Origin of the sequence: Mycobacterium sp. E740 (genome assembly GCF_001672895.1) — a bacterium.
Taxonomy (GTDB): domain Bacteria; phylum Actinomycetota; class Actinomycetes; order Mycobacteriales; family Mycobacteriaceae; genus Mycobacterium.
This window is the reverse complement of sequence record NZ_LZKP01000113.1, coordinates 1-52507: the sequence shown is the minus strand read 5'-3', so window position 1 is coordinate 52507 and position 52507 is coordinate 1. Positions and strand designations below refer to the sequence as shown.

The 52507-nt window shown below is 68.0% G+C and carries 51 protein-coding genes; 17 read left to right on the top strand and 34 right to left on the bottom strand.

Features of this window, described 5'->3' with window-relative positions; all coding sequences use genetic code 11:
- Positions 1-1262: 1262 nt before the first annotated feature.
- The 11 genes from groL to glmS form a co-directional block, all read right to left on the bottom strand.
- Positions 1263-2894, bottom strand: a complete 1632-nt coding sequence (gene groL, locus A5663_RS11055; RefSeq protein ID WP_068148101.1) for a chaperonin GroEL — start codon at positions 2892-2894, stop codon at positions 1263-1265.
- A 103-nt stretch (positions 2895-2997) separates the two neighbouring features.
- Entirely contained in the window at positions 2998-3300 is a 303-nt protein-coding gene (groES, locus tag A5663_RS11050; RefSeq protein ID WP_046754122.1) for a co-chaperone GroES, read from the bottom strand.
- A 183-nt stretch (positions 3301-3483) separates the two neighbouring features.
- The gene (gene tsaD, locus A5663_RS11045) at positions 3484-4506 is read right to left on the bottom strand and encodes a tRNA (adenosine(37)-N6)-threonylcarbamoyltransferase complex transferase subunit TsaD (protein ID WP_068148098.1); all 1023 of its coding nucleotides are present in this window, start codon (positions 4504-4506) and stop codon (positions 3484-3486) included.
- Positions 4503-4952: a ribosomal protein S18-alanine N-acetyltransferase gene (gene rimI, locus A5663_RS11040; RefSeq protein WP_068148094.1), complete on the bottom strand. Its 450-nt coding sequence runs from the start codon at positions 4950-4952 to the stop codon at positions 4503-4505. Before rimI ends, tsaD begins: the two co-directional genes overlap by 4 nt.
- The gene (gene tsaB / locus A5663_RS11035; RefSeq protein WP_369816620.1) at positions 4949-5545 is read right to left on the bottom strand and encodes a tRNA (adenosine(37)-N6)-threonylcarbamoyltransferase complex dimerization subunit type 1 TsaB; all 597 of its coding nucleotides are present in this window, start codon (positions 5543-5545) and stop codon (positions 4949-4951) included. The genes rimI and tsaB overlap by 4 nt, the downstream gene beginning before the upstream one ends.
- Positions 5521-5991, bottom strand: coding sequence for a tRNA (adenosine(37)-N6)-threonylcarbamoyltransferase complex ATPase subunit type 1 TsaE (tsaE, locus tag A5663_RS11030; RefSeq protein WP_068148092.1), 471 nt, complete (start codon positions 5989-5991; stop codon positions 5521-5523). Before tsaE ends, tsaB begins: the two co-directional genes overlap by 25 nt.
- The gene (locus A5663_RS11025) at positions 5984-7006 is read right to left on the bottom strand and encodes an alpha/beta fold hydrolase (RefSeq protein WP_156744434.1); all 1023 of its coding nucleotides are present in this window, start codon (positions 7004-7006) and stop codon (positions 5984-5986) included. Before A5663_RS11025 ends, tsaE begins: the two co-directional genes overlap by 8 nt.
- Before the next feature lie 92 nt (positions 7007-7098).
- Positions 7099-8259 carry an alanine racemase gene (alr, locus tag A5663_RS11020; protein WP_068148088.1) on the bottom strand — a complete coding sequence of 387 codons (1161 nt, stop codon included), beginning with the start codon at positions 8257-8259 and terminating at the stop codon, positions 7099-7101.
- A 46-nt stretch (positions 8260-8305) separates the two neighbouring features.
- Positions 8306-9688: a glutamate decarboxylase gene (locus A5663_RS11015; RefSeq protein ID WP_068148086.1), complete on the bottom strand. Its 1383-nt coding sequence runs from the start codon at positions 9686-9688 to the stop codon at positions 8306-8308.
- 14 nt (positions 9689-9702) lie between these two features.
- Positions 9703-11124, bottom strand: coding sequence for a bifunctional ADP-dependent NAD(P)H-hydrate dehydratase/NAD(P)H-hydrate epimerase (locus tag A5663_RS11010; RefSeq protein ID WP_068148118.1), 1422 nt, complete (start codon positions 11122-11124; stop codon positions 9703-9705).
- A 53-nt stretch (positions 11125-11177) separates the two neighbouring features.
- Positions 11178-13046, bottom strand: coding sequence for a glutamine--fructose-6-phosphate transaminase (isomerizing) (glmS, locus tag A5663_RS11005; protein ID WP_068148083.1), 1869 nt, complete (start codon positions 13044-13046; stop codon positions 11178-11180).
- A 55-nt stretch (positions 13047-13101) separates the two neighbouring features.
- Here glmS and A5663_RS11000 point away from each other — a divergent pair, with 55 nt between their 5' ends.
- From A5663_RS11000 to A5663_RS10990, 3 genes are all read left to right on the top strand, one after another.
- Complete coding sequence (locus A5663_RS11000; protein ID WP_068148080.1) at positions 13102-13947, top strand: dienelactone hydrolase family protein; 846 nt, start codon at positions 13102-13104, stop codon at positions 13945-13947.
- A gap of 37 nt (positions 13948-13984) precedes the next feature.
- Positions 13985-15025: an LLM class F420-dependent oxidoreductase gene (locus A5663_RS10995; protein ID WP_068148078.1), complete on the top strand. Its 1041-nt coding sequence runs from the start codon at positions 13985-13987 to the stop codon at positions 15023-15025.
- Positions 15026-15203: 178 nt separating this feature from the next.
- Positions 15204-16490 (top strand): DEAD/DEAH box helicase, encoded by a 1287-nt coding sequence (locus A5663_RS10990; protein WP_156744431.1) that lies wholly within the window; start codon positions 15204-15206, stop codon positions 16488-16490.
- 317 nt (positions 16491-16807) lie between these two features.
- On the opposite strand, the gene A5663_RS10985 is transcribed toward A5663_RS10990, so the two are convergent.
- From A5663_RS10985 to rplM, 5 genes are all read right to left on the bottom strand, one after another.
- Positions 16808-18199, bottom strand: a complete 1392-nt coding sequence (locus tag A5663_RS10985) for a hypothetical protein (protein WP_068148075.1) — start codon at positions 18197-18199, stop codon at positions 16808-16810.
- A gap of 2 nt (positions 18200-18201) precedes the next feature.
- Positions 18202-18507 (bottom strand): type VII secretion target, encoded by a 306-nt coding sequence (locus A5663_RS10980; RefSeq protein ID WP_068148073.1) that lies wholly within the window; start codon positions 18505-18507, stop codon positions 18202-18204.
- A gap of 40 nt (positions 18508-18547) precedes the next feature.
- Positions 18548-19885 (bottom strand): phosphoglucosamine mutase, encoded by a 1338-nt coding sequence (gene glmM, locus A5663_RS10975; RefSeq protein WP_068148070.1) that lies wholly within the window; start codon positions 19883-19885, stop codon positions 18548-18550.
- 167 nt (positions 19886-20052) lie between these two features.
- Positions 20053-20529, bottom strand: a complete 477-nt coding sequence (gene rpsI, locus A5663_RS10970) for a 30S ribosomal protein S9 (RefSeq protein WP_082974051.1) — start codon at positions 20527-20529, stop codon at positions 20053-20055.
- On the bottom strand, positions 20526-20969 hold the full coding sequence (gene rplM, locus A5663_RS10965; RefSeq protein ID WP_068148067.1) for a 50S ribosomal protein L13: 444 nt from the start codon (positions 20967-20969) through the stop codon (positions 20526-20528). Before rplM ends, rpsI begins: the two co-directional genes overlap by 4 nt.
- 308 nt (positions 20970-21277) lie before the next feature.
- On the opposite strand from rplM, the gene A5663_RS10960 reads away from it, so the two are divergent.
- Positions 21278-21469 carry an excalibur calcium-binding domain-containing protein gene (locus A5663_RS10960; protein ID WP_068148064.1) on the top strand — a complete coding sequence of 64 codons (192 nt, stop codon included), beginning with the start codon at positions 21278-21280 and terminating at the stop codon, positions 21467-21469.
- Between the two features lie 100 nt (positions 21470-21569).
- Here the strand turns inward: A5663_RS10960 and A5663_RS10955 are convergent, their stop codons facing one another.
- The 4 genes from A5663_RS10955 to eccCb form a co-directional block, all read right to left on the bottom strand.
- On the bottom strand, positions 21570-21866 hold the full coding sequence (locus A5663_RS10955; RefSeq protein WP_068148061.1) for a WXG100 family type VII secretion target: 297 nt from the start codon (positions 21864-21866) through the stop codon (positions 21570-21572).
- A 10-nt stretch (positions 21867-21876) separates the two neighbouring features.
- Positions 21877-22200, bottom strand: a complete 324-nt coding sequence (locus tag A5663_RS10950; RefSeq protein ID WP_068148116.1) for a WXG100 family type VII secretion target — start codon at positions 22198-22200, stop codon at positions 21877-21879.
- Between the two features lie 76 nt (positions 22201-22276).
- A complete protein-coding gene (locus tag A5663_RS10945; protein WP_082974049.1) occupies positions 22277-23416 on the bottom strand; it encodes a type VII secretion-associated protein in 1140 nt (379 codons plus the stop codon).
- Complete coding sequence (gene eccCb / locus A5663_RS10940; RefSeq protein WP_068148059.1) at positions 23413-27114, bottom strand: type VII secretion protein EccCb; 3702 nt, start codon at positions 27112-27114, stop codon at positions 23413-23415. The genes A5663_RS10945 and eccCb overlap by 4 nt, the downstream gene beginning before the upstream one ends.
- 119 nt (positions 27115-27233) lie before the next feature.
- Here eccCb and eccD point away from each other — a divergent pair, with 119 nt between their 5' ends.
- Together eccD and mycP are read left to right on the top strand one after the other, a co-directional pair.
- On the top strand, positions 27234-28565 hold the full coding sequence (gene eccD, locus A5663_RS10935; RefSeq protein WP_197503365.1) for a type VII secretion integral membrane protein EccD: 1332 nt from the start codon (positions 27234-27236) through the stop codon (positions 28563-28565).
- On the top strand, positions 28565-29926 hold the full coding sequence (gene mycP, locus A5663_RS10930) for a type VII secretion-associated serine protease mycosin (RefSeq protein ID WP_068148052.1): 1362 nt from the start codon (positions 28565-28567) through the stop codon (positions 29924-29926). Before eccD ends, mycP begins: the two co-directional genes overlap by 1 nt.
- On the opposite strand, the gene eccB is transcribed toward mycP, so the two are convergent.
- Positions 29894-31279: a type VII secretion protein EccB gene (eccB, locus tag A5663_RS10925; RefSeq protein ID WP_068148049.1), complete on the bottom strand. Its 1386-nt coding sequence runs from the start codon at positions 31277-31279 to the stop codon at positions 29894-29896. The genes mycP and eccB overlap by 33 nt on opposite strands.
- 123 nt (positions 31280-31402) lie before the next feature.
- On the opposite strand from eccB, the gene A5663_RS10920 reads away from it, so the two are divergent.
- Positions 31403-32113 carry a cutinase family protein gene (locus A5663_RS10920; RefSeq protein WP_068148045.1) on the top strand — a complete coding sequence of 237 codons (711 nt, stop codon included), beginning with the start codon at positions 31403-31405 and terminating at the stop codon, positions 32111-32113.
- A gap of 57 nt (positions 32114-32170) precedes the next feature.
- Positions 32171-32866 carry a cutinase family protein gene (locus A5663_RS10915; RefSeq protein ID WP_082974045.1) on the top strand — a complete coding sequence of 232 codons (696 nt, stop codon included), beginning with the start codon at positions 32171-32173 and terminating at the stop codon, positions 32864-32866.
- 6 nt (positions 32867-32872) lie between these two features.
- On the opposite strand, the gene truA is transcribed toward A5663_RS10915, so the two are convergent.
- The 8 genes from truA to infA form a co-directional block, all read right to left on the bottom strand.
- Positions 32873-33760, bottom strand: a complete 888-nt coding sequence (gene truA / locus A5663_RS10910; protein ID WP_068148040.1) for a tRNA pseudouridine(38-40) synthase TruA — start codon at positions 33758-33760, stop codon at positions 32873-32875.
- Complete coding sequence (gene rplQ, locus A5663_RS10905; protein WP_068148037.1) at positions 33744-34376, bottom strand: 50S ribosomal protein L17; 633 nt, start codon at positions 34374-34376, stop codon at positions 33744-33746. The genes truA and rplQ overlap by 17 nt, the downstream gene beginning before the upstream one ends.
- A 74-nt stretch (positions 34377-34450) precedes the next feature.
- Positions 34451-35515, bottom strand: a complete 1065-nt coding sequence (locus A5663_RS10900; protein ID WP_068148034.1) for a DNA-directed RNA polymerase subunit alpha — start codon at positions 35513-35515, stop codon at positions 34451-34453.
- 76 nt (positions 35516-35591) lie between these two features.
- On the bottom strand, positions 35592-36197 hold the full coding sequence (gene rpsD, locus A5663_RS10895) for a 30S ribosomal protein S4 (RefSeq protein WP_068148031.1): 606 nt from the start codon (positions 36195-36197) through the stop codon (positions 35592-35594).
- A 12-nt stretch (positions 36198-36209) separates the two neighbouring features.
- Positions 36210-36623 (bottom strand): 30S ribosomal protein S11, encoded by a 414-nt coding sequence (gene rpsK, locus A5663_RS10890; RefSeq protein ID WP_068148027.1) that lies wholly within the window; start codon positions 36621-36623, stop codon positions 36210-36212.
- Positions 36624-36627: 4 nt separating this feature from the next.
- On the bottom strand, positions 36628-37002 hold the full coding sequence (rpsM, locus tag A5663_RS10885) for a 30S ribosomal protein S13 (protein WP_064345640.1): 375 nt from the start codon (positions 37000-37002) through the stop codon (positions 36628-36630).
- Between the two features lie 150 nt (positions 37003-37152).
- Positions 37153-37266, bottom strand: a complete 114-nt coding sequence (gene rpmJ / locus A5663_RS22595) for a 50S ribosomal protein L36 (protein WP_003879483.1) — start codon at positions 37264-37266, stop codon at positions 37153-37155.
- Between the two features lie 26 nt (positions 37267-37292).
- Positions 37293-37514 (bottom strand): translation initiation factor IF-1, encoded by a 222-nt coding sequence (gene infA / locus A5663_RS10880; protein WP_003418601.1) that lies wholly within the window; start codon positions 37512-37514, stop codon positions 37293-37295.
- A 237-nt stretch (positions 37515-37751) separates the two neighbouring features.
- On the opposite strand from infA, the gene A5663_RS10875 reads away from it, so the two are divergent.
- The 7 genes from A5663_RS10875 to mmsB all read left to right on the top strand — a co-directional run bounded on the left by A5663_RS10875 (position 37752) and on the right by mmsB (position 46410).
- Positions 37752-39449: an FAD-dependent oxidoreductase gene (locus tag A5663_RS10875; RefSeq protein ID WP_068148024.1), complete on the top strand. Its 1698-nt coding sequence runs from the start codon at positions 37752-37754 to the stop codon at positions 39447-39449.
- 64 nt (positions 39450-39513) lie between these two features.
- A complete protein-coding gene (locus A5663_RS10870; protein WP_068148021.1) occupies positions 39514-41019 on the top strand; it encodes an ATP-binding protein in 1506 nt (501 codons plus the stop codon).
- 5 nt (positions 41020-41024) lie between these two features.
- The gene (locus A5663_RS10865; protein WP_082974043.1) at positions 41025-41870 is read left to right on the top strand and encodes an LLM class F420-dependent oxidoreductase; all 846 of its coding nucleotides are present in this window, start codon (positions 41025-41027) and stop codon (positions 41868-41870) included.
- A gap of 22 nt (positions 41871-41892) precedes the next feature.
- Entirely contained in the window at positions 41893-42735 is an 843-nt protein-coding gene (locus tag A5663_RS10860) for an LLM class F420-dependent oxidoreductase (protein ID WP_068148017.1), read from the top strand.
- Positions 42736-42821: 86 nt separating this feature from the next.
- Positions 42822-44342 (top strand): CoA-acylating methylmalonate-semialdehyde dehydrogenase, encoded by a 1521-nt coding sequence (locus tag A5663_RS10855; RefSeq protein ID WP_068148015.1) that lies wholly within the window; start codon positions 42822-42824, stop codon positions 44340-44342.
- 16 nt (positions 44343-44358) lie between these two features.
- A complete protein-coding gene (locus A5663_RS10850; RefSeq protein WP_068148012.1) occupies positions 44359-45525 on the top strand; it encodes an acyl-CoA dehydrogenase family protein in 1167 nt (388 codons plus the stop codon).
- A 15-nt stretch (positions 45526-45540) separates the two neighbouring features.
- On the top strand, positions 45541-46410 hold the full coding sequence (mmsB, locus tag A5663_RS10845; protein WP_068148007.1) for a 3-hydroxyisobutyrate dehydrogenase: 870 nt from the start codon (positions 45541-45543) through the stop codon (positions 46408-46410).
- A 15-nt stretch (positions 46411-46425) separates the two neighbouring features.
- On the opposite strand, the gene A5663_RS10840 is transcribed toward mmsB, so the two are convergent.
- Entirely contained in the window at positions 46426-47238 is an 813-nt protein-coding gene (locus A5663_RS10840) for an HAD family hydrolase (RefSeq protein ID WP_068148004.1), read from the bottom strand.
- 118 nt (positions 47239-47356) lie between these two features.
- Here A5663_RS10840 and A5663_RS10835 point away from each other — a divergent pair, with 118 nt between their 5' ends.
- Both A5663_RS10835 and A5663_RS10830 read left to right on the top strand, forming a co-directional pair.
- A complete protein-coding gene (locus A5663_RS10835; protein ID WP_068148002.1) occupies positions 47357-48019 on the top strand; it encodes a response regulator transcription factor in 663 nt (220 codons plus the stop codon).
- Positions 48016-49245: a GAF domain-containing sensor histidine kinase gene (locus tag A5663_RS10830; protein ID WP_068147998.1), complete on the top strand. Its 1230-nt coding sequence runs from the start codon at positions 48016-48018 to the stop codon at positions 49243-49245. Before A5663_RS10835 ends, A5663_RS10830 begins: the two co-directional genes overlap by 4 nt.
- Before the next feature lie 78 nt (positions 49246-49323).
- Here the strand turns inward: A5663_RS10830 and A5663_RS10825 are convergent, their stop codons facing one another.
- The 4 genes from A5663_RS10825 to A5663_RS10810 all read right to left on the bottom strand — a co-directional run.
- The gene (locus A5663_RS10825) at positions 49324-49842 is read right to left on the bottom strand and encodes a MarR family winged helix-turn-helix transcriptional regulator (protein WP_068147995.1); all 519 of its coding nucleotides are present in this window, start codon (positions 49840-49842) and stop codon (positions 49324-49326) included.
- A 39-nt stretch (positions 49843-49881) separates the two neighbouring features.
- The gene (locus tag A5663_RS10820; protein WP_068148107.1) at positions 49882-50910 is read right to left on the bottom strand and encodes a histidinol-phosphate transaminase; all 1029 of its coding nucleotides are present in this window, start codon (positions 50908-50910) and stop codon (positions 49882-49884) included.
- Positions 50907-51920, bottom strand: a complete 1014-nt coding sequence (locus A5663_RS10815) for a 3-oxoacyl-ACP synthase III family protein (RefSeq protein ID WP_068147988.1) — start codon at positions 51918-51920, stop codon at positions 50907-50909. Before A5663_RS10815 ends, A5663_RS10820 begins: the two co-directional genes overlap by 4 nt.
- Before the next feature lie 3 nt (positions 51921-51923).
- Positions 51924-52507: hypothetical protein (locus A5663_RS10810; protein ID WP_068147985.1), on the bottom strand; the 584-nt coding region annotated here is incomplete at its 5' end.

Here is a 52507-nt window from a genome sequence, read left to right as displayed (position 1 = left end):
CCCTCTGTCGGGAGGGTGCCGCCTTCTCGTGGAACAGCTATACGACGAGGCCCTCGAGGCTCTGTATGCCGCCGTGCGGCAACAGATCACGGTCAAGGGCGTCGGCTACTTCACAGCATCCGGGAGGCAAAGGCGACTCAGGGCGCCCGAGCCCCTACCCGGATACTGGACGGTCAGGGGCCATCCGATTCGGGATACGACCGTCTCTTACTTGATGCGAGTGCGCTGCTTCGTTTGGCAACTTCCGAATGCTGCCTGAGATAGCGCAGGTAGCGAAGGCGAACTTGCGGAGGGCACGCCAATCAGCATCCCCGCCAATGGCCACGAACACGTGTGCCATCTCTCCTCGTGTAGCCGTCGACCCAAGTGCAGCTGCCGCTAGGAGCATTGACGCTAGGGGCGGGTATGTAAGGGACGTAGGGCGTATCAACCACAACCGGAGGCGGAATAACCGGCGCAACAGGCGCAGGGGTGGCGGAACACGGAACGACGTAGTCGGGAGGGTGCACTGTGTCAAGCCACTTGCCGTAGGCACGACCGCCCTCAGTCCTGACAGCAGCGCAAATGTCAGCTTCGGTGTAACCGGCCACGCGGTACACCGCGTAAATCGGATCACCGGTCTCGGTGGCTTGGCGCAGCGACGGACAAGACTGATCCGTCCGCAACCACAGCGCTCCGGGGTGAGCATCAAGGAGTCGATCTACTTCGGCGGGATAGCTGCCCGGCGTGTACACCGATTCAATAACGACGATTCCAACTGGCGGCTCACACGCCTGGTAAACGGGCGGCGGTGTGGCTGGTGCCGGCGCGGCAACAATGGCGGCTCCCGTGCCCAAAGTGGCTAACAGTCCCGCCGTCGCCAGCACCGTTTTGATCCACATGCCACTCTTCCCCCGGTCTCCCCGACCCACGTCGCCCGTTACAGGTGATTCCCAGCAGTATCACAACCGCTTGTTTGATCGCACAAGTTTGCTGCACGCCTTTAACGACTGCGCCAGCCAAGACATTGCCTCCGAGAGAACCTCGCGCCTTGCCTGAGAGGCCATCTGGTACTTATCGCCTCCAGTGGGTGGTGTAGCCCGACTCAAACCGGTCTGGGACGCCCCATTTGCGCCGCTCGGCGGTGGCAGCCTCTTGCCACGCTTGGATCTCTTCAGGCGAGCTGCTCGTGTCCCCGGCGCCCACTCCGGCAGCGGCGGCCGGTCACCGAGACAGAACACCCCCGGCCCATCAGGACCGAGGGTGCTCCTTTACGCAGTCACCTAGTGATGGTGGTGATGGCCGTGGCCGTGGCCATGACCGTGGTCATTCTCCTCTTGGCTTACACGCTCGACAACCGCGGTCTCGGTGGTCAGCACCATCCGGGCCACCGACGCCGCGTTCAGCACCGCCGAGCGGGTGACCTTCACCGGGTCGACGACACCATCGGCCGCCAGATCGCCGTACGACAGCGTGGCAGCGTTGAAGCCCTGTCCCGCAGGCGATTCGACGACCTTGTTCACCACGACCGCCCCGTCCAGGCCGGCGTTGGTGGCGATCCAGTACAGCGGCGCCGACAGAGCCGACGCGAACACCTCGGCACCGGTGCGCTCGTCGCCGTCGAGGCTGTCACGCAACTTCTCCACCGCGGAGCGCGCCTTCACCAGGGCCGAACCGCCGCCGGCGATGATGCCCTCCTCGACCGCAGCCTTGGCCGCCGCGACAGCGTCCTCCACCGCTTCCTTGCGCTTCTTCAGATCGGTCTCGGTTGCCGCACCGACCTTGATGACGGCGACGCCGCCGGCCAGCTTGGCGAGCCGCTCCTCGAGCTTCTCGCGGTCCCAGTCCGAGTCGCTGGACTCGATCTCCGAGCGCAGCTGTGCCTTTCGGCCCTCGATGGCCTCCTTGGTGCCGCCGCCTTCGACGATGACCGTGCTGTCCTTGTCCACGACGATCCGCCGGGCGGCGCCCAGCACGTCGAGGCCGACCTCGCGCAGCACCAGGCCGACGTCGGGGTTCACCACCTGACCGCCGGTCACGATGGCGAGGTCTTCGAGGAACGCCTTGCGACGGTCGCCGAAGAACGGCGCCTTGACCGCGACAGCCTTCAGCGTCTTGCGGATCGCGTTCACCACCAGCGTCGAAAGCGCTTCGCCTTCAACATCTTCGGCGACGATCAGCAGCGGCTTACCGGATTCGGCAACCTTCTCCAGCAGCGGCAGCAGGTCCGGCAGCGAGCTGATCTTCTCGCGGTGCAGCAGCACCAGCGCGTCCTCGAGCACAGCCTCTTGGGCATCGAAGTCGGTCATGAAGTACGCCGACAGGTAGCCCTTGTCGAAGCCGACGCCCTCGGTGATCTCCAGCTCGGTGTTCAGCGTCGAGGACTCCTCGACCGACACAACGCCGTCGGCCCCGACGGTCGTCATCGCCTCGCCGACCAACTGGCCGACCTGCTCGTCACGCGAGGAGACGGTCGCGACCTGCGCGATGCCGTTCTTGTCCGAGACCGGCGTCGCCGACGCCAGCAGCGCCTCGGACACCGCGTCGGCAGCCTTGGAGATGCCCGCGCCGAGCGCGATGGGGTTGGCGCCTGCGGCGACGTTGCGCAGACCCGCCTTGACCAGCGCCTGCGCCAGCACCGTCGCGGTGGTGGTGCCGTCGCCTGCGACGTCGTTTGTCTTGGTCGCGACCGATTTCACCAGCTGGGCGCCGAGGTTCTCGAACGGATCCTCCAGCTCGATCTCGCGGGCGATGGTCACGCCGTCGTTGGTGACCGTCGGCCCGCCCCACGACTTGGCCAGCACCACGTTCCGGCCGCGGGGGCCGAGGGTGACCCGCACCGTGTCGGCGAGCTTGTCTACGCCGGCTTCCATTGCGCGGCGCGCAGTTTCGTTGAACTCAATCTGCTTGCTCATGTTCTTCCTTAATAGACCGCGGTGAGCTGCAATTGCCTATGGACGCATGCCGCCCCGGAAATCACCCGCGAAGACGGGGATTCCCGGGGCGGAACACGGGTGCTTACTTGTTGACGACGGCCAGCACGTCGCGGGCCGACAGGATCAGGTACTCCTCGCCGTTGTACTTGATCTCGGTGCCGCCGTACTTGCTGTAGATGACGGTGTCGCCCTCGGAGACGTCCAGCGGGATTCGCTTCTCCCCGTCCTCATCCCAGCGGCCGGGGCCGACTGCGACGACGGTGCCTTCCTGCGGCTTCTCCTTGGCGGTGTCGGGGATGACCAGACCGGACGCGGTCGTGGTCTCGGCCTCGTTGGCCTGAACGAGGATCTTGTCCTCGAGTGGCTTGATATTCACGCTCGCCACGATGGAGCCCTCCACTAGTTCGGGTGTCGACCCGGAAGTCCCGGATCTCTCAGTTACCAGGTGTTCGGCATGGCGTCCGTGCCCACGCACCGTCGTCGCGGGTGCCGGCGCAGGGATTGGCCGCCTGCCACCTAGCACTCTATACACGAGAGTGCTAGCACTCAAGGGCGGGCCTCGACAAGATCAGGCCACCTGGCCCCGGACCACGGGCAGCCCCGGGTCACTGGCCACATCCAGGGGCGACGGCGGCGCGCCCGCCGCGATGAGATGAGCGGCGAACGACGCGATCATCGCGCCGTTGTCCGTGCAAAGACGTGGCCGCGGGACCCGCAGGGTCAGCCCGTTGGCCGCGCAGCGCTCCTCGGCCAGCTCGCGCAGCCGCGAGTTGGCGGCCACCCCGCCGCCGATCAACAACGTGTCGACCTCGAGTTCTTTGCACGCCCGCACGGCCTTGAGCGTCAGCACATCGGCCACCGCCTCCTGGAAGCCGGCCGCCACGTCAGCCGTCGACGCCTCGGGATGCGACTCCACATACCGCGCCACGGCGGTCTTGAGCCCGGAGAAGCTGAACGCGTACGGGTCGTCGCGCGAGCCGGTCATACCGCGAGGGAACACGATCGCGTCGCGATCTCCCTCGCGGGCCAACTCGTCGAGCACTCTGCCGCCGGGATAACCGAGGCCGAGCAGCCGCGCCACCTTGTCGTAGGCCTCCCCCGCGGCGTCGTCGACGGTGCTGCCCAGTTCGACGATCGGCTCGCCCAGCGACCGCACGTGCAGCAGGTTCGTGTGCCCACCCGACACCAGCAGCCCGATGCTCTCCGGCAAGGGGCCGTGGTCGTAGACGTCGGCGGCCAGGTGCCCGCCGAGGTGGTTTACGGCGTAGAACGGCACCTGCCACGCCGCCGAATATGCTTTGGCCGCAGCCACTCCCACGAGCAACGCGCCTGCCAGGCCGGGCCCGATCGTCGCCGCGACGATGTCCGGTTTGGTCACCTGGGCGGCCGCCAGCGCGCGGCGCATCGTCGGGCCCAGCGCCTCGAGGTGCGCGCGCGACGCAATCTCGGGGACGACGCCGCCGAAGCGGGCGTGTTCGTCGACGCTCGAGGCGACCTCGTCGGCGAGCAGCGTCACCGACCCGTCGGCATCCAAACGTGCGATGCCGACGCCGGTTTCGTCGCAGGAACTCTCAATGGCCAGGATGATCATGTCGAATCGCGCCTCATCGTATAGGCGTCGGCACCGCTGGCCCGGTAGTAACGCTTCCGGAGCCCGACGTTGACGAAGCCAAAGTTCTCATACAGTTTGATCGCGGCCTCGTTGTCCGTGCGGACCTCGAGGAAGACGGTGCCCTCCGCGGCGTGCTCGAGCAGTCCGGCGAGCATCCGGCTGCCGATACCCTGGCCCTGATAGGACGCATCGACACCGATCGTGTGAATCTCGTACTCGTACGGCTTCTTTCGGCCCAACCGGGCGATCCCGGCATACCCAACGACCTTGTCCCCGTCGCGCGCGGCGACGTAGCGGATGTGTTCGGCGGCGAGTTCGGCGCGGAAGGCGCGCTCGGGCCACGGGTCGTCCCCGTCGAACAGTTGGGCCTCCAGCTCGGCGCACCTGGCGGCGTCGGCGGGCCGCAACGGGCCGTACTCGATCATCGCTTCGCCGCCGGGGGTTTCGCGTCGGGCCGCCGCAGGTACAGCGGGATCAGCGGGGCAGGTGTGGCGGTCCAGTCGGGCACGGCGCGAACCAGACCCGCGACCGTCGGGTACACCGGCGGCCGGTCCAGCGCCTCTGCCGCACCGGGCACATCGGCTGGTGCGTTGACGGCCGGCCCGTCGATGCGCACACCGTCGCGGTAACGCGCCCAGTACACCTCGCGGCGACGCGCGTCGGTGACCACGAGCGCGTCGCCGGCAGTGTCGATACCGATCGCGTCCAGGCTGCACACACCGTGCACCGGCACACCGAGCGCATGGCCGTACGCGGCGGCGCTCGCCATGCCGACCCGCAGACCGGTGAACGGGCCTGGTCCGCATCCGACGACGACCGCGTCGAGATCGGTCACGCCCACCCCGGCATCAGCCAGCGCCCCAACGACGTTCGGGGTGAGTTGTTCGGCGTGCGCCCGCGGATCGACGGTGACGCGCTCGGCCAGCACCTCGAGCCCGTCGAGTCGCACGACGCCCGCCGTGACAGCGGGAGTGGCGGTGTCGACCGCCAGGATCAACACGGCGCGCTCCAATTCCACACCGCTGTGCGCACTTCGGTGTCGCGCGCGCGTTCGAGTCGCACGTCGAGATGGTTTTCCGAAAGCCGTTCGGCCAGGCCCTCGCCCCACTCCACCACCACGACGGCGGCGTCGAGGTCGGTGTCGAGGTCCAGCGAGTCCAGTTCGGCGAGCAGGTCGACCGACGCGTGATCGAGCAACCGGTACATGTCGACGTGGATCATGGCCGGAGCGCCCGGGCGGCGGGCCCGGTGAACCCGCGCCAGCACGAACGTCGGCGAGATGACGGCACCCTCGACGTCCAGCGCCTGGGCAATTCCCTTGGCGAACACTGTCTTTCCCGCACCGAGCGGACCGGACAGGACGACGACGTCACCTGCCCGCAGCTGTTCACCGAGTCGGGCGCCGAGCGCGACGGTGTCTTCGGCGGCGGGCAGCTCAGCGGTGCCCGCGCTGCGCTCAGCCATGGTTGCGGACCCTGTCGATGATGCGTCTGGTCAGTGCGACGAGTTTGGACGGCGTCGCGCGCTCGACCAGCCGCACGAGCGCCTCGTTGATCACCTCGGGTCGTTCGAGCTGCACGAGGTGGCCTGCGCCGCCGACGATCACGAGCTCGGCCTTCGGCAACGCCGCCGCCATGGCCTGGGAGTACTCCATCGGAGTCAGCAGGTCACGGTCGCCGCACGCGACGAGGGTCGGGATCTTCGCCAGGGTGGTCAGCCCTTCGTACTCGTCGTGCACCTCGAGCGCATGCAGGAACTCGACGAGTGTGGCGATCGGCGTGCCGTGCATCATCGTCTCGGAGAAGGCCACGACGCTGGGACTGATCTTCTCGTCGCCGTACGAGGCGGCGCGCAGGATCGGCGCGATCACCGACTTCGCCGCACCACGGGTGCGGTGCACCGTCTTCGGCGCGTACCGGACCGCGAACCGGACGGCTTCCAGCGCGGGGTTCTTCAGGATCTCGCCGAGCGGTGATCGCGAAACCCCTTCGGCCGCAGACGCGATGATCGCGGCGCCCACCACCCGCGTCGGATAGCGGTGCGGGAACTGCCGCGCATGCGACAGCACGGTCATGCCGCCCATCGAGTGCCCGACCAGCACCACTGGACCACGGGGTGCGACGACCGCCAGGACCGCCTCGAGGTCCCGACCGAGCTGGGAAACCGTGTAGGTCTCAGGCGGCGCCTCGTCCGACTGACCGTGGCCACGCTGGTCGTAGAACACCATGCGCACCTGATCGCCCCACTGCTCGGTCAACCGCAGACGCTGAAAGTAGAAGGCGCCCATCCGCAGACAGAATCCGTGCGCGAACAGAACCGTCAGCGCGGCGTCTTCGGGACCGACCTCCCGGACGGCAAGCGATACTCCGTCGGGGGTGGTGACGATGGAACTTCGGTCGGCGTCGAGAAGCTCGAAATCCTCGTCGCGGTACTGGTCATCGTCGGTGACGCGTCGGCGCAGTGAACGGGCGACCGACATTCCGGCGGCGCTGCCGACCGCGGTGAGCCCCGCCGCGCCCGCGAGCCAGCGGGCATGGGAGTCGCTGCCGGGAAGCGGAATATCTGCTTCGCTCAACGTTTTTCGACCGCCGATCCGGTGTAGGTGCGCACGAAACGGCCGCGGGGGCTGGTCACCACTTCGTAGTTGATGGTGCCGAGCAGATCGGCCCAGTCCTGCGCGGTCGGCTCGCCGCGCGTACCGGGCCCGAACAGGATCGCTTCGTCACCTTCGACGACTCCGCCGTCGGGTCCGAGGTCGACGACGAACTGGTCCATGCAGATCCGGCCGACGCCTCGCCGCAGCCGGCCGTTGATCAACACGTTGATGCGGTTGCCCAGGCTACGGAAGACACCGTCGGCGTATCCGACGGGTATGAGCGCCACCGTGGTGTCGCGGTCGGCGACCCACGTATGCCCGTAGGACACTCCGTCACCCGCCCGCAGCGAACGCACCAGTGTCACTGGGCATTTCAGTGTCATCGCGGGCCGCAGCCCCATGTTCCCACGTTCCGGTATCGGCGTCTGGCCGTACACCGCGATGCCGGGGCGCACCAGGTCGAACGCCAGGTCGGGGCGCGTCATCGCGGCCGGGCTGTTGCTCAGGTGCATGATCTGGAAGTGCACGCCCTGTTCGCTCGCGTACGCGCGCATCTCGCTGAGTCGTTGGCCTTGCCGGCCGTTGAGCGGGTTGTCGGGGTCGTCGCCGTGCACCAGATGCGACATCAGCCCGCGGACCGTGACCGCGCCGTCGGCCTCGGCCTGCCTGAGCGCGGCGATCAACGCCGGGTAGTCGGCCGGGCTCACACCGTTGCGGCTGAGCCCGGTGTCGGCCTTGACGGTGACCGAGGCGCTGCTTCCAGTCCGGTTGACCGCGTCGAGCAGCTCGCCGAGCTGGCGCACCGAGGAGACCGCGATCTGCACGTCGGCGGCCACTGCGGGCGCGAAGTCGGTGCCCGGCGGATGCAGCCACGCGAGCACCGGGGCGGTGAGGCCGTCAGCGCGCAGCGCCAGCGCCTCGGCGACGGTCGCGACGCCGAGCTCATCGGCGCCCGCCGCCAGCGCCGCCCGGCTGACCTGCGTGGCTCCGTGGCCGTAGCCGTCGGCTTTGACGACGACCATCACCGCAGCACTGCCCGCAAGGTCGCGCAGCAACCCCACGTTGTGGGCTATCGCGTCGAGGTCGACCACCGCCTGCGGGGCCGCGGTCGTCGACTCTGCCTGCAAGGTATCCATCCGGGCCGATTGTCCCAGACCGCCGATTCAGGCTGCGAACGTGCGGTCAGTGCGCGAACGGCTGCTGCTCGTCGAAGTGGCCCTGCGGCTTGAGCTCGTCGAGGTGGGTCAGCACGGTGGCCAGGTCGTCGTACAGCGCGCGCGCCAGGTCCGCGGAGAAACCCTCCCGCACCACGATGCGCAGCATCGTCACGTCGTCGGCGCCCTCGGGCATCGTGTAGGCGGGCACCTGCCAGCCGTAGGAGCGCAGCGCCTGGGACACGTCGAACTCGGTGTACCCGAAGTCGCCGGCCAGCTTGAAGCTGACCACCGGGATCGCCGATCCGTCGGCGACGACTTCGAAGTGCTTGCTCTCCCGAAGCCGGTCGCCGAGCCACCGCGCTGTCTGCGAAAGGCATTGCATCACTTGCGAATACCCCGCCCGGCCGAGACGCAGGAAGTTGTAGTACTGTCCGACGACCTGGTTGCCGGGCCGCGAGAAGTTCAGTGTGAACGTCGGCATGTCGCCGCCGAGGTAGTTGACGTGGAACACCAGCCCCTCGGGCAGGTACTCCGAATTGCGCCACACCACGAAGCCGATCCCCGGGTAGGTCAGGCCGTACTTGTGGCCGCTGACGTTGATCGACACGACGCGCGGCAGCCGGAAGTCCCACTCGAGGTCGGGATGGACGAACGGCACCACGAAGCCGCCGCTGGCCGCGTCGACGTGCACGGGGACGTCCAGTCCCCCGCCGGCTGCGAGGTCGTCGAGTGCGGCGCAGATCTCGCCGATCGGCTCCAGTTCGCCGGTGTAGGTGGTGCCGAGGATGGCCACCACCCCGATGGTGTCCTCGTCGATGTGGTCCAGCACCTGCTCGGGCGTGATGACGTAACGGTCCTCGGCCATCGGCAGGTACCGCGGTTCGACGTCGAAATAGCGGCAGAACTTCTCCCAGACCACCTGGACGTTGGCGCCCATCACGAGATTGGGAGTACGCCCCTTCCAGTCGTCGCCAACGCGCTCGCGCCACCGCCATTTCATCGCGAGCCCGGCGAGCATCACCGCCTCGCTGGAACCGATCGTCGAAACGCCGATCGCGCTCGACGGGTCGTCGTCGCGCAGGTCTTCGGCGTGGAACAGGTCGGCCACCATGCACACGCAGCGCTGCTCGATCGCGGCGGTCGCCGGGTACTCGTCCTTATCGATCATGTTCTTGTCGAAGGTCTCGGCCATCAGCCTCTCGGCTTGCGGGTCCATCCACGTCGTGACGAACGTCGCCAGGTTCAGCCGCGAGCTGCCGTCGAGCATGAGCTCGTCGTGGATGAAGCGGTACGCGGCATCGGGGTCCATCGCGTCATCGGGTAGCCGCAGGGAGGGCACCGGCGCCATCGCGAGCCGCCCGGTGTAGGCGGGGGCGATCTGCGGCACGTGACTGCGGTTGGGCGACATGACGGTTCCTCTCGTTACAGACTTGCGACGGCGGTTCGGATGTGTGCGAGGATGCGCGACGCCGAAGTCGGGGCGGGGCTCGGCCCGGGATCGCAGGCGGCCAGGTTCGCGGCGCGGGCGTGGACGAACGCCGCGGCTGCAGCGGCCTCGCCGGCCGGCAGACCCGCAGCCAGCAGCGCGCCGATGACCCCGGTGAGCACATCTCCGGATCCCGCTGTGGCAGCCCACGATTGGCCCGCCGCGTTGAGATACACCGGGCCGCCGGGCTCGGCGATGACGGTCACGTTGCCCTTCAGCAGCACGGTCACGCCGAGTCGGTCGGCCAGCTTTCGCGTCGCACCCACGCGGTCGTCGCCAGGCGGCGAACCGGTCAGGCGCGCGAACTCGCCGGCGTGCGGCGTCAGCACGGTCGGCGCCTCCCGGCCTTCGACGAGGTCGGGATGCGCGGCCAGGATGGTCAACCCGTCGGCATCGACGATCGTGGGCAACCCGCTCTCCAACGCGAACCACAGTGCCGTCGCGCCCCGGTCGTCGGTGCCCAGACCGGGCCCGACGGCCCACGCCTGCACTCGGCCCGAAGCGCTCGCGTTCGGCGCCGCGATCACCTCCGGCCACTGCGAAAGCACCTGCTGCCCAGCGCTTCCCGCGTAGCGGACCATGCCCGACGTTGCAGCGACCGCTGCCCCCGTGCACAGGACCGCAGCCCCTGGATAGGTTGCGGACCCCGCGAGGATCCCGGTGACCCCCTGGGTGTACTTGTCGTCCTTCGGGCCGGGCACCGGCCAGCGGGCGGCGACGTCGGCGGCGTCGAACGCCATCAGGCCGGAAGCCGGCAGGTCCAGTCCGATGTCGACCAACTCGACGCGGCCGCAATCGCCCAGCGCGTGAACGGGTTTCAGTCCACCGAACGTCACCGTCAAGGTGGCTCGCACATGCGGCCCGTCGGCGACGCCGGTCTGCACATCGACGCCGCTGGGGATGTCGACGGCGACCACGGGGATGCCCGCTGCTTCGACGGCGTCGAACACCTCGGCCGCATCCGGTCGCAACGATCCGGACCCGGAGATTCCCACCACGCCGTCGATCACCAGGTCCGCCTGCTGCGGGACGGCCTCGACGACGCGGCCGCCGGCGGCGGTGAACGCCGCGAGCGCGCTGCGGTTAGTGCGGTCGGGCTTCAGCAGGATCGTCGCTGCGGCGGCGCCGCGGCGGCGCAGGAACGTCGCGGCCCACAGCGCGTCACCGCCGTTGTCGCCGGAGCCGACCACCGCGCAGACATGCCGTCCGGCTATCCCACCGGTCCGCAACACCAGTTCGCGTGCGATCGCGACGGCGAGGGCGTTGGCGGCGCGGCGCATCAGGGCGCCGTCGGGCAGGGACGCCAGTAGCGGCGCTTCAGCCTCGCGGATCTGCTCGGCGGTGTAGTAGTGCCGCATCGTCACCCACGTTAGTGCGCCGCTCGCCTTCGGGACGCCGAAAGCGCCAGAGACTATTCGACGGTGACCGACTTGGCCAGGTTGCGTGGCTTGTCGACGTCGTAGCCGCGGGCCTGCGCGACACCGGCGGCGAACACCTGCAGCGGAATCGTCGACAGCAGTGGCTGGAAAAGAGTTGACACCGCCGGGATTTCGATCAGATGGTCGGCATACGGGCGCACCGTGTCATCGCCCTCCTCGGCGATGACGATGGTGACCGCGCCGCGGGCCTGGATCTCGCGGATGTTCGACAGCAATTTGGCGTGCAGCATCGGCGAGTTCTTCGGCGACGGCATCACGACGATGACAGGAAGATCGTCTTCAATCAGCGCGATCGGACCGTGTTTGAGTTCGCCCGCCGCGAAGCCCTCGGCGTGCATGTACGCCAGCTCCTTGAGCTTGAGCGCGCCTTCGAGCGCGACCGGATAGCCGACATGCCGGCCGAGGAACAACACGGTCTGCGACTGCGCGAAGCGGTGCGCCAACGCGCGGACCGGTTCGACCGTCTCCAGCACCCGGGCGACCAGATCGGGCATGGCCTCGAGTTCGCGGTACTCCCGCTCCACCTCGTCGGGGTATTTGGTACCGCGCGCCTGCGCCAGTGCAAGGCCCACAAGATAGTTGGCGGCGACCTGGGCGAGGAACGTCTTGGTCGACGCCACACCGATCTCCGGTCCGGCCCGGGTGTACAGCACCGCATCGCACTCTCGCGGAATCTGGCTGCCGTTGGTGTTGCAGATGGCCAGCACCTTGGCCTTCTGCTCCTTGGCGTGCCGCACGGCCTCTAGCGTGTCGGCGGTCTCCCCGGACTGCGAGATAGCGACCACCAGCGTGTGCTGGTCCAAAACCGGGTCGCGGTAACGGAATTCGCTGGCCAGTTCCGCTTCGACGGGCAGCCGGGTCCAGTGCTCGATCGCGTACTTGGCCAGCAGCCCGGAATGGTAGGCAGTGCCGCACGCGACCACGAACACCTTGTCGATTTCGCGCAGCTCCTGATCGGAGAGCCGCTGCTCGTCGAGCACGATGCGGTTGTCGGCGAAGTGGCCGAGCAGCGTGTCGGAGACGGCCGCGGGCTGCTCGGCGATCTCCTTGAGCATGAAGTACTCGTAGCCACCCTTTTCCGCTGCCGACGTGTCCCAGTCGATGTGGAAAGGACGGGCATTCGAGGCGCCGTCCACCCCGTGGAAATCGGTGATGCGGTAGCCGTCGGCGGTGACGACCACCGCCTGGTCCTGACCGAGTTCGACGGCGTCGCGGGTGTGTTCGATGAATGCGGCGACGTCGGAACCGACGAACATCTCGCCGTCGCCGACGCCGAGCACCAGGGGTGTGGAGCGGCGCGCCGCGACGATCGTGCCGGGGTCGTCGGCGTTGGCGAAGACCAGCGTGAAGTGCCCCTCCAACCGGCGCAGCACGGCCAGCACCGACGCGGGGAAGTCACCGGCGGTGTCGCCGTCGCGGTACTGCCGGGCGACCAGGTGCACTGCGACCTCGGTGTCGGTGTCGCTGGCGAACTCCACCCCGGACTCCTCGAGTTCGGCCCGCAGGGCGGCGTAGTTCTCGATGATGCCGTTGTGGACGACGGCGATCTTGCCCGCCGCGTCGCGGTGCGGGTGGGCGTTGCGGTCGGTGGGCCTGCCGTGCGTGGCCCAGCGCGTGTGCCCCAGGCCGGTGGTTCCCGTCAGCTCGTCCCGATCGGTCTCGGTCAGCGTGGCTTCCAGGTTGGCCAGCCGCCCGGCCCGGCGGCGGACGGTGAGCCCGCCGTGTCCGTCGAGCAGAGCGACTCCCGACGAGTCGTATCCGCGGTACTCCATCCGGCGCAGTGCGTCGACGACGATCTCGCAGGCAGGGCGCTGCCCGACGTAGCCGACGATTCCGCACATAGGCATTCAGGGTAGTGCAAGAGCCGCTCTGAGCCCTGTGGGCTACGGTCGTCTGGTGGCCAGCACGAAGAAGCTCTTCAAGGCTTTGACCCGCCGCGGCCCGCACCGCGTTTTGCGCGGTGACCTGGCGTTCGCCGGCCTTCCCGGCGTCCTGTACACCCCCGAAGCCGGTTTGAACCTACCCGGTGTCGCATTCGGTCACGACTGGCTCGCGGCCGCGGAACGGTACGAGGGGACGCTGGAGCATCTGGCGTCGTGGGGCATCGTCGCCGCGGCGCCGGCGACCGAGACAGGTCTGGCGCCGTCGGTCCTCAATCTGGCGTATGACCTGGGCACCGCGCTCGACATCATCTCCGGCGTCCGGCTCGGCCCAGGCGAGATCAGCGTGCACCCGACCAAGCTCGGCGTCCTCGGGCACGGGTTCGGCGGCTCGGCGGCGGTGTTCGCGGCGGCCGGCATGCCCGCCAAACCGAAGTCCGTGGTTGCGATCTTCCCCACAATCTCCGCGCCGCCCGCCGAGGAGCCCGCAGCGGCGCTGCAGGTTCCCGGGCTGGTGCTGAGCGGGCCGGGAGACCCGATGACGCTGCGGTCCAATGCCGTGGAACTCGCACGCGCCTGGAAGACGGCGACCCTGCGCACCGTCAACAAGGCCAAGCCGGGTGGCTTGATCGAAGGCCGCCGACTGGCTCGGGCCGTCGGTCTGCCGGGTGCCGACCGCAGCACACAGAAGGTGGTGCGGGCGCTGATCACCGGATACCTGCTGCACACCCTGACCGGCGACAAGGCTTACCGGGACTTCGCCGATGCGGGGGCAGCGTTGCCGAAGGCGCCGACGGTCGACCCGTTCGCCGACGACCCAGTTGCGCTGGAGAACAAGGTCGTCGCGCTGCTGAAGCCCTGAGCGGTGCCAACCAACCGGTTGGGTGTATAACCTTTTGATGCGGACCGGGATCTTCCTCAACTACACCGACGGCTTCCTGCAGGCGGTCGATCAGGTCGTCGAGCTCGAGAAGGTCGGGGTGGACCTGGCCCTGGTGGCCGAGGCGTACTCCTACGACGCGATCAGCCAGCTCGGTTTCCTGGCCGCGAGGACCTCGACCATGGAACTGGGCACCGGCGTGGTGCCGATCTACATCCGCACCCCCACCTTGCTGGCGATGTCGGCCGCGGGGCTGGACTACGTCTCGGGCGGGCGCTTCCGGCTCGGCATCGGAACCTCCGGGCCGCAGGTGATGGAAGGCTTCCACGGCGTGCCGTTCGATGCGCCACTGGGACGCACCCGCGAAGTGGTCGAGATCTGCAGGCAGGTGTGGCGCCGCGAGCGCGTGCAGTTCGACGGCAAGCACTACCGGATTCCGCTACCCGCCGACCAGGGCACCGGACTGGGCAAGCCGTTGAAGTTGATCAATCATCCTGTCCGCGAGCGTATCCCGATCACCATTGCCGCTCTCGGGCCGAAGAACGTCGAACTCACCGCGGAGATCGCCGAAGGCTGGCAACCGGTGTTCTTCTATCCGGAGCACGCCGACGAGGTGTGGGGTGAGGCGCTGCGGGCCGGCTTCGGCCGACGCGATCCGTCGCTGGGCCCGCTGGATGTGATGGTCAGCGCGCCGCTGGCGATCGGCGAGGACGTCGACGACCGGTTGTCCTGGGTGAAGCCGCAGCTGGCGCTCTACATCGGCGGAATGGGCGCCCGGGGACGTAACTTCTACCACAATCTGGCCACCCGCTATGGCTACGGTGAAGTTGCCGACGTGATCCAGGACCTCTACCTGTCCGGCAAGAAAACCGAGGCCATCGCGGCGGTACCGGATGACTTGGTGCGCAACGTGTCGCTGGTCGGTCCGCGGGCATTCGTCCAGGAGCGCATCGCCGCCTTCTCGGAAGCGGGCGCGACGACGCTACTGCTGCAACCGCTTTCAGCTGACCGCGGCGAAACCGTGAGGTTCGTCGAGCAATTGCGCGAGCTGCTTCCGTAGCGGATTTCCGGGATGTGGCGGCATCCCTGTACAGTGGGTGCAGCGGCATCGTCTGTTCTGCCTCTTGCCGCATCTCGATCGTCACACCGAGCGCCGCGGATCCTCCGCGCCGGGCAGGACGACCACACTGAACTTTCGGAGCTTTTACTTGTCTGTGCAAATCCCCAGTGGCACAAGCGTGCCCACATTCGCCGACCTCGGCCTACCACAAGCCGTCGTCGCCACCCTTGCCGAAAACGGCATAACCTCCCCCTTCCCCATCCAGGCCGCGACGCTGCCGGATTCGCTGGCCGGTCGCGACGTCCTCGGCCGCGGCCGCACCGGGTCCGGCAAGACCTATGCGTTTCTGTTGCCCGTCGTGGCGAGGCTCACAGCGAGCCGGACCAAGCGCGTTCCCGGCCGCCCGCGTGCGCTGATTCTCGCGCCCACCCGTGAACTGGCCGCTCAGATCAGCGACTCCCTGGCTCCGCTGGCCGCGGCCACCGATCTGCGATCGGTGACGATCATCGGTGGTGTCGGGCCCAACCCGCAGATCCAAGCGCTGCGCCGAGGTGTCGACATCGTGATCGCCTGCCCCGGCAGGCTCGAAGACCACGTCAAGTCGCGCCACGCCGACCTGTCGGCTGTGGAGATCACCGTGCTCGACGAGGCCGACCACATGGCCGACCTCGGTTTCCTCCCCCCGGTGAAACGACTGCTGGACAAGACACCCCGCGGCGGCCAGCGGATGCTGTTCTCGGCGACGCTCGACGGTGGCGTCGATGTCCTCGTGAAGAGGTACCTCACCAATCCCGTTGTGCAAAGCGTTGATTCGGAGCAGTCGCCGGTCACCGCCATGGTGCACCACGTCTTGCACGTCGAGAAGGCGGCTCGGCTCAACGTGCTGGCAGACCTTGCCGCGTCGCCGGGCCGGACGATCGTGTTCGCGCGCACCAAACACGGCGCCAAGAACCTTGCCCGCCAGTTGAATTCGCGCGGTGTGCCCGCAGTTGAGTTGCACGGCAACCTGTCGCAGAACGCGCGGACGCGGAATCTGTCCGCGTTCTCTGACGGTTCGGCCACGGTGCTGGTGGCGACGGACATCGCCGCGCGTGGCATCCATGTCGACGACGTGGGCCTCGTCGTGCACGCCGATCCACCGGTCGAGCACAAGGCGTATCTGCACCGGTCGGGCCGGACCGCACGAGCCGGGGCCGACGGCACGGTCGTGACGCTGATGCTCGATGAGCAGGTCTCCGATGTGCGGCAGTTGACGCGCAAGGCCGGGGTGAAGCCGACGGTCACGCGATTCAGCGGTTCGTCGCATCCGGTGCTTCACGAGATTTCGCCGGGCGAGCGGACGTTCGGAGATCCGATCGTCGCCACCCGGCCGGAGCCCACGAAGCCACGGCAACCCGCCCCGGCCAAGGGCCAGCGGTCGCGTCGCCGCCGCCCGTCGCGGACGAGGCGCCCGGCCAACGCCTAGCTGCGGCGAGTCGCCGCAATCACTGCGGTATGAACCGTCAGAATTGTGGGTATTCAGGTCTCACTCTCGAAAGAGGTGCAGCGATGAACTCCGAAACATACGGGCTGCAGAACACGACCAGAGTTTGTGTGCGGCCCCCGAGATCACATCTGTCGGCCCACCGCCGGACAACCACAAGAGCAGGGTTCGCAGAGGTCCTGCGGCGCAGGCGCCACCGGGTCGTTCATCCGTGGTGTGAGCACTGCGGCACGACCCATCGCGACGGCGTGGTCGCCGCCGAGTGCGTCCGCCTGCTGGTCAGCCGCCCCGACTAGGCGTCACTCACCAACCTGAGGCAGTTCGTCGGCGGCGATCTGGCACGGTGTGCCGGCGTCGGACGGCAGCGGTTCGGGCGCCGGGGCGACGGTCAGCGGCTCTGCCGGCGGCGGGGCCGGCGTTGCAGCGGGCTCGCCGGGCGGCGCTTCCGGAGCGGCAGCCTCGGACTCCGGCGGGCAGTCGGTCGCGGCGGCAGGGTCGACCGGCTCCATATCCTCGTCTACGTTCTCTGTGTCCTCCTCGCTCGGCTCATCGGGTTCGTCCTCTTCGCTCTCCTCTTCGCTCTCGTCTTCGCCCTCGACGTCCGGCTCCTCGACGTCCAGCGCGTCGTCGGCTCCTCGTGGGTCCTCGAGTGAACCCTCGCCCAGCAATCCGCCCAGCATGTCGCCCAGCTGCTGGCCGAAGCTCGACAAGCCGCCGCCGCCCATGCCGGGCAAACTGCCGCCGAGCGACGGCAGCGAAGGACTGGCCGCCGGTTGCGCCATCATGGGATCGGCGGGTGCCGCCCCCACATATGGCGCCGGCGCCGCGGTCGTTGAGGGAAGCGTTGTAGGAGCCGGCGCACTCCACGCTGCCGGGGCGACGGGCACCGGTCCCGCGGGCGCCGGGCTCGCGGCCGGCGCTGGTGCTGACGCTGGCGCGGAGGCGGTTCCCGCGAGGGCCGTCGTGGGGTTGTCGGCCGCGGGTGGGGTCGATTCCGGTCCGATGTCGCCGGGCACTTCGAATTTCGGTTCCGGTTCGGAAGCCAGCTCCTCCGTCGCCGCCTCATAGGCCGCTTCGACCGCGTCAACCGCTGCCCGCATAGCGGCCAGCCACTGGCCGCCGATCACGTTGTCCACGAACGGTTTCACTTCGTGGTCGACCAGCTCGCTGGCCACTGCCCGGTCACCGGCGCCCGTGGTGACGGTGTGCGACGCGGCCAGCCAATCCGCCCGCCGAGCCTGCACGCCGTCGCCGACTTCCAGCACGGTCGCCACCTTGCCGTCGACGGCCCGCCACAGCCGGTCACGCAGGTCCGAATAGGCGTTCGCTGCGGCCCGGACGGCGACCGCTGCAGCGGCCGCCGCCTCGCCGTGACGCCGCAGAAACTCATGCGCCGCGTGCGCGCCGGCGCCCTGCCACGCCGTTGCGAGCGCGCTCAATTGGGTCTGCTGGCGGGCGAGCGCATCGTCGGCTGCCGCCGCTGCCGCTTGCAGCGCGCCGCAATCCGCGTCGAGAGCACGCAGGTCCATACCGTCTTCGTTGGCGTACCAGTCGCGCACCTGCGCCGGGTGCGCCGTCAGGTCCGGATGCTGGTAACCCAGACACTGGCACGCCTGCGCGTACTGCTGGAAATCGGCGACGGCAGGCCCGCCGTCCGCCAAACGCGCTGCCGCGTCGAATGTTTCGGCCATCGTCACACCAGCCGGCGCGCTGCATACACGTCGGCCTCGACGTACCGATCAGCAGAGACCCTGAGCACCGCGGCGATCTCCGCCGACGCCCGCGACCACTGCCGCAGCCCGCTCACGACGTCCTCGACCGCTGACCGCACCGCGTCCCCATGCGCGACGTATGACCGGCCTGCGCCGGCGCCGTCGAACGTCAACTCGCCCAGATGCGTTCGCACTGCCCCGTCGATGAGGCCGGCGACCAGCTCGTACTGCCCTGCGATGCTCAGCAGCGCAGCGGCATCGACGCGGGATGCTTCCCTTGCTCCCATGTATGACTTGGACGCGCGGGCAGGCCCGCAGGTTCCATCGTCAGCGTTGGGCGCTGACCTGCTCGGCGACTCGCGCCGCCAGCTGCCGCGCGGTGTCTTCGTCGGCCGCCTCCACCATCACGCGCACGACCTGTTCGGTTCCCGATGGGCGCAACAAGATTCGACCGGTGTCGCCGAGTTCCGCTTCGACCTCGGCGACAGCGCTGCGGACCGACGGGGCGTCGGCGACCGTCGCTTTGTCGGCCACCGCGACGTTGATCAGTACCTGCGGCAAGGTCCGCATCGGCGAAGCGAGCGCGGCCAGCGAGGTGCGGGTCTGCGCCATTCGCGACATCAACCGCAGCCCGGTGACGATGCCGTCGCCCGTCGTGCCCATCGCCGGCATGACGATGTGGCCGGACTGCTCGCCACCCAGCGCGTAGCCTCCGGCGCGCAGTTCCTCCAGCACATACCGGTCCCCCACGCTGGTGGTGCGGACCTCGATCCCTGCCGCCCGCATGGCCAGATGCAGGCCGAGGTTGCTCATCACGGTCGCCACCAGAGTGTTCGACGTCAGTTCGCCGCTCTCCTGCATGGCCAGGGCCAGGATCACCATGATCGCGTCCCCGTCGATCACCTGGCCCTGGGCGTCGACGGCGAGGCACCGGTCGGCATCGCCGTCGTGCGCGAGCCCGATGTCGGCCCCGTACGACACGACCGCGGACCGCAGCGTCTCCATGTGAGTGGATCCACAGCGGTCGTTGATGTTCAGGCCGTCCGGAGCGGCGTTGATCGTGATGACGTTGGCCCCCGCGGCACGGTAGGCATGCGGCGCGGCGGCCCACGCGGCGCCGTTGGCGCAGTCGACCACGACCGTGAGCTCGTCCAATCGCGTGGTGACGGCCTTGCCGACGTGGCGCAGGTAGCGGTCGAGTGCGTCCTGCGCGTCGACCACGCGACCGATCGCGGCGCCCGTCGGCCTGCTCTGTGAACCCTGGGTGACCAGTTCTTCGATCCTGTCCTCGGTGGCGTCGTCGAGCTTGTGCCCGCCGGGACCGAAGATCTTGATGCCGTTGTCGGGCATCGGGTTGTGTGAGGCGCTGATCATCACGCCGAAGTCGGCGTCGTAGGCGCTGGTCAGGTAGGCGACTGCCGGTGTCGGCAGGACTCCGACCCGCAGCGCGTCGACACCCTCGCTTGCCAGACCCGCGATGACGGCGGCTTCGAGCATCTCCCCGCTGGCGCGCGGGTCGCGGCCGACGACGGCCACCCGACGAGCGTGGCCGCCGGTGCTGCCCAACCGACGCGCCGCCGCGGAGCCGAGCGCCAGCGCCAGCTCAGCAGTCAGGTCCTGGTTGGCGATGCCGCGCACTCCGTCGGTGCCGAACAGTCGAGGCATGCCGACAAACTTCTCATAACTGGGCGCCGCAGAGCCAACCGCGGCGGTCGACGGCCATGCCGTCGCCGAATCGGTATCCGGGCGCGACGCGCCACCCGCGCCCAGCCGACGCGTTGAATACAAAACCGCCGGGCATGCGATGCACACCCGGCGGTTTCGCGGCTTGGTCAGCGCTTGCTGTACTGAGGCGCCTTGCGGGCCTTCTTCAGGCCGTACTTCTTGCGCTCGATGGCCCGCGGGTCGCGGGTCAGGAAGCCGGCCTTCTTCAGGGCAGGCCGGTCCTCCGGCTGCACCAGGATCAGCGCACGGGCGATCGCCAGGCGCAACGCGCCGGCCTGGCCGGACGGGCCGCCGCCGTCGAGGTGCGCGTAGATGTCGAAGCTCTCCAGCCGATCCACGGTGACCAGCGGAGCCTTGATGAGCTGCTGGTGGACCTTGTTCGGGAAGTAGTCCTCGAGGCTGCGGCCGTCGAGGTTGAACTGGCCGGTGCCGGGGACCAGCCGAACGCGGACCACGGCCTCCTTGCGGCGGCCCACGGTCTGGATCGGGCGGTCGATGAAGACCGGTTCGCGTGGAGTCGCCTCTGCGGTCGCCTCGGTCACGGCTTCGGTGGTGTCGTCGGTTGTCTCGACTGGCTGGGTCACTGGGCCACCTGCTTGATCTCGTACGGAATCGGCTGCTGGGCGGTATGCGGATGATCCGGACCGACGTAGACCCGCAGCTTCTTCTGGATCTGCCGGCCCAGCTTGGTGTGCGGGATCATGCCCAGGATCGCCCGCTCGACGACCCGGTCGGCGTGCTTTTCCATCTCGTCACCGAGCGAGCGCTTGCGCAGACCGCCGGGATAACCCGAGTGGCGGTAGGCGAACTTCTTCTGCAGCTTGTCGCCACCGATGGCGACCTTGTCGGCGTTGATGACGATGACGAAATCGCCACCGTCGACGTTCGGGGTGAATGTCGGCTTGTGCTTGCCACGCAGCAGATTCGCTGCCGCGACGGCGAGCCGGCCGAGCACCACGTCGGTGGCGTCGATGACGTACCACGAACGTGTGGTGTCACCCGCCTTCGGCGTGTACGTAGGCACAGCGCTACCTTCCTTTTTGCCCTGTCGGGTTTCGGATCCCGGTGACCCGGGTGCCGGTCAGGCGATATGCGGCGAGTTTTCTCGGCGACCGACGTTGACCCGAGAACCCGTGCTTTCCGCACGCCAACGAGGCAGCTTACCTGCGGGCGTCGTCGCAGGTCAAAACGGTGCATCACCGGGCCTACGGCGCGGTACAAACATAGGGAAACCCCTGATTCCTTTTCGTCTCCGTCGCCTTAGCGTCTCCGCGGGGCCGCCGGCATGTCGGCCGGCCCCGCAACCGCAATTTCGAGAACGCTGGAGTGAGAATGATTCGTGGTCTGATCGTCGCCGCATTCGTCATCGCCGCAACCGCGGCCGGTGCAGCGACCGCATCTGCCGACGTCTACTACAAGAACTGCACCGCTGCCCGCGAGGCCGGCGCGGCACCGATCATGCAGGGCGAGGACGGCTACGCCGCGCACCTCGACCGCGACGGCGACGGCATCGCCTGCGAGTAAGGGTTGTGCGCCACCGTGGCCGCTCTCCTCGGCCACGGTGGCGCGAACCGTGCGTGCCCTTCGGCTCCCCTCCAGTCGGGCCCGCACCGGATTCACGGGGCTATGCGCCCCAGGCACTCGCGGCCCTGCGGTCGGTCGCGGCGACGTCCTCGGCGCCGTCGCGAACCGCATTGCCGAGGCTGATCAAAATGTCGTTGAGCGCAGCGGCCGCCTGATCCCACCTCGCCTGCTCGATCCGGTAGGCGTCGGCGGCCTGGCGGGTCCACACTTCCCGCAGCGGCGCGATCTGAGCCCGCAGGTCGTCGAGGGCGGCGTTCAGCCGGGCCGAGGTACTGTGGATCTCCTGCCGAACGGCGTACTCGATCTCGTCGAAGTTGTACGACAACACGTGACTCATCACGACTCCTTCAGAGCTGGTGGGCGACGGCACCGATTTGGTGCGAATGGCTTTCGGTGGCCTCGCGCAGGGTCTGCTCGTTGAGCCGGATGGTCTCGGCGATCCGTTGCAGCGAGCCGTGAAGCTTCAGCGATTCGGTGTTCCACCGGTCGACGACATCACGGAAGCGGGTCGCCGCGACGCCGCCCCACACCGAGGCAGGCACCGCGGTCATTCGGCCGATGAACGACTGCAGCATCGCGCGCATCTCCTCGTTGCGGGCGTCCGTGTTGTTCGCGACAGCGGTCATCAGGTCGAAATCGGTGTGCAGTGAACCGCTTTGCGGTGTCGTCATGAGCATCCTTTCGGCGTCTCTTTGCGATGGCTCTGACTGATACGACGCACCAGGCGAGTGTCCGGTTCCATCGACTTCACGAGACCGCGTGTGCAGAGCTGATCACCCGGTCGCACACCTCGCGCACGCTGGACTCCCGACCGGGTGCGCTCTGGCAGCCGATCGCGATCCGGACACCGTCGTCGACGAGCACCGTCCACGCGACGTGATGGTCTGCTCGCAGCTCCCGATACGTCACCGCACTGCGGCCGGCCCGAGCGCCGGAGGCGTCGAACTCGACGAAGACATCCCCCGGTTCGTCAGCGAGCGCGGTTCGCAACGCTGCTGCGGTCTGCGCCAGGTCGGTTTGCGGTCCGCCAACCGACTGCGTGAGGTGCAGCGATACGTCGTCCGACGGTGACGTGATCTCGAGCCGGGCCGATCCCGGGCCTGACGTGATTCGTTGCACCGGCCAGGCGGCGGGCACCATCACCTCGACGCGGCCCTCCACCAAGACCCTCGCCGCGGAGTCCGGTGGGTCAGCGGCCACGCGGAACCCGAGTGCGCCGCAGACTGTCGCGGTGACCGCGACAGCGCCGAACCTGACCGCCGCAGCACGCCGTTTGTCTCTGTGCGGACCCGTGATCTCGTCGTCGGGCGAGGCCAGCCGTGCGGCGCCTCGACGCACCGCATCGTCCTCGATGATGCGGGCCGAAACACCTTTCGCCCGTAGTTGTTTGAGAATGCCGCTCACCAGATGGTCGGCCTGCATGCTCGTCGGCGCGTCGACCAATACGGGCCCGGCCACCCCAACTGCTGCGGCCACCTTGTCGCCCACGTCGGGGCCGAGATTGGAAACGACGACCGCACGCGCCCCGACTCTGGTGACGACGAGGAGCTCCGGGGCGACCTCGACGACGGTCGCACGTGTTTCCGCCTGCAGCGCCTCGGTCCGGCCGATCACCTCGACGACCGTCGCGACTTGTTGCGCCGCCGTCCGCAGCCGGTCGATTCGCGCGCTCGGCCACCCCGTCGGGTATACGAGGATTATCGCGTCAGCAGCCGCTGCTGCGTCACGTAGCAGCGCGGTCCACAGCTCCGGTACGGATACCGGGCGTTCGTCGAGCAGCGCCAGCTCGTCGTCAATGGCTTCCAGCGCGACCGAAACCATCTGGGCCTCAACGCGATTGGCGCCTCGCACCGCGGTCGGACCGACTTCGACGACGACCGGGCTCACGGCGGCTCGGTCCAACCAACCTGAATCAGTCGCTCGCCGCCGCCTCGGGTGATCAACGTGCCGCGTCCCGGTGGTTGCGCTGACGGCCGGACTGAGCCCAGGAGTACACCGTCCTCGTTGCTGGTGCTCATCACCAGGCCCATGCAGCCGAGTTCGCGCATCCTCGCCAGCACCGGGTCGAACATCGCCCGGGCCGCGCCACCGGACCGGCGCGCGACGACGACGTGCAGTCCGAGATCCTGTGCGTGCGGCAAGAAGTCGGCGAGCGGGGCCAACGGGTTGCCGGTCGATGCGGCGACCAGGTCGTAGTCGTCGACGACGAGGAACAACTCCGGGCCCGACCACCACGACCGGTCCCGCAATTGTTGTTGTGTCACGTCCTCACCGGGCATGCGCGCCTGCAGTGTGGCGAGCAGTTTCGGCAGTCGCGTGCTCAGCGCCACCGGCGAGGCGGCGTATCCGCACAGGTGCGCGGTTTCGACGACCCCGAGCAGGGAGCGCCTGAAGTCGACGATCTCCAGCAGTGCCCGATCGGCGCTGCGGGTCCGGACGATTTCGTTACACAGCAGCCGCAGCAGTGCGGTCTTTCCGCAACCGGGCTCACCCAACACGAGCAGGTGCGACTGCTCGGCGAAATCCACTGTCACCGGCTCGAGTTCGCGTTCATCCACGCCGATGAGCAGATGGTCCGAGTCTTTGCGGCGCGGCATCGATGTGACGAGTTCGGCGTGCTTCGCCAGCGTCGGGAGCAGTTCGATGCGCGGCGCGCCCTGTCCTGCCCATCGCTGCCGGTGGCGGTCGACGGTCGCACCGACCGCATCGGACAGACCGGCCACGTCGCGTACGCCGTCCCAACGGGGCAGCGCCATCACCATCTCGCGCCCTTCGGCGGTGATGCCCCGGCCTGGCGGCGCGGTGGTCAGCGCGCGCGCCCGCCGCCGATCCATCTCCGACTCGGCCGGGTCGCCGAGGCGTAGTTCTATCCGGGTCGCCATCTGGTCTTTGAGCGCTGGGCGCAGCTCGGCCCACCGCGACGCCGTCACGACGACGTGCACGCCGAACGCGAGCCCCTGCGCGGCGATCACGGTGATCGGCGCTTCCAAGCCTTCGAACTGCTGACGCAAATGGGCCCAGCCGTCGACGACCAGGAACACGTCGCCGTAGCGGTCCTCGGTTGCGTCCGGGTCGCCCGCGGCGCGCCGGGCGCGGTATTCGGCCATCGAGTCGATGCCCAGATTCCTGAAGCGGTCCTCCCGCTGTCGGATCAACGATTCGAGCACGGTAACGGTGCGGCGGCACAGATCGGCATCTGTTCGACCGGCCACCGATCCCACGTGCGGCAGACCGCTCAGGCTGCTCAGCGCACCGCCACCGAAGTCGAAGCAGTAGAAGCCGATCTCGGTCGGACCGTGCATCTCCGCGAGAGCCAGCATCAGCGTTCGCACGGCGGTCGACTTTCCCGACTGGGACGCACCGATGATCGCGCAGTTGCTCGCCGCCAGCCGTGCTGTCAGCAGGTCGCGACGTTGTTCGAACGGGTTGTCCGCCAGCCCGATCGGGGCGTCCAGCTGCTGGCGGCCGCCGGGGTGCCCGAGCAGGCCGAGTGTCGGGGGTGCGTCCAACGGTGGCAGCCACACCGGATGCGCGGCCTGCCCTCGGCCGCCGACTCGGTCCAGGACGGCGCCCAACAGGGTCGGCGTCGGTCTGTGTTCCGACGGCAGCTCCGCATGCTGGGCGACCGGTGCGGCGGTGAACAGCATCGGCACACACGGCTCGGTCCGGGGTTGCGCGCAGGCCCCGGAGACGAAAGCGGTGTGGAAGCGGGTCAGGTCACCGGCAGCGGTCTTCAAGAAAGCCGCGCCGGGAACGCCGGGCAGCGAATGGGCGTCAGCCACGCCCAGCACGGCCCGAGATTCACTGGCGGAGAAGGTCTTGAGACAGATCCGATACGACAGATGGGTGTCCAGGCCACGCAGCCTGCCTTCGTCGAGTCGCTGACTCGCCAACAGCAGGTGGATGCCCAGCGATCTGCCCACTCTGCCGATCGCCGTGAACAGGTCGGCGAAGTCTGGGTGCTGGCTGAGGAGCTCGGAGAATTCGTCGACGACGACGAACAGGGCCGGTAACGGTGGTAGTGACGCCCCGCTCGCCCGAGCCTGGGCGTAGTCCGTCACGTTGGCGAAATTGCCTGCCGCGCGAAGCAATTCCTGTCGGCGATGCACCTCGCCGGCGAGCGCGTCGTTCATGCGGGCGACCAGGTGGGCCTCGTCGGCGAGGTTGGTGATCACCGCGGCGACGTGCCGCGCGCACTCCAACCCGAGAAACGTTGCGCCGCCCTTGAAATCGATCAGCACGAGGTTGAGAACATCCGGTGGGTGGATGGTGATCATGCCGAGCACCAGGGTGCGAAGCAGTTCGGACTTCCCGGAGCCAGTCGCCCCGACACAGAGGCCGTGCGGACCGATGCCGTTGCGCGCAGCCTCGTTGATGTCGATGCGCACCGGTGCGCCGTCGGTGGTGACGCCGATGGGCACCGGCTGAATCCCACGGGGTCGGGTCCAGATCTCTTCGGCGTTGATCTGGCCGGGCCGCTCGAAGCCCAGCAGATCGAGCCAACTACGGGACGGCGACGCAGGGAGCGCGCTGCTCGCAGCGACCGCGTAGTGAGCCGCCAGCCGCCGAGCGCACATGGCTGCCTGCACCGGTGTCAAACAGTCGGGCTGCCAGCTCACCTCGGACTCATTGGTGCTCAACAACAGCCGGTCGACGTCGACGTCCGCGTACACGACGCGGGGCGATCCCTCGTCGCGAACCGGCCCGATCTCGACGAGCGTGACGCCGCCGGTTATCCCTTCGACGTCGGGCGGCGCCGCGCCGTCGACGATCGCGACGATGTGCAGATCTGCGGAGTCGTACAGCGAATATCGATGATGTGGTAGCCATTTCAGCCAGTCCCACTCACCGCGTCGTGACGGGGCGGCCACCGCGACGACCGCTACGTGACCGGGAGCATGGAAGGCGGCCAACTGGCACACCATCGCACGCACCAAACCCCGAGCTTGCCCTTCGTCACCGCCGACCGCTATCACGCTGTGCCGCCGCAACCCGACCACAACCGGCTGGCGCTCCACGACCGAACGCTGACGAATCAAGGCGCGCACCGCGGACACCGTCACGGGATCCCGCTCGTCGACCGGGCCGTAGTCGGGCGCCACCAGTGGCGTGGCCAACGGCTGGTCACCGATGCCGACCCGGACACAGCAGAACTCGTCGTCATCGGGGCGCCGCTCCCCGATCCGGTTGTCCCCCAACGTCCACAAAGACTCGGCGGCGGGATGGCGCCAGTGCTGTGAGCGGTGCTGGTCCACCGCCGCGGTCACCACGTCGTCGTCCAGGCGGTCAAGGTAGCGCAGGTAATCGCGCCGGTTGCCGTCGATCTCGGCGAACCGGCCGGCGCCGCCTCGAAGCCCGTAAGCCACGGTGCCGAGAACAGACATCAACATCATCACCGGGAAGAACATGAACATCGGTCCGCGGCCCGCGCCGGACCCGGACGTGAAGTAGACAGCCATCATGCTGACGGCGGCGACCAGCATGGCCACCGGCAACAGCCGGGCGACAGCATTGCTTGGCGCCGCTTTCGGCAGCGCCGGAGGTGGTTTCACCTCGACGCTGCACGGCTGACGAGAAAACTCCATCGCCGAAATAGACGCCGCGTAGCCCGATTCGGTTCCATCCCCAGCCGGAACAATCAGTGCATCCACGACCCCGCGGACGGCGTTACGGTGAGCGCACCGGCGTCATTCGGAGGGATGTTTTGAACGCTTCACTGTGCCGGGTCACCGTGCACGTCGACGGCCCACACACAGCGCAGACAGTCGATGTGGCGCTGCCGAGTCGCGCCTGCCTCGGCGACATGCTGCCGTCGCTTGTTGAACTCATCCAAGTCGATCACCGACAGAGCGCGCAGCGCTGGCGGCTTCTCCGAGTCGACGGAGCTTCACTCGACGAGTCGCTGAGCCTGCGGGACAATGAGGTTCGCGACGGTGACGTTCTGTGGCTCACCACCGAGGACGTTTCGGCACCGGTCTTCTTCGACTGCGACGCGAGCCGTACGGCGGCCCGCCTTGCACCCCCTGCAGGTGGCGTACCGCAGCCGTTGTGCGCTGTCGCGAGCGTGGTCGCCGCAGCGGTCGGCGCGGTTGCGATCATCTGCTCGGCACGCGCGGGCGTCGGTATGGCGCCGGTTGCGACCGCCGCGGGGCTCAGTGGCGCAGCCATCCTGGCGTCGGTCGTGGCCCAGCGCCAGCGTCGCCAGAAACCACTACGCCTCGGGCTGAACGCAATTGCCGTGCTGATGGCCGCCGCCGGGGGTGCTGTCGCTGTTCCCGTCGGCCCACTCCCGGCACACCTGCTACTGACCTCGAGCGCCGCCCTGGTCGTAGCGGTTCTGCTTCTGCGGCTCAGCTTCTGTTGGGAGCTGACCGGCATCGTCACCACCGCGCTGCTGTGTGCCGCGGCGTCGGGGGTTGCCACCACGGGCAGTCTCGACAGCGTCTCCACGGGTGTACTGCTGGCCACATCGGCGCTCGCGACGTTTGGCGTCGCTGCGCGGCTGGCGATTCAGTTCACTCGCCTCGGCCCCGCGGCGCCCGATGCGGAAGACATCGGATGTCGGTCCGGCGTCGAGGAAAGCCGGGTGACGATCGCCCACGACACACTGACAGGAATCGTGGCGGGCGCAGGACTGGCTGCGCTCGTCGGCAGTGTGCTCGTCGGCAGCCGGGTAGCCGAACGCTCGTTCGCTGCAATTGCTTTCGAGATCGCCGTGGGCGCCGCGATGCTGCTGCGCGCCCGCACCCACATCGGGACCGTCCGGCGCACCACGCTGACGGCGTGCGGATTCGCCGTCCTCATCGCCGGTTTGGCGGCCGCGGTGGCCGTGGCTCCACAGCACGGCTACATGTTCGGCGCACTCGCCTGTCTCCTGGCGACCGGCGCGCTGATCCCCCTTCTCGGTCACACACCGCCCCTGCTGGTGCGCCGAGCCGTCGAACTGGCCGAGTACGCGGCGTTGGCGGCGGTGATACCGCTCGGTTGTTGGATCACCGGCGTTTTCGACTTCGTCCGGAACTCGGCGCTGACGTGATGTCGATCGGCACACGGATGCTCGGCATCGCGCTTCCCGCCGCATTCGTGTTCGCTCCCCCGGCCGTCGTGCCGAAGGCGGCCGCGACAACGCCGCCGGCAGTCGACGACTCGCTGCTGCCCAAGTCGCAGTCACCCGCACCGCCGACACGCACCGAGCAGACCGAGCAATGCGCTGCATCGCTCGGCGATTCGGTACCAGCCGACGCCGGTGGCCAACTCGACGACTTGGATCTGCCGTCAGTGTGGCGGCTGACGCGCGGCGCGGGGCAGACAGTCGCGGTGATCGACACCGGGGTGGCGCGCCATCGGCTGTTGCCTCATCTCGTTCCCGGTGGCGACTTCGTCTCAAGCAGTGACGGCACCGAGGACTGCGATGGACACGGCACGATCGTCGCAGGGATCATCGGCGCCACGGCGGATCGCGAGACCGCGAACCGGTTCAGCGGCGTCGCTCCGGACGCCGCGATTGTCGGTATCCGGCAGTCCAGCAACAAGTTCCGTGCAGCAGACAACACGACCGGCTCCGGTTTCGGCGACGTCGACACCCTCGCCAGGGCGGTGCGTACGGCAGCGGACATGGGCGCGACCGTCATCAACATCTCGACCGTAGCCTGCGTCGCCGCCGACGCCGTCCTGGATGACCGAGCCTTGGGCGCGGCTCTGGCGTACGCGGTCGACGTGAAGAACGTCGTCGTCGTGGCCGCCGCGGGCAATGTCGGTGCGCCCGGGCAATGTCGGGACCAGAATCCCACTCATCCGGGCCGGCCGGACTGGGACGACGTCAAGGTGGTGGCGAGCCCCGCCTGGTATGACGACTACGTGCTGACGGTCGGGTCGATCGCCCCGGACGGGCGACCGTCGGACTTCAGCCTCGCCGGCCCCTGGGTCGACGTCGCCGCGGCGGGCGAGAAAGTGATCTCACTCGATCGCGACGGCGAGGGGCTGGTCGCCAAAACAGCGACCTCGGCCGGTGAGCAACCGATCGCCGGAACCAGCTACGCCGCACCCGTCGTCGCCGGCCTCGTGGCGCTGGTTCGGGCACGATCACCACAGTTGACCGCCCGGCAAGTGATGCGCCGCATCGAGGAGACGGCGCGGCACCCCGCCGCGGGATGGGATCCCGTCGTGGGGCACGGAGTCGTCGACGTGCTGGGGGCGGTGACGGGCGGCCCGCGACCCATCGAAAAAGCGGATCGGGTCACGGCCGTGGCGTTTCCGGCGTCCACCGCGCCCGATCAGCGACCTGCCCTCATCGCGCTACGCGGCGCCGCCATCTGCCTGGCGGTTATCCTCGCTGTAGCCGCAACCACGTTGTGCCGCAGGCGGTTACGGAACGACAAGGCCGTCCCGCGCGACTGAGGCCGCCGCCACACTCAGCTCCGGCCCCCGCGGTAGCCGCGCCAGCACCGGCCACGGTGCAGGCACCGGCTCCCCGAGCAACCCCAGCCGCTCGGCCGTTTTCTCGTCACGGATACCGAAGACCACACCGTTGTCATCGACCAGGTACAGGGTTCCGCTCCGCGCGCCGTCGCCGCTGACGCCGACCGCCCGCACGTACGCGCTGCGCCCACCGGCCAGGGAAAAGCCGTCGATGCCGGCGGCGGCCGAGTCGCCCTGCGCCAACTGAATGGTCCGCGCAACTTCGTACCCGGGCATCGAGTCGGCGCTCACCACCTCTGCGGCAACGGAATTCGAGCCGTTCGCCCACCGCCACTGCCCGCACAGCACGGGATCGTCGGCGACGCCCGCGCGCGCGGGGAAATCCGCAACCGGCAGCTCGTCGACAACCGGGACCGCGCCGATGACACCGGGGTCGACGGTTGCAATCTCGCGTGCCTGCTGAGCCTGAGTGAACAGGATGAGGTCGGCGGCCACAGCTCCTATCCGCTGCACACCTGTCGCGAGCACCACGTAGAGCTCCGCGAAATCCGTTCGCGGGACACGGACCACAGCGCCCACACGCAACCCGCGTAGCGACGCCTGCGCACCGGCGTTGCGGATGTACGGCGCTGCGATCTCCGCAACCTCCGGCAACATGTCCAGAACCGCACGCGAGACGGGCCGCGGCACAACGCCCTCCACCCGAAGCGCACGGACGACGGCGGGGTTGCGCAGGTCGACTCGCGCGCGCCGCCCGTCGAACAGCAGATACGTTGTCGCGGCGCCTTCGTCCACGACGCTGACCAGTACGCTGCGGCGGGCGGCACGGGCATCGTCGACCCGCCCCACCAGTACGGTGGTCGCCGATGACGCGTCGTCGCAGACGAGCCAGCCGGACTCGTCCGCGGTCAACGGCGTTCCGATCGTGTCGGGTGCGCCCGGAATCCCCAGCGTCGCTCCGCGCGGCGCGGCACTGACGGCTGAGGCGCTGACGAGCTGCGGCTTCGCGGTCGAACCCGTGATGAGCCGCGCCGACGCGAGGTTCAGCGCTGGATGCAAAGTGTGATCGACGCGTACGTAGAGTGCGCCGGTATCACGCACCAAAACGATCGGCTCATCGCCGAGCGTCCCGCGCGGCGCAACGAACGCCAGCACGGCGCAAGCCCCGATCGCGATGGCCGTCAGGACCGCCCCGGCGAGCATCGAAAGCGACTGTGCTCGCATCGGATCATCGAACATTCCGACGTCGCCACGGACGAGCGCGTGCTGCATTCGCCGCAGCAGGAAGCGGTGTGCGCTGAGCTGCAGTCCGTTGGTCGATCGCCCTGTCATCACTCCCCCGCCGTCAGCCTAAGGCTCGCGGGCAGGCGCAGCGATCACCGTTTTCGTCGCCCCAGAGGGGCCGGACGAGCAAACCGTTGGCCGACAGGCCCCCGGATATGTGAGTATGTCGGCGTGACTTTGCTGCGCGAAACGGCCCGGTTCGCGGCCGCCGTGGCCGCCACCGTCGCGGTCGTCGGCGGCGGGGCGCCGTCAGCGACCGCCCAACCCGGCCCTCCGCCCGGGCCGGTCAACCCGGGATACGGCTACGGTTCTGCCAGCTCCGACTGCGCCGATGTCGAGGTGATCTTCGCCCGCGGCACCGACGACACCCCCGGCCTCGGCACACCGGGATCCGCGTTCGCCAATGCGCTGCGGAGCTTGATCGGCAACCGCAGCCTCACCACCTACGCGGTCAACTACCCCGCTTCCTACGATTTCCTGGCCGCCGCAGACGGGGCGACCGACGCCGCCAACCGGGTCGCGATGATGTCGCAGCAGTGCCCGACGACGCGCCTGGTGCTCGGCGGCTACTCGCAGGGGGCGGCCGTCATCGACATGCTGGCCGGTGTGCCGCCGCTCGGCAACAAGATCGGCTCGATCGGGTCGGCGCCGCCGCTGCCCCAGAGCCTGGTGTCGAACGTGGCGGCCGTCGCGGTGTTCGGCAACCCGGCGACGAAGTTCAGCAACCCGATCACCAGTTCCGTGTTCGCCGGCAGGGCGATCGATCTGTGCAAGGACGGCGACCCGATTTGCTCGCGTGGCCGCAACCCCTTCGCTCACAACGACTACGTGAGCGCCGGGCTGGTCCAGCAGGCGGCGAACTTCGTCGCGGGTCTGGTCTGAACCTCGACGGCAAATTCTCTTGCCGACGCGTCGATTCCATCCGTTAAGATCGGCGGGGTGCAAAGTGATCTTGTTCGTCGTTGGGGCCGTCGGGGGACGTTGCTCGCAGGGGCAGTCGTACTCGCCGCGGCCGGACTCGTCGCGCCCGCCACCACCAACCGGCCCGCGGCCACACCCGTCGCCGCCGCGCAATCGTGCCCACAGGTCGAGCTGATCTTCGCGCGCGGGCGCACCGAAGCGCCCGGCGCGGGCGTGATCGGTAACGCGCTCATCAGCGCCCTGCGCAACAAGACCGACAAGAACGTCAGCCTCTACGCCGTGAACTACCCCGCCGACTACGAGGTGGACATCGGCGCGAACGACATGAGCTCGCGCATCCAGGACATGGTCGCGCGCTGCCCCGACACCCGGCTGGTGCTGGGCGGCTATTCGCTGGGCGCTGCGGTCACCGACGTCGTGGTGGCCGCGCCCATTTCGGCGTTCGGCTTCAAAAAGCCGCTGCCGCCGGGAATGGACACTCACATCGCGGCCATCGCGTTGTTCGGCAACGGGGCCGCGTGGGTGGGCCCGATCACCAATTTCAGCCCGCTGTACCGAGAGCGCACGATCGAGCTCTGCCACGGTGCGGACCCGATCTGCAACCCGGCCGAACCCAAGACGTGGGAAGGTAACTGGCCCGACCACGCCGCGCGGGCCTACGTCAACGCCGGCATGGTCAACCAGGCGGCCGATTTCATCGCCGGCCGTATCTGACCGGAATCACCGGCGCAGGTCCCGAGTGACCTCATTGCGCGCCGCGAGATCTTCGTCAGCCGGATAGTCGACGCCGACGAGCGTCAGGCCCTGCGGCGGCGCCGCCGCGAACTCGCTCGAGCGTCGATCGGCGTTCAGCAACGTCGCGCACCAACCGGTTTCGCGACGGTGCTCGCCGACCGCCAGCAGTGCACCGACCAGCGACCGGACCATCGACCAGCAGAACGCGTCGGCACTCACATGAGCGGTGACGCGTGTCCCCTCGCTCGACCAGTCCAGCCGCTGCAGTTCGCGAATCGTGGTGGCGCCTTCGCGGTGCCGGCAGAACGCAGCGAAGTCATGCAGCCCCAACAACTCCCGAGACGCCTCGGTCATCGCGGCCACATCGAGGGGGCGCGGCCACGCGGTGACGTAGCGCGCGTCGTGCGGCTCGACGCCGTAGGGCGCCGTCGACAGCCGGTAGACGTAGTGGCGGCGCAGCGCCGAGAACCGGGCATCGAAACCAGGAGCCGCCCGCGCAACGTCGAGCACCCGGACGTCCGGCGGCAGGAAGCGCCCGAGCCGTCGCACCAGCGCGAGGAACTCGCTCTCGTCGCGGCGCGGCACGCGCGGAAACGCGTTGGGCAGAGCGCTTTCCGGCACGTCGATATGGGCGACCTGGCCGGTGGCGTGCACTCCGGCATCGGTGCGCCCCGCTCCGCGCACGATCACCCGCGTGCGGAACACGGTCGATAGCGCACCTTCCAGAACACCGGCGACCGTGCGCTGCCCGGCCTGTACGGCCCAGCCGGCGAAATCTGTTCCGTCGTAAGCGATATCGAGCCGGAGACGAACGAGCCCGCCACCGGAGTCGATGGCGGGCCCGTCACTCACGTCGCTAGGACTTGTCGGCATCCTCGTCGGATTCGGCTTCCCCGGAGTCGGCCTCGGCCTCGGCGGCCTGGGCCTCCTCGATCGCGGCGTCCTCTTCCTCGACGGCCTCCTCGACCGACTCGACCTCCGTGGGGCCTTCTGCCGCTTCCGGCTCCACAGCAGCCTGCGGTGCCGCGGCGGCAGCAACCGGCTGCTCGGCCTTCTTCGAGCCGCCCGAACTCGGCCCGGTGTCGCCGCCGGAGCGGCTCCGGCGGGCCCTATTCGCCTCCGACGTGACCGTCTTCTCCCGCACCAGCTCGATGACCGCCATCGGCGCGTTGTCGCCCTTGCGGTTCTCGACCTTGATGATGCGGGTGTAGCCGCCGTTGCGGTCGGCGAAGAACGGACCGATCTCGGCGAACAGCACGTGCACGATGTCCTTGTCGCGGATCTTCTTCATCACCTCACGCCGGTTGTGCAGCGTGCCCTTCTTCGCGTGCGTGATGAGCTTCTCCGCGTACGGCCGCAACGCCCGGGCCTTCGGCTCGGTCGTCTTGATCCGGCCGTGCTCGAACAGCGAAGTGGCCAGATTGGCCAGGATCGCCTTCTGGTGCGAGGACGACCCGCCGAGGCGAGGGCCCTTGGTGGGCTTAGGCATTTTGAACCTCAGGCATTGCGACTTCTCCTAAATGGGGCCGGCCCCCGTATCAGGTAGGACCGGGACGGATTCTTCTAGAGCTGTTCGGTTTCGGCGTAGTCCTGGTTGTCGTCAGCCTCGTAGGCCGAGTCGTAACCGGCGTCGCTGTTCCAGGTGCCGGTGGCGACGTCGTAACCGGCGACCTCGGACGGATCGAACGTGGCCGGGCTGTCCTTCAGCGACAGACCCAGCTGGTGCAGCTTGATCTTCACCTCGTCGATGGACTTCTGGCCGAAGTTACGGATGTCCAGCAGGTCGGACTCCGTGCGGGCGACCAACTCGCCCACCGTGTGCACACCCTCGCGCTTGAGGCAGTTGTACGACCGCACCGTGAGGTCCAGGTCGTCGATCGGCAGCGCGAACGAAGCGATGTGGTCGGCCTCGGCCGGCGACGGGCCGATCTCGATGCCCTCCGCCTCGACGTTGAGTTCCCTTGCCAGACCGAACAATTCGACCAGCGTCTTACCGGCCGACGCCAGCGCGTCGCGCGGCGTGATCGAGTTCTTGGTCTCGACGTCGAGGATCAGCTTGTCGAAGTCGGTACGCTGCTCGACGCGAGTGGCCTCCACCTTGTAGGTGACCTTGAGCACCGGCGAATAGATCGAATCGACCGGGATGCGGCCGATCTCGGCACCGGAGGCCTTGTTCTGCACGGCGGGAACGTAGCCGCGGCCACGCTCGACGACGAGCTCGACCTCGAGCTTGCCCTTCTCGTTGAGGGTGGCGATGTGCATCTCGGGGTTGTGCACCGTCACGCCCGCAGGCGGAACGATGTCGCCCGCGGTGACCTCGCCCGGGCCCTGCTTGCGCAGATACATGGTGACCGGCTCGTCCTCCTCGGACGACACCACCAGGCCCTTGAGGTTCAGGATGATGTCGGTGACGTCCTCCTTGACGCCCGGCACCGTCGTGAACTCGTGCAGCACACCGTCGATGCGGATGCTGGTGACCGCCGCGCCCGGGATGGACGACAGCAGCGTGCGCCGAAGCGAATTGCCAAGGGTGTAACCGAAACCGGGCTCCAGCGGCTCGATAACGAACTGAGAGCGGTTCTCGGCCTTGACATCTTCGGACAGAGTGGGGCGCTGAGAGATCAGCATGTGTTTCTTTCCTCCTTCACGGCACCCGCTATTTGATGCCGCGTATCCCAAACCGCCATCCGGGCGGCGGGAAGTCTTACTTCGAGTAGAGCTCGACGATCAGCTGCTCGGAGAGCGGGACGTCGATCTGTGCGCGCTCCGGCAACTGGTGCACCAGGATGCGCTGGCGTTCGCCGACGACCTGCAGCCACGCCGGGATCGGCCGGTCGCCTGCGGTCTCCCGCGCGATCACGAACGGATCGGTGTTCAGCGACTTCTCTTTGACGTCGACGATGTCGTACTGCGACACCCGGTAGCTCGGGATGTCGACCTTGACGCCGTTGACCGTGAAGTGGCCGTGGCTGACCAGCTGGCGGGCCATCCGGCGGGTGCGCGCCAGGCCGGCGCGGTACACCACGTTGTCCAGCCGGCTCTCCAAGATGCGCAGCAGGTTGTCGCCGGTCTTACCGGGCTGACGCACCGCCTCGTCGTAGTAACGACGGAACTGCTTTTCCATCACGCCGTAGGTGAAGCGGGCCTTCTGCTTCTCCTGCAGCTGCAGGCGGTACTCGCTCTCCTTGATCCGCGCGCGACCGTGCTGGCCGGGCGGGTAAGGACGCTTCTCGAACGACTGATCGCCGCCGACCAGGTCGACGCCGAGGCGGCGCGACTTACGGGTCGCGGGTCCGGTGTAACGAGCCATCTATCTCTCCTCCTAGACCCGGCGCCGCTTCGGCGGACGGCAGCCGTTGTGCGGCTGCGGTGTGACATCGGCGATCGCGCCGACCTCGAGGCCGGCGGCCTGCAGCGATCGGATCGCGGTCTCGCGGCCCGAGCCCGGGCCCTTGACGAACACATCGACCTTCTTGACGCCGTGTTCCTGCGCCTTGCGCGCCGCGTTCTCGGCGGCCAGCTGCGCGGCGAACGGCGTCGACTTACGCGAGCCCTTGAAGCCCACGTGGCCCGACGACGCCCACGCGATGACGTTGCCCTGCGGATCGGTGATCGTCACGATCGTGTTGTTGAACGTGCTCTTGATGTGCGCGGCGCCGTGCGGGACGTTCTTCTTTTCCCTGCGACGGGTCTTCTGCCCCTTCTTCGGGCCTGCCGTCTTCTTAGCTGGAGGCATCTACTTACCTGGCCTTCTTCTTACCCGCGATGGTGCGCTTCGGGCCCTTGCGGGTGCGCGCGTTGGTCTTGGTCCGCTGGCCGCGCACCGGCAGGCCACGGCGGTGCCGCAGACCCTGGTAGCAGCCGATCTCGATCTTGCGGCGGATGTCGGCCTGCACCTCGCGGCGCAGATCGCCCTCCACCTTGAGGTTGGCTTCGATGTAGTCGCGCAGCTGGGTCACCTGATCATCGGTCAGGTCCTTCGTGCGCAGGTCCCGGCTGATGCCGGTGGCGTCCAGGATCTCCTGGGAACGGGTACGGCCGACGCCGTAGATATAGGTAAGGGCGATCTCCATGCGCTTATCGCGCGGGAGGTCGACGCCCACGAGACGTGCCATCAGGCAGTGTTCCTTCTGCTATGCGGAGGTCTGGTCCCAGTCCGTTCCCGCCGTTCGTAGACCGCGGGGTCCGGCCTCCGTGCCGGACGTCGGTGAGCGGCGCATCCGCTCAGTGGTACTGGGGTTTCGTCATTCAGTTGTGTTTGCGCCCTAGCCTTGCCGCTGCTTGTGGCGCGGATCGGAGCAGATCACCATGACCCGCCCATGCCGACGGATCACCCTGCACTTGTCGCAGATGGGCTTGACGCTCGGGTTCACCTTCACGGCTCGTTCGATCCTTCTTGGTCTAGTTACTTGTACCGGTAAACGATGCGGCCCCGGGACAGGTCGTAGGGAGACAACTCCACCACGACGCGGTCCTCGGGCAGGATGCGGATGTAGTGCTGCCGCATCTTGCCGCTGATGTGGGCGAGCACCTTGTGTCCGTTCTCCAGCTCAATGCGGAACATCGCATTGGGCAGGGGTTCGACCACGCGGCCCTCGACCTCGATGGCACCGTCTTTCTTGGCCATGTCCTCCGTTGTCCTTGAGTTGGCGCCCTGGTTCGGCGCAGCATTCGCTTCGACTACAAAACGTGAGCCAGTAGCCAGAAATTCCAGGACAGGGGCACGCAAGAGCCGGCGCGAGCACCGCACCGTTGGTCCATGCTACCCGCTGGGAGCGCTCGCCCCAAAATCGCCGAACCAGCACCTCACAGCGGTCGGCCTCACCACCATATCCGCTGGACGGCGCGCGCATACTTGATCTCGATGACCGGCCCCTCGCCCCAGCCACGCAGACCAGCGATCCTCACCGTCGACGACGACCCCGCAGTGTCTCGCGCCGTCGCGCGCGACCTACGCCGCCATTACGGCGAGCGGTATCGCATCGTGCGTGCCGAGTCCGGCGCGGACGCGATCGAGACCATCAAGGAACTCAAGCTGCGCGGCGACACGGTGGCGGTGTTCGTCGCCGACTACCGCATGCCCCAGATGAGCGGCATCGAGTTCCTCGAGAAGGCCATGGACTTCTTCCCGCTCGCGCGGCGCGTGCTGCTGACCGCCTACGCCGACACGCACGCCGCGATCGATGCGATCAACGTCGTCGACCTGGACCACTACCTGCTCAAGCCGTGGGACCCGCCGGAGGAGAAGCTCTATCCCGTACTCGACGGCCTGCTCGAGGAGTGGCGGGCCGTCGGCGACCGCGCCATGCCGTACACGAAGGTGATCGGCCATCGCTACAGCGACCGCTCCTGGGAGGTGCGCCAATTCCTGGCCCGCAACGAGTACCCGTTCCGGTCGGTCGACGCCGAGAGCCCGAAGGGCCGCCAACTGCTGGAGGCCGCCGGTCAGGACGCAAGCCGGCTCCCGGTCGTCGTCACCGAAAAGGGTGAGACGCTCGTCGAGCCGTCGGACGTCGAACTGGCCACGCTGCTCGGCCTGTCGACAGACCCACAACTGGAGATGTACGACCTCGCGGTCATCGGCGGCGGACCGGCGGGGCTGGCCGCCGCGGTCTACGGCGCCTCGGAGGGCCTCAGGACGGTGCTGATCGAGAAGGCGACGACGGGCGGGCAGGCCGGCCGTAGTTCGAAGATCGAGAACTACCTCGGCTTCGAGAACGGAGTCTCCGGCGCCAACCTCACCACGACGGCACGCCGGCAGGCGGAGCGGTTCGGTGCCGAGGTCATCACGACCCAGGAGGCGGGCCGTCTCAAGGCGGGCGGGGTGGGCGCCGCCCACTCCGTGCGGCTCAACGACGACAAGACCATCGGAGCGCGCGCGGTCATCCTCGCCACCGGCGTCGACTACCGCCAACTCGAGATCACCGGGTGCCACGACGGCGACCCGGCCGGCAACTTCATCGGCCGCGGGGTGTACTACGGCGCCTCGGTCTCCGACAACAACGAGTGTGCGGGCGAGGACGTCTACATCGTCGGCGGCGCGAACTCCGCCGCCCAGGCAGCGATGTTCATGTCGCAGACGGCCAAGTCGGTGACGATGGTGGTTCGCGGCCCGTCACTGGAGGCGGGCATGTCGCACTATCTCGTCGACCGGATCAACAGGACCGCGAACATCACGGTGCGGACCTGCACGGAGGTGGTGGACACCGTCGCCGAAGACGACCATCTGTCGGGTCTGGTGCTGCTCGACAAGCGCACCGAAGAGACCGAGACGGTGCGCTGCGACCGGATGTGCTGCTTCATCGGTGCGATACCGCGTACCGAGTGGCTCGAGGAAGCGGGAATAGCCCGCGACGATCACGGCTTCATCCTGTCGGGGCCGGATTTGCGGGACAAGGTCGGCTGGACCCTGGACCGTCCGCCGCACCATCTGGAGACGAGCGTGCCGGGAGTGTTCGTGGCAGGAGACGTGCGGTCCGAATCGGCCAAGCGGGTCGCCGCGGCGGTCGGCGAAGGCTCGATGGCGGTGATGTTGGTGCATCGATACCTGGCCGAAGCATGATCGCCGGCACCGCCGGCGGGGCATGATCGTCGGCACCGCCGGTGGGCGTCAGAGAGGACGAGCGATGGGTTCGGACAACGGAGAAGAGTGCCTGCGCGAGGAGCTGCGGACCCTGTTCCTCTTCGAGCACCTGACCGATGAGCAGCTCGACATGCTCTGCGCCGACGGCCACATCGAGACGTTCCCCGCCGGTCCGATCTGCCTGGAAGGCGAACCGGCGACCTGCTTCTACGTGATGATCGACGGCGAACTGATCATGTCGAAGCGCTCCGGCGGTCTCGACATCGAGACCGGTCGCACGTCGCAGCGGGGGGTCTACTTCGGCGCCTGGTCGGCGTATGTACCCGGCGAGGAGCACATCTACGAGGCGTCGGTGCGGCTGACCAAGCCGTCACGCTGCTTCGTGCTCGATGCGGACGCGTTCGCGCGATTCATGCAGTCACAGTTCCCCATGGCCGTTCACCTGCTGGAGGGTCACAAGGTCGGCGGTCGGCGCCAGCGCCAGATCATCGGGCAGCGGGAGAAACTGCTCGCCCTCGGCACCATTACGGCAGGGCTCACCCATCAGCTGAACAATCCGGCGGCAGCCACGGCCCGCGCAGTGGCCGATCTCCGCGAGACCGTCGGCAAGATGCGGCACAAGCTCTCGATGCTGGCCGACGGCAAGTTCAGCCCAGAGGCCTTGCGCGTGCTGATCCGCATCCAGGACGAGGTCGCCGAACAGGTGGCCAAGAACAGAGATGTGGAACTCTCGGCGCTGGAAGCCTCCGACCGCGAGGACGCGATCGGGGACTGGTTGGAGGAGCACGGGATAACGAGCGCCTGGGAGTACGCGCCGACGTTCGTCGAGGCCGGCCTCGACACCGACTGGCTGGAACGGATCTCGGCCGCGGTGGACGAGGTCGATGCGACGGCATCGCTGCAGAGCGCGATCGGGTGGTTGAAGTACACGATCGACAACGAACTGCGGATGACCGAGATCGCCGAGGCCAGTAAACGCATTTCGACGCTGCTCGCGGGCGCCAAGCAGTACTCGCAGATGGACCGCGGTGCCTACCAGAGCGCCGACGTCCACGAGTTGCTCCGCAGCACGATCATGATGTTCGGGAACAAGATCGGCCACCCGGGCAAAGGCAAGCCGGTCACGATCGTCAAGGAGATGGACAAGACCCTGCCCGAATTGCAGTGCTACCCAGCCGATCTCAACCAGGTTTGGACGAACATCATCGAAAACGCGATCCAGGCCATGGCCGGCCAGGGCACCCTGACGATCCGGACGGCCCGCGAGAACGAGCAGATGATCCGGGTCGAGATCTGCGACGACGGGCCAGGCATCCCCGAGGACATCATCGACCGGATCTTCACCCCGTTCTTCACCACCAAACCCTTCGGTGAAGGCACCGGCTTCGGCCTCGACCTGGTGTGGCGCATCGTCGTCGAAAAGCACGGCGGCAACATCTCGGTGCAGTCGCAGCCCGGCGACACCCGGTTCATCGTCTGCCTTCCGCTGGTGGCGCCGGCGCCGACGGACCCCACCCCGGGCGAACTCGCCGCGGCGGGAAGGGAATAGCGGCCGTGACGAAACCCGATCTCGGCGCCTACGGCGCTTTCGGCCACCACTCGATGTGGCAGCGACTCAGCGCAGACCAGCTGCGCGCGATCGAAGACCTCGGCTACGGGGCGATCTGGGCGGGTGGCTCGCCGGCGGCCGAATTGGCTTGGGTCGAGCCAATTCTCGAGGCGACGGACAGGCTCAAGCTCGCGACCGGCATCGTCAACATCTGGACCGCTCACGCCGGACCCGTCAGCGAGTCCTTTCACCGCATCGACGGCGCCTACCCCGGCCGGTTCCTGCTCGGAATCGGGGTCGGCCACCCCGAGGCGCACACCGAGTACAAGAAGCCGTACGACGCGCTCACCGAGTACCTCGACAAGCTCGACGAGTACGGGGTTCCGAAGGACCGGCGGGTGGTCGCCGCCCTGGGCCCGCGGGTACTCGAGCTCTCGGCGCAGCGCTCCGCGGGCGCGCATCCTTACCTGACGACACCCGAGCACACCGCCCAAGCACGCAAACTGATCGGCCCTGAGGCGTTCATCGCGCCGGAACACAAAGTCGTGCTGACACAGGACGCGGACAAGGCTCGGGCGGTCGGCCGCAAGGCGCTGTCCATCTATCTCAACCTGCAGAACTACCTAAACAACTGGAAGCGGCTCGGGTTCACCGACGACGACGTCGCCAAGCCCAGCAGCGATCGCCTCGTCGATGCCGTGGTCGCCTACGGCAGCGTCGACTCCATCGCCGAACGACTGAAAGAACACATCGACGCGGGCGCCGACCACGTGCCCGTTCAGGTGCTCACCGGAGTTGACAAGCTGGTGGATGCGCTTGCCGAACTCGCCGGGCCGCTCGGCCTGACGTGACCTCATCACCAAAGGGATCTGCATGACTGAGCTCAAGCCTGCACTCGGCCGTTACGGCGTCTGGACCTTCGGCGCACCGAAACCCGATCAGGCGGCCGAGATCGAGAACCTCGGCTACGGCGCGGTGTGGATCGGCGGATCGCCTGCAGGGAACCTCGAATACGTCGAGCCCATCCTCGAGCGGACTGAGAACCTCCAAGTCGCCACCGGCATCATCAACGTCTGGAGGGCGCCGGCCGACGAGGTCGCCGAGGCGTACCACCGCATCGAGGACGCCTACCCGGGTCGGTTCCTGCTCGGCGTCGGCATCGGTCATCCCGAACACACCGAGGAGTACCGCAAACCCTACGACGTGCTGGTCGAGTACCTCGACGCGCTCGACGCCGCGAAGGTCCCGACGAGCCGCCGCGTGATCGCCGCCCTGGGGCCGAAGGTGCTTGCGCTGGCCGCGCAGCGCAGCGCGGGGGCACACCCGTACCTGACGACGCCCCAGCACACCGGAGAGGCGCGAAACCTGTTGGGCCCCACGGTATTCCTTGCTCCCGAACACAAAGTAGTGCTGGCCCGGGACGCCGAGGCGTCCCGCAAGATCGGCCGCGACACCGTCGACTTCTACCTGAACCTGTCGAACTACATCAACAACTGGAAGCGGTTGGGGTTCACCGACGACGACGTCGCCAAGCCCGGCAGTGACCGGCTGATCGACGCGGTCGTCGCGCACGGCACCACCGAGGCGATCGCCGCGCGGCTCAACGAGCACCTCGATGCGGGCGCCGACCACGTCGCGATCCAGGTGCTCGGCGGATGGGACGCGCTGTTGCCGACGCTGACCGAACTGGCGGGCCCGCTGGGGCTGTCCAGCTGACGAACTGAGTCTCCTGCAGGGGTCCTTGCATCGGCCAATACCCCATTACTAGGATATGCAACTATCTATCAGCGAAGGGCACGCTCATGACCACCCAGATCCCCCACTTCATCAACGGCCAGCGCACGAATGGCCAGTCGAGCCGCACCGCCGACGTGCTCAACCCCAGCACGGGCGACGTTCAGGCGCAGGTCATGATGGCCAACGCGGCCGACGTCGACGCGGCGGTCAGCGGCGCCGCCGAAGCGCAGCAGGCGTGGGCCGCGTGGAACCCCCAGCGACGTGCCCGCGTGCTGATGAAGTTCATCGAGCTGGTCAACCAGAACGCCGACGAGCTCGCCGAGTTGCTTTCTCTCGAGCACGGCAAGACTCACGCCGACTCCCTCGGCGACATCCAGCGCGGGTTGGAAGTCATCGAGTTCTCCGTCGGCATCCCGCATCTGCTCAAGGGCGAATACACCGAGGGCGCAGGCCCAGGCATCGACGTGTACTCCCTGCGTCAGCCGCTCGGCGTGGTCGCAGGCATCACGCCGTTCAACTTCCCCGCCATGATCCCGCTGTGGAAGGCCGGGCCCGCGTTGGCTTGTGGCAACGCGTTCATCCTCAAGCCCTCCGAGCGTGACCCGTCGGTTCCGCTTCGGCTCGCCGAGTTGTTCCTCGAGGCGGGCCTGCCCGCGGGCGTGTTCCAGGTGGTGCAGGGCGACAAGGAAGCCGTCGACGCGATCCTCGAACACCCGGCGATCCAGGCGGTCGGGTTCGTGGGCAGCTCCGACATCGCGCAGTACATCTACTCGACGGCGACCGCGAACGGTAAACGCGCACAGTGCTTCGGCGGTGCGAAGAACCACATGATCGTGATGCCCGACGCCGACCTCGACCAAGCCGTCGACGCTCTGATCGGTGCCGGTTACGGCAGCGCAGGCGAGCGTTGCATGGCCATCAGCGTGGCGGTCCCGGTGGGTGAGGAGATCGCGAACCGGCTGCGTGCCCGGCTCGCCGAACGGGTCGCCGAACTGCGCGTCGGCCACAGCCTCGACCCCAAGGCGACCTACGGACCGCTGGTCACCGAGGCAGCGCTCAACCGCGTGCGCGACTACATCGATGCCGGCGTCGAGGCGGGTGCCGAGATCGTCGTCGACGGTCGCGAACGACGCAGTGATGACATGCAATTCGGTGATGCCAGCCTGGAGAACGGCTACTACATCGGGCCCACGCTCTTCGACCATGTCACCACCGACATGTCGATCTACACCGACGAGATCTTCGGCCCGGTGCTGTGCATCGTGCGCGCGAAGGACTACGAGGAAGCGTTGGCGCTACCCTCCGAGCACGAGTACGGCAACGGCGTGGCGATCTTCACCCGCGACGGCGACGCCGCCCGCGACTTCGTCTCCCGCGTCCAGGTGGGCATGGTCGGTGTGAACGTCCCGATCCCGGTTCCCGTGGCCTACCACACGTTCGGCGGCTGGAAGCGGTCCGGCTTCGGCGACCTCAACCAGCATGGTCCGCATTCGATCCTGTTCTACACCAAGACCAAGACCGTCACACAGCGCTGGCCGTCGGGCATCAAGGATGGCGCTGAGTTCGTCATCCCCACGATGAAGTAGGCCGCAAGGCACCTCGATGGACTACTTCGGCTTGGACGACGACGAGCGCGTGATCGCCGAGACGGCGGCCGCGTTCGCCGAAAAACGGCTTGCGCCAAACGCTTTGGAATGGGATGCGGCCAAGCACTTCCCCACCGACGTGTTGCGCGAGGCCGCCGAACTCGGGATGGCGGCGATCTACTGCCGTGACGACGCCGGTGGCAGCGAGTTGCGACGGCTGGACGCGGTGCGCATCTTCGAGCAGCTGTCGACCGCGGACCCGGCCGTCGCCGCGTTCTTGTCGATCCACAACATGTGCGCCTGGATGATCGACACGTACGGCACCGACGAACAGCGCAAGTCCTGGGTGCCGCGGCTGGCGTCGATGGAGCTGATCGCCAGTTACTGCCTGACAGAACCGGGCGCCGGGTCCGACGCCGGCGCATTGCGCACCAAAGCTGTGCGTGACGGTGACCATTATGTCCTCGACGGGGTCAAGCAGTTCATCTCCGGTGCCGGCTCGTCCGATGTCTACATCGTGATGGCCCGCACCGGTGGCGAAGGTCCCCGCGGAATTTCGTCGTTCCTGGTCGAAAAGGGCGCGCCCGGACTGAGTTTCGGCGGCGCTGAAGTCAAGATGGGCTGGCACGCGCAGCCCACCGCGCAGGTGATCTTCGAAGGTGTCCGGGTACCTGCCGAGGCGATGCTCGGAGGCGCCGACGGTGAGGGCGCAGGCTTCGGGATCGCGATGAACGGGCTCAACGGCGGGCGGCTGAACATCGCAGCGTGCTCGCTCGGCGGCGCGCAGGCCGCCTATGACAAGGCCGCCGCGTATGTCCGCGACCGGGAGGCGTTCGGCGGTCCGCTGCTCGACGAGCCCACGATCCGGTTCACCCTCGCCGACATGGCCACCGCGTTGGAGACGTCGCGAAACCTGTTGTGGCGCGCGGCGCGCGCGCTCGACGACAACCACCCGGACAAGGTCGAGTTGTGTGCGATGGCCAAGCGCTACGTCACCGATTCGTGCTTCACGGTTGCCGATCAGGCGCTGCAACTGCACGGCGGCTACGGATACCTGGCGGAGTACGGCCTGGAGAAGATCGTTCGCGACCTCCGGGTGCACCGAATCCTCGAGGGCACCAACGAGATCATGCGCGTGGTCGTCGGGCGGTCGGAGGCCGCGAAGGTGCGGGCGTCAGCGTAACGGAACGGAGAGCAGATGACGACGATCGCGTTCTTGGGGTTGGGCCATATGGGCGGTCCGATGGCGGCGAACCTCGTTGCCGCCGGGCAGACCGTGCACGGCTTCGACCCGGTGCCCGCACTGAAGGACGCCGCCGCCGAGAAGGGTGCATCGGTTTTCGGCAGCGGTGCCGAGGCGGTCGCCGACGCGGACGTCGTCATCACGTCGCTGCCCAACGGCGACATCGTCAGAGCCTGCTACGCCGAAGTGCTGCCCGCCGCGAAGGACGGCGCACTGTTCATCGACACCTCGACCATCTCGGTCGACGACGCACGCGCCATCAATCAGCAGGCGGGCGATCACGGGTTCGCGCAACTCGACGCCCCGGTTTCCGGCGGGGTGAAGGGCGCGACGGCGGGCACGCTGGCGTTCATGGTCGGCGGTGACGACGCTGCGGTGGAGCGGGCACGTCCGGTGCTGGAGCCGTTGGCGGGCAAGATCATTCACTGTGGTGGCTCGGGGACCGGGCAGGCCGCGAAGCTGTGTAACAACATGGTGCTCGCGGTGCAGCAGATCGCGGTCGGCGAGGCGTTCGTGCTCGCCGACAAGCTGGGACTGTCGGCACAGTCGCTGTTCGACGTGATCACCGGGGCCACCGGCAACTGCTGGTCCGTGCACACGAATTGCCCTGTGCCCGGCCCGGTTCCGACCTCACCGGCGAACAACGACTTCAGGCCGGGGTTCGCGACCGCGCTGATGAACAAGGATCTCGGGCTGGCGATGGCCGCAGTCGAGTCGACCGGCGCGAACGCCCCGCTGGGCAGCCACGCCGCCGAGATCTACGCGAGGTTCGCCGACCAGCACGCCGACAAGGACTTCAGCGCTGTCATCGAGCTGCTGCGCTGACTTGCTTTCTGACAGCTACGCAGCTGAAGGTTTGCGGACTTTCCACCAATTCGCGTGCAGGCGCTGGCAGTCGGCGAGCTGGAGTGGGCTGTCGCCGGCGAAGTCCGGTCGCACCGCCATTGCGGTCGGGATGTCGGGGGTGCCTTCGCCGGTGATGACGATGGGCGCAACGCCGGCAGCGGTCGCCGCGCGCAGCCCTGAGGCCGAGCCCGTGACGGCCACCGCGTCCTCGGCGGCCACGCCGAGTTCCCACAGTGCGTGCCGGTGTGCCTCGGCGTCGGGCATCGGCTTGACGACGTCCTCCGCGCTGACCACGACCTCGACCAGTCCCTCCCCGGCGAGCTGGCGGACCAGCGGCTCGGCCCAGCCGCGCTGACCGTTCACCACGACGGCCACCTGGACGCCGGCGCCGACCGCGTCCATCACGAAGTCGACCAGCCCAGGGCGCGGCGCGAGGTCACGCTCGAGGATCAGCTCGTCGAACATCATGGTCTTGGTCGCGTAGATCTCGTCGGCCAGCAGCGCCGTCAGCACGTCGGACTCCGTCGCCACGCAGCACTTGCGCAACTCCGCAGCGATCCGCTGGCGCTCGTCCGTCAGCGCCAGGAGCTGGCGGTACCGGGCCACCGTCCAGTGACAGTCCAGGCCGTGCGCCCGGAACGCGGCGTTGTACGCCTCCCGATGGCCGTCGCATTCGATGTCGGTCAGGGCGTCGAGGTCGAACACCACCGCGCGCACCGAACAGCCCGAAGCCGGCCCTGCTCCATGGGGGGAACTGTCCCACCAGAACCGGCCCGCGCGCCACGTAGTCTCCTGCGTTGTCGGCATGGGCACTAGGGTGGCCGATCTCACGCTTTTCCAACCTCCCCCAATCGGGGGATCGTCGGTGGCGACTTGCCCCGCCAGGATCCTCTACCTGGGAAATGACACCTCTAAGGTAGGTGACATGTCGAGCAGCCCACCGGTGCGCCTTGTGCTGGTCGACGACCACGAGATGGTCATCGAGGGGCTCAAAGCCATGCTCGCGGCGTTCGCCGACCGGGTACAGGTCGTCGGGCAGGCGGTGGGCGCCGAGCGCGCGGTCGCCGTCATCGAGGAACTCGACCCCGACATCGTGTTGTGCGACGTTCGCATGCAAGGCGCGAGCGGCCTGGACCTGTGCGCCGAGCTGCGCGACCGCGACGCCGACCGCAAGGTCGTCATGCTGTCGGTCTACGACGACGAGCAGTACCTGTTCCAGGCGCTGCGCGTCGGCGCATCGGGGTACCTACTCAAGAGCATCAGCAGCGACGAGTTGGTGCGCCAGCTCGAGTTCGTGCACCGCGGCGAGACCGCGATCGATCCGGGTATGGCGGCGCGGGCCGTCGACACCGCCGCGCGGCTGCAGCGCGACGAGTTCTGGCCGGGCGCCCGTCAGGGCTTGACCCAACGCGAAAGCGAGATCCTGTCGTTCGTCGTCAACGGGCTGTCCAACCGGGCGATCGCCACGAAGCTCGTGATCGGCGACGAGACGGTCAAGACGCATCTGAGCTCGATCTACCGCAAGCTCGGCGTGAGCGACCGCACCGGCGCCGTGGCGACCGCGCTGCGCGAAGGCATATATCAATGAGCCAGCCCGACGCCGTGCGCGAGCTCAGCCAGTATGCGCTCGCCGCCGACCGCGAGCTGGCGCTGCTGCGCGAGCTGATCCAGGCCGCGTCGAAGGGCCCGGGCGTCGAACCGCTCGCGGCCGCGGCCGCCCGAATGATCACCGCGGCCACTGCCAGCGACGTGTGCTTCGTGCACGTGCTCGACGACAGTGACCGGTCGCTGACCCTGGCCGGTGCAACGCCACCGTTCGACTCGCAGATCGGCAAGATCAGACTGCCACTGGGGCAAGGTATTTCGGGTTGGGTGGCCAGCCACCGCGAGCCCGTCGTCATCACCGAAGACAAGGAGTCCGATCCGCGCTACATGCCGTTCCAGTCCTTGCGGGGTTCGGACTTCACGTCGATGGTTTCGGTGCCGATGGAGACCGACCCCGGCGGCCTGGTTGGCGTGCTCAACGTGCACACCGTCGAGCGCCGCGAGTTCGCCGAACGCGACGTCGACCTGCTGGTGGTGATCGGCAGGCTGATCGCCGGCGCCATGCACCAGGCCCGGCTGCACCGGCAACTGGTGGCCCGCGAGCGGGCGCACGAGAACTTCGTCGAGCAGGTGATCGAGGCCCAGGAGCTCGAACGGCGCCGCCTCGCAGGCGATATCCACGACGGTATCTCGCAGCGCCTGGTCACCCTGTCCTATCGGCTGGATGCGGCCACCAGGTCCGACGATCCCGACGCCGTGGCCGAACAACTCGGCAAGGCACGCGAATTGGTCGACCTCACCCTTCAGGAGGCGCGCGCGGCGATCAGTGGGCTGCGCCCGCCGGTGCTCGACGACCTCGGGCTGGCCGGCGGGCTGGCCAGCCTGGCGCGCTCGATACCGCAGGTCGGTATCGAGGTGGATCTCGCCGAGCGGCGGCTGCCCGACCACATCGAGCTCGCGCTGTACCGGATCGCGCAGGAGTGCCTGCAGAACGTCGTCAAACACGCCAAGGCGACGTCGGCGCACTTGCTGTTCACGGTCGACGCCGGCGACAACGGGGATGTTGCCCGGCTCGAGATCATCGACGACGGAATAGGTTTCGACACCTTCGAACATCCGCTGGGTGGCGACGAGATGGGTGGTTACGGGCTGTTGTCGATGGCCGAGCGCGCCGAGATCGTCGGCGGCCGGCTCAACATCAGGTCACGTCCGGGCGCGGGTACCGCGGTCACGGCGACGATTCCGCTGCCATCGGCGCTCACTCCTTAGCGCGAGCGAGAAGCCAGGGCTGTAAAACCACCCGGATCACGACCAGGAATGCTATTTCGGCGGGGAAATGCGCGTGCCTCAGAAATCCCCCGAGTTGCGGCGCAGCGTCTGGATCGAATCCGTCAACGCGCGTGACTCGGCATCGGACATGCCGATGTCGGCGAACACCTCGTTGTTCAGGGTCACGGTAGCGTCCTCGACGGTGGACCGGCCGAGGTCGGTGATCTGCACCAGCGTGGTGCGCCCGTCAGTCGGGTGCGGGACCCGCTCCACCAGGCCGTCGGACTCCAGCCGCCGGATCGCGTGGGTGACGCTGGTGACGTGCACCTGCAACCGGTCGGATGCCTTGGTGATCGGCAGCGCGCCGTTGCGGCTGAACGCCAACAGCCGCAGCAATTCGAACCGGGAGAAGCTCAGGTCGTATGGCCGCAAGGCACTTTCGACCCGCGCCAGCAGAATCTGGTGCGCCCGCATCACCGACGTCACCGCGACCATGCCGTCGGCGACCTTCTCCCAGCCGCTGCGTTCCCAATTGGCGCGCGCGAGCGCGATCGGGTCGTCGTCCGGCCGCGGAGGTCGTGACGCTTCTCGGGGCACGCCTCTTCATACCGCATGCGTAGGCGGGCGCAGCGGGTTTCAGCCCACGACCCGGGCCACCGCCGCCACGACTGCGCGGGTGGATCTGCGGTCACCGACGGTGATGCGCACGCCGCCGTCGGCGTAGTGCCGGACCCGGATCGTGTCGAACACCTGCTGCCAGGGGTGGACGCATGGCGGCAGGTACACGAAATTGGCGTTGCTCTCGGTGCTGCACACGCCCATCGACCGCAGTCGCATCCGCAGATGCCTGCGCTCTGCGGTGATCGCGCAAATACGTTGGCGGAGTTCGGATTCCGATTCGAAGGAGGCGCTCACCGCGGCCAGTGCGGTGGTTGCCACTCCGAACGGCAGCTGCATCGTCCATAATCGGCGGGCCAGCCCCGGTGCGCAGAACCCGTACCCGATCCGCAGTCCGGCGAGGCCGTAGGCCTTGGAGAACGTCCGCACCACTACGACATTGGGATACCTTGCGACGACACCGGCGCTGTCGATGCGACATTCCGGCGCCACGAACTCGACATAGGCCTCGTCGAGCAGCACCACGGTGTCGGCCGGTACCCGCTGCAGGAACCGCTCGAGATCGGCGGCGGGTGCCACGGTGCCGGTGGGGTTGTGCGGCCGGCACACCACCACGACCCTGGCCTGCGCCGCGGCGGCTGCCATCGCGTCGAGGTCGTGGTGACCGTCGGCGTCGAGCGCGACGGTCACCGATCTCAGCCGTGCCATCTGCGCGAAGATCGGATACCCGTCGAACGTCGGCGAAGCCATCACGATGGTGTCGCCGGGAGTGGTCAACGCGTGCAGCACCTGCATGATCACGCCCGTCGCACCCGCGCCGATCACGACCTGCTCGGCGCGGACCCCGGTACGACCGGCGATCAACGACCGCAGTCGCTCTGGCAGATACTCCGGGTACCGGTTCGCCGACTCGATCGACGCGCTCAACGCCGACTGCACCGACGGCAGCGGCGGAAACGGATTCTCGTTGAGGGCCAACGATATCGGGTCGGCGGCACTGGGCAATCCGTCGTCATCCGCCACATCGATGCGGCTCGGCGTCGTCATCGGCTGCGCCCTCCCCACCGCACGGCGGCCGCCCCCGCGAAATCACCGGCATGCGCGAACGCCGCCATCAGCACGACATCACCCGCTGCGAGCCGCCCGCTGTCGATCGCCCGGTCCAGGTTGATCGGGATGCCCGCGGCGAACAGGTTGCCGCACTCGTCGAACGTGTCCACGTGCCGTTCGGCGGGCAGTTCGAGCGCTTCACGCCAGTTCCGCAGGAAGACCCGGTTCGGCTGGTTGGTCACGAGCAGGTCGAGATCAGCTGGCTTGACGCCGATGCGGTCGCACACCGCATACGACACCTCGGGCACCTGCCGGTTGCCTCGTGCCAGCACTTTGGTGATCTTGCTTTCGGTGAAGCCGATGTACCCCTCGCCAGACCCCGGCTGCCACCACTTGCGCGGCGGATCGACCGCGATCGTCATGTCCCCGGCGAACTCACCGTAGGTGCGACATTCGACGTCGAGGATGGGTGACTGCTCCGACACCTCCACCAGCGCGACGGCCGCGCCGTCGCCGGGCACCGCCGCCTGCGCCTTGCGCCGCACCCCCGGTTGGTCGAACACCTGCCCGGCCGCGTTCTGCGCGACGGCGATCACCGCGGACCGGCCCGCCCCGGACGTCAGCAGCTGGCGAGCCACCTGAAGGCCGAGAACGAACGCCGCGCAGCCGCCGTTGTGCAGATCGAGCACCCAGTCCGGCTTCATCCCGAGGCGGTGCGCCATCGCTCCGCCACCACCGTAGAACGGCATGTCGGGCATCTGAGTGTGGGTGATGAGCACGTCCGCACCGGCGATCGCATCCTGGCCGTGGCGCTCGATCAGACCGGCCGCCGCCCGTTCGACCATGTCGACGGCGGTCTCGTCGGGCGTGACATGGTGCCGAAACCTGGGCGCGCGGAACATCAGGTTGTCGCGCAGGTCGTCTGATTCGGCGAACTGCGCGTAGTACTCGGCGCCGATCGGCTCGCCCGGCAGGTAGGTAGAAACGTCGACAAGGCTGACGGTCATCGCTCACCTCATCCAGTCCGGCGTGACGGAAAGACCGTTGCGGTAACGGTATTCGGCGATTGCTTTGAGGTTGCGCAGCTCCAGGAGATGCCCGGCACCGAACATGTCCCAGAAGTCGCCGACCCAGACCGGCCGCTCGGGCGGGGCCGTCTCCGGGTAGGGGTTGCGGTCGTAGAACGGGTGGTGGCAATTGGTCCAGAGCACCACCGAACCGGGCTTGTCCAACACGATCCGGGCATCGACGATGCGCATCAGGTAGATCATCCACAGATGCCTGCCCTGATCCCACGCGCAGTGGTAATCCACGGTCATCGCCGCCTCGTTGGCGACGGTCCGGGTGAAAATCTTTGTCTCCGAACCCAACCGGTCATAAGCCAGCCACAGCCCCGGCTCTTCGGTCGGCGTGAAGCCGCGCAGGCTGTAGGTCCACTCCTCCAGACACCGCGTGTCGGCCAGGTAGTCGAACAGCTCGCCGGGCGGGCAGTCGATGTAGTCGTTGACGGTGCAGTACTGGCCGTACACGTCGTCGTGCGGATAGACCGACCGCATCATCTCCATGATGATCGGCGTGGCCTTCTCGCGCGGCG

What these genes read in the sequence shown, in the direction of transcription:
- groL (WP_068148101.1), bottom strand. Translation starts at nt 2,894, where the DNA reads ATGAGCAAGCAGATTGAGTTCAACGAAACTGCGCGCCGCGCAATGGAA.
- tsaD (WP_068148098.1), bottom strand. Translation starts at nt 4,506, where the DNA reads ATGATCATCCTGGCCATTGAGAGTTCCTGCGACGAAACCGGCGTCGGC.
- rimI (WP_068148094.1), bottom strand. Translation starts at nt 4,952, where the DNA reads ATGATCGAGTACGGCCCGTTGCGGCCCGCCGACGCCGCCAGGTGCGCC.
- tsaE (WP_068148092.1), bottom strand. Translation starts at nt 5,991, where the DNA reads ATGGCTGAGCGCAGCGCGGGCACCGCTGAGCTGCCCGCCGCCGAAGAC.
- A5663_RS11025 (WP_156744434.1), bottom strand. Translation starts at nt 7,006, where the DNA reads ATGTCGGTCGCCCGTTCACTGCGCCGACGCGTCACCGACGATGACCAG.
- alr (WP_068148088.1), bottom strand. Translation starts at nt 8,259, where the DNA reads ATGGATACCTTGCAGGCAGAGTCGACGACCGCGGCCCCGCAGGCGGTG.
- A5663_RS11015 (WP_068148086.1), bottom strand. Translation starts at nt 9,688, where the DNA reads ATGTCGCCCAACCGCAGTCACGTGCCGCAGATCGCCCCCGCCTACACC.
- A5663_RS11010 (WP_068148118.1), bottom strand. Translation starts at nt 11,124, where the DNA reads ATGCGGCACTACTACACCGCCGAGCAGATCCGCGAGGCTGAAGCGCCG.
- glmS (WP_068148083.1), bottom strand. Translation starts at nt 13,046, where the DNA reads ATGTGCGGAATCGTCGGCTACGTCGGGCAGCGCCCTGCCTGCGAGATC.
- A5663_RS10995 (WP_068148078.1), top strand. Translation starts at nt 13,985, where the DNA reads ATGCGGACCGGGATCTTCCTCAACTACACCGACGGCTTCCTGCAGGCG.
- A5663_RS10985 (WP_068148075.1), bottom strand. Translation starts at nt 18,199, where the DNA reads ATGGCCGAAACATTCGACGCGGCAGCGCGTTTGGCGGACGGCGGGCCT.
- A5663_RS10980 (WP_068148073.1), bottom strand. Translation starts at nt 18,507, where the DNA reads ATGGGAGCAAGGGAAGCATCCCGCGTCGATGCCGCTGCGCTGCTGAGC.
- glmM (WP_068148070.1), bottom strand. Translation starts at nt 19,885, where the DNA reads ATGCCTCGACTGTTCGGCACCGACGGAGTGCGCGGCATCGCCAACCAG.
- A5663_RS10960 (WP_068148064.1), top strand. Translation starts at nt 21,278, where the DNA reads ATGATTCGTGGTCTGATCGTCGCCGCATTCGTCATCGCCGCAACCGCG.
- A5663_RS10955 (WP_068148061.1), bottom strand. Translation starts at nt 21,866, where the DNA reads ATGAGTCACGTGTTGTCGTACAACTTCGACGAGATCGAGTACGCCGTT.
- A5663_RS10950 (WP_068148116.1), bottom strand. Translation starts at nt 22,200, where the DNA reads ATGACGACACCGCAAAGCGGTTCACTGCACACCGATTTCGACCTGATG.
- eccCb (WP_068148059.1), bottom strand. Translation starts at nt 27,114, where the DNA reads ATGGAGTTTTCTCGTCAGCCGTGCAGCGTCGAGGTGAAACCACCTCCG.
- mycP (WP_068148052.1), top strand. Translation starts at nt 28,565, where the DNA reads ATGTCGATCGGCACACGGATGCTCGGCATCGCGCTTCCCGCCGCATTC.
- eccB (WP_068148049.1), bottom strand. Translation starts at nt 31,279, where the DNA reads ATGACAGGGCGATCGACCAACGGACTGCAGCTCAGCGCACACCGCTTC.
- truA (WP_068148040.1), bottom strand. Translation starts at nt 33,760, where the DNA reads ATGCCGACAAGTCCTAGCGACGTGAGTGACGGGCCCGCCATCGACTCC.
- rplQ (WP_068148037.1), bottom strand. Translation starts at nt 34,376, where the DNA reads ATGCCTAAGCCCACCAAGGGCCCTCGCCTCGGCGGGTCGTCCTCGCAC.
- A5663_RS10900 (WP_068148034.1), bottom strand. Translation starts at nt 35,515, where the DNA reads ATGCTGATCTCTCAGCGCCCCACTCTGTCCGAAGATGTCAAGGCCGAG.
- rpsD (WP_068148031.1), bottom strand. Translation starts at nt 36,197, where the DNA reads ATGGCTCGTTACACCGGACCCGCGACCCGTAAGTCGCGCCGCCTCGGC.
- rpsK (WP_068148027.1), bottom strand. Translation starts at nt 36,623, where the DNA reads ATGCCTCCAGCTAAGAAGACGGCAGGCCCGAAGAAGGGGCAGAAGACC.
- rpsM (WP_064345640.1), bottom strand. Translation starts at nt 37,002, where the DNA reads ATGGCACGTCTCGTGGGCGTCGACCTCCCGCGCGATAAGCGCATGGAG.
- infA (WP_003418601.1), bottom strand. Translation starts at nt 37,514, where the DNA reads ATGGCCAAGAAAGACGGTGCCATCGAGGTCGAGGGCCGCGTGGTCGAA.
- A5663_RS10875 (WP_068148024.1), top strand. Translation starts at nt 37,752, where the DNA reads ATGACCGGCCCCTCGCCCCAGCCACGCAGACCAGCGATCCTCACCGTC.
- A5663_RS10870 (WP_068148021.1), top strand. Translation starts at nt 39,514, where the DNA reads ATGGGTTCGGACAACGGAGAAGAGTGCCTGCGCGAGGAGCTGCGGACC.
- A5663_RS10860 (WP_068148017.1), top strand. Translation starts at nt 41,893, where the DNA reads ATGACTGAGCTCAAGCCTGCACTCGGCCGTTACGGCGTCTGGACCTTC.
- A5663_RS10855 (WP_068148015.1), top strand. Translation starts at nt 42,822, where the DNA reads ATGACCACCCAGATCCCCCACTTCATCAACGGCCAGCGCACGAATGGC.
- A5663_RS10850 (WP_068148012.1), top strand. Translation starts at nt 44,359, where the DNA reads ATGGACTACTTCGGCTTGGACGACGACGAGCGCGTGATCGCCGAGACG.
- mmsB (WP_068148007.1), top strand. Translation starts at nt 45,541, where the DNA reads ATGACGACGATCGCGTTCTTGGGGTTGGGCCATATGGGCGGTCCGATG.
- A5663_RS10840 (WP_068148004.1), bottom strand. Translation starts at nt 47,238, where the DNA reads ATGCCGACAACGCAGGAGACTACGTGGCGCGCGGGCCGGTTCTGGTGG.
- A5663_RS10835 (WP_068148002.1), top strand. Translation starts at nt 47,357, where the DNA reads ATGTCGAGCAGCCCACCGGTGCGCCTTGTGCTGGTCGACGACCACGAG.
- A5663_RS10830 (WP_068147998.1), top strand. Translation starts at nt 48,016, where the DNA reads ATGAGCCAGCCCGACGCCGTGCGCGAGCTCAGCCAGTATGCGCTCGCC.
- A5663_RS10820 (WP_068148107.1), bottom strand. Translation starts at nt 50,910, where the DNA reads ATGACGACGCCGAGCCGCATCGATGTGGCGGATGACGACGGATTGCCC.
- A5663_RS10815 (WP_068147988.1), bottom strand. Translation starts at nt 51,920, where the DNA reads ATGACCGTCAGCCTTGTCGACGTTTCTACCTACCTGCCGGGCGAGCCG.